The following is a 55412-nucleotide window of genomic DNA, read 5'->3' on the forward strand; positions in this document are numbered from 1 at the left end:
TCTGCGCCCGCTCCCCGGACGACAACCGCTTCCCCGGCATGAACCAACATCCTCACGAAGATCCATCCCGTTGCAACAACCACTTGAGCCCAAGCCATTCGGACACCGCCATTTCGGCGAACCGGAGTCGATCACCCGGCACCGGACGGTCAGGCCGACGCCGGGCGGCCGTCGCGCGGTCAGGCCGGCCGCCGCGCAGTCAGGCCGGCCGCCGCGCGGTCAGGCCGGGCGCCGGGCGGTCAGACCGACGCCGGCCGGGTGTCGCGCGATCAGGCCGGCCGTCGCGCGTTCGGGGGCCGGCCGTCGGGCGGTCAGGGGGCGTCGATGATCTCTCCGAGGCCGGTGGCGGCCAGTTCGTCCCGGATCACCGCGGCGTCGCCCTCCACGACCAGGGTGAGCGACTCCGGGTGCAGGTGGCTGGCGGCCGCGGCACTGACCTGGTCGACGTCGGCGGCGAGCAGAGCCGCGCGCAGCTGGGCGTGGTAGTCGTCCGGCAGGTCGTGCACCACCAGGGTGCTGAGCGCGGCGGCGATCGCCCGCGGGCTCTGCAGCTCCACCGACAGCTGCCCGGCCCGCCAGGACCGGGCCACCGCCAGCTCCTCCTCGGTCACCCCGCCGGTGCGGGTACGGGCGATCTCGCCGACCGCCTCCACCAGCGCTGGCGCGGTGACCGCGGTCTGCACCCCGGAGCTGACCGCGAACCGCCCGAACCGCCGGGACGAGGCGAAGTCGCCGCGGATCCCGTACGTGTAGCCGCGTACCTCGCGGATCAGGTGGTTGAGCCGGGAGGTGAACGCGCCGCCGAGCACCGTCCCGGCGAGGCTCATCGGCACGTGGTCGGGGTGGGCGCGGTGCGGGGACGGGTGCCCGAGACGCAGCGTGGACTGCACCGAGCCGGGCCGGTCGACCAGGATGATCCGCCGACCGCTGTGCGGCGGCACCTCGATCGGGCCGCCCCGCTCGACCGGGCCACCGCCGGTCCCGGCGAACGCGGCAGCGCCGAGCGCGTCCAGGTCGATGCGCTCCAGGTCACCGGCGACGATCAGGGTGCCGGGGCGGATGAACCACTCGGAGTGGAAGACGGTGACGTCCTCGACGTCCAGGCCGGCGACCGAGTCCGGGTCGCCGTACATCGGCCGGCCCCAGCGGTTCTCCGCGCCGAACAGGTCGGCGCGCAGCGCCGCGTCGGCCCGCGGGCCGGGGTTGGCCCAGTCCATCCGCAGCGCGGTGGCCTCGTCGTCACGGACCCGGCGTACGTCGGCGGAGTCGAGCCGGGGGGTGCGGACCGCCTCGGCCAGCAGCTCCACGGCGGCGCTCAGCCTGTCCACCGGCACCTGCACGCTGACCTGGAACGAGTCCCAGTCCAGCCCGGCCACCAGCTCGGTGCCGAGCCCCTCCACAGCGAGCGCGTACGCGGCCGCGTCCCGCTGGGCGGTCCCCTCCTCCAGGGCCTTGGCGAGCACTCCGCCGAGGCCCTCCTTGCCGGTGGGCTCGCGCCCGGCGCCGGCGTCGAGCAGCAGCAGCGCGACCGCGAGGTTCTGCCCGGGCAGGTGAGCGGCGACGACCTGACCGCCGGCCACGGCACGGCGGACCACCGGCGGGAACCGGTACGGGCGGGCGGCGCCCGGGCCGGGGCGGACGGCGATCAGCGTCATGGCTTCTCCTCGGCGAGGTAGGTCAGGGTCACCCGGTCAGTGGCGGCGAGCACCTCGACGGCGGCCTCGGCGATCTGCTCGGCGGTCACCGCGAGCCAGGCCGGCAGGCGATCGGCGGCGACGGCCGGATCGCCGAACTGGGTCGCGTACCGGCCGAGCGTGTCCGCCCGGCCGTCCACCGTGGACATCTGCCGCCACCAGGCGGTGCTGAGCAGGGCCTTGGCGCGGTCCAGCTCGGTGGCGGTGACCGGCACGCTGGCCAGCTCGTCGACCACCGCGTGCAGCCCCTCGGCCAGCCGCTCGGCGCTCACACCGGGCCGGGCGGTGGCGGTGGCGATCAGCGGCGCCGGCGCGTGCGCCAGGTCCACCCCGTACGCCCCGACCAGGTCGGGCTGGGCGAGCCGCTCGCCGTCGGCGAGCCGCTGGTAGAGCCGGCTGCCCCGGCCGCTGCCGAGCACCGTGGCCAGCACGGTGAGCACGTCGTAGCCGGGACTGCCGAACGGGTAGGTGCGGTGCGCGACGTAGACCCGGGGGGCCGGAACGTCGGCGGTCACCGTCTCGACCGCCGGTCGCCCGGTGGCCGGCACGTTCCGGCCGTCCGGCGCGGCGGGGATGTCGGCCCGCGCCGGGAGCGCGCCGAAGTACTTGTCGGCCAGCGCGAAGACCTCGGCGGCGGAGGCGTCGCCGACCACGGTAAGCACGGCGTTGTTCGGCGCGTAGTAGGTCTGGTGGAACGCCTGGAAGGTGGCCAGGTCGGCGGCGTTCAGGTCGGCCATCGATCCGATCGTGGCGTGGTGGTAGGGGTGCCCGGGCGGGTAGAGCAGCGGCAGCAGCCGCAACCAGGCGTCGCCGTACGGCACGTTCTCGTAGCGCTGCCGGCGCTCGTTCTTGACCACGTCGCGCTGGTTGTCGAGGGTCTCCTGGGTCAGGGCCGGGACCAGGCCGCCCATCCGGTCGGCCTCCAGCCAGAGCGCCAGCTCCAGGTGTTCGGCCGGGACCGTCTCGAAGTAGTTGGTCCGGTCGGGGTTGGTGGTGGCGTTGAGCGAGCCGCCGGAGCCCTGGATCAGCTTCATGTGCTCGGTCTTCGCGACGTTCACCGAGCCCTCGAACATCAGGTGTTCGAAGAGGTGGGCGAAGCCGCTCTGCCCCGCCGGCTCGTGCCGGGAGCCGACGTCGTACCAGAGGTTGACCGCGACCGCCGGGGCCGTGCGGTCCTCGCTCACCACCACACGCAGGCCGTTGGCGAGTCGGGTCGTCTCGATGGGCCAGGGGTAACCGCTGTCGGGCATGGCACGACGCTATCCGATCTCGCGGGCGCAAAGGTGACGTGCGGCCGCCGGGCGAGCCGGGGCGGGGCGACGCCGGTCGGGCGGGCGGGGGCATCGACCGGTCCGGTCGGGGTACCGCAGGGGCATGCCCGCGCCCGCCGCCCGCCCCAGCCCGCCCGTTGCCGTGACGCGCGCGGGCGCCGCCGTCAGCCACGCCGCCGCCGTCCTGACCCGCCTGCGGCGGGCCCGGCTCTTCCACCCGGCCGGGCGTTCGTTCGCCGGCGAGGTGACGATCTGGGGTACGGGCGGCCCGCCGACCGGAGTCGCCCTGCTCGACGAGCCGGGCCGCTACCCGGCGACCGTCCGGCTCTCCAAGGGGGTGTCCACGCCCGGGAGCTGGCCGGACGTGCTCGGCCTGGCGGTCCGGCTGCACCCCGACGACGGCCGCCCGTTCGACCTGCTGGTCAGCTCCAGCGGCGCGCCGCCGGTGCTGCGGGCCATGCCGCTGCCCCGGCGGCGCTTCGCCGGGACGTACAGCACGATCATGCCGCTGCACGCGGGCCGGCGGCGGCTCTGGCTGGCCGCGCTGGCCGACCCGGACTCGGCCGACCTGGGCCGCAGCCTGACCGCGGTGGCCGCCGCCACCCGCACGGACGAGCCACGCCTGGTGCTCGCGGTGGCCTCCGCCGTGGGGCCGTGGCGGCCGTTCGGTCAGGTCAGCATCGGCACCCAGCTCAGCGCCCGGCAGGACGCCACGCTGGCCTTCGACCCGATCGGCAACCTGCCGGCCGGGTTGCGGGCCGCCGGTCCGCTGACCTGGCTGCGGGTGCAGACCTACCGGGGCTCCCGCCGGGCGCGCGGCGCCGACGTTCAGTCCGGCGGCTCGTTGGGCGCCACCGTCTGATCCGAGGTCCGGTGCTCCAGCACGGTGTCCGGCGCGACGTTCCGGTCCTCGCGCAGGTCGGATTCGGTGAGGATCGCCTCCGCCTGCGCCTCCGGGTCGTCGCTGCCCACCGCCGCCTCCTCCGGCAGCAGGTGGGCGCGGGACTCCACGCGGTCCTGGTCGCTCTGCTCGTCAGTCATGGCACCCCTCATACCCTCGCCCCACCGCCCGCACGCCCGAGATCGGTCGACCCGGCCGGGCGTGGCCGATCGAGGCTGCCGCGGCGTCCGGATGATCCGCGCCGGCCCGTCGGGTACGCTTGGTCTCGTGACGCGGTCGTATCGATGGTTTAGGCAGCCGGCTGGAGGAGCCGGTGACTTCACCATGAACTGACGTCACCTTCTTCGAGCCGGCTGGGCAGGGACTTGGGTTCCTGCCCTTTTGCGTACGAGCAGCCGGCTCGACCCGGGCACCGGCCCCGGGCGCGGTCGGCGGAAGGATTCCCACCGTGACGACCCCGGAGACCGATCGGGTCAGCGACCAACGGATCGACCGTGTCGTGCCGTTGACCACCCCGGCCCTGTTGCACCACGAACTGCCCCTGGACGAAACGCTCGCCTCGGCCGTACTGACCGGCCGGCGCGCTGTCGGCCGGGTGCTCGACCGCGCCGACGACCGACTGCTGGTGGTGGTCGGCCCGTGCTCGGTGCACGATCCGGCCGCCGCCCTGGACTACGCCCGACGGCTGCGCGTGGCGGCCGACCGGGTCGCCGACGACCTGCTGGTCGTCATGCGCGTCTACTTCGAGAAGCCCCGCTCCACGGTCGGCTGGAAGGGCCTGATCAACGACCCCGGGCTGGACGGTTCCGGCGACGTCAACACCGGTCTGCGGATGGCCCGCGCGCTCCTGCTCGACGTGCTGCGCCTCGGCCTGCCGGTGGGCTGCGAGTTCCTCGACCCGATCACCCCGCAGTACATCGCGGACGCCGTGGGCTGGGGCGCGATCGGCGCCCGGACGGTGGAGAGCCAGGTGCACCGGCAGCTCGCCTCGGGGCTCTCCATGCCGATCGGCATGAAGAACCGCCCGGACGGGAGCATCGGCACCGCGGTGGACGCGATCCGGGCCGCCGGCGTACCGCACGTCTTCCCCGGCATCGACTTCTCCGGCACGCCGGCGATCATGCACACCCGGGGTAACGCCGACGGGCACCTGGTGCTCCGCGGCGGTGGCGGCCGGCCGAACTACGACGCGGAGTCGGTGGCCGGGGCCCTCGACCTGTTGCGGGCCGCCGATCTGCCGGAGCGGGTGGTGGTCGACGCCAGCCACGCCAACAGCGGCAAGGACCACCGCAACCAGCCGCTCGTCGCGGCCGACGTGGCCGCCCAGCTCGCGGCCGGGCAGCGCGGCATCGTCGGCATCATGCTGGAGAGCTTCCTGCAGCCCGGCCGGCAGGACCTAGACCCGACCCGGGAGCTGGAGTACGGCAAGTCGGTGACCGACGCCTGCATGGGCTGGGACACCACCGAGGAGGTGCTCGACCAGCTCGCCACCGCCGTCCGCGCCCGTCGCGCCACCCTCCCCGCCCCCGCCTGATCCGCAGGCCCCCTCCTCTCGTCCCGGCCCGTGGTGGGGGCCGGGACGGGGTGTGAGCGGGGGCACAGGGCGGGGCGGAAGAGGGGCGGGGGTCCGTGGGTTGTGTGAGGTGTCGGTGTGTCCAGTGTCCCCGGGCCTCACCCAATTGCCTTCGCGGAAAACCGTTCGGCTGGAGCCGCGTCGAGCCACTCGCCGAGAGGCGACCTGCACACCGACACCAACGGCGCCCCGGCCATCCGGCCGGGGCGCCGTTCGGCGTTCAGCCCAGCTCCGGGCCGAGGCCGGCGACGTTTGACCGATTCCGGCACGGGTAGCTGATCGCCGTGACCGACGACGCACCCGTGACCGACCAGACGACGGACGCCCGGCGCCTCGACGACCTGCTCGAGGATCTCTACCACGGCCAGGAGCGGATCAGTCAGGGCAACATCTACCGCCGGGCGGTGGCCGCGGAGCTCCCCGCCGACTGGCTCGCCCGGATCGCCGCGCTCCCCGAGGGCGAGTACTCGGTGGACGAGGCGGCCGACCTGCTCGGCGGATCGGTCACCTGACCCCCGGCGAGAGGAGAACGAGATGTCCCACCATGAGGAGCAGCACGAGAAGGTTCCGGCGCTGGGTCAGCCCCCGGAGGGCGTCGACACCCTGCCCGAGCCGGACTTCGCGAACGAGCACGACCGCACCGCGGTGGACCGCGAGGTGATCACCGGGGATGACGAGGGCGAGCGGGAGCCGGAGGCCGCCCGTGGCTGGGCCGGCGAGGACCACGGCACCACACCGACCTGACGCCGACTGGCACGAGGAAGGGGCCGGCGATCCGCCGGCCCCTTTCTCCGTCCTCGCATCAGTCCTCGTCGTGCCCGCCGCCCTCGGCGGCCTGCTGCGACACCGCGTACGCCATCTGGAGGAAGTCGGACGCGGCCACCGCGGTCAGCGCGGTCGCCACCAGACGGGTCAGCCGTGGCGCGAGCACCAACCCGCCGGTGAGCCCGGTGGCCACCCAGACCGCCAGGCAGAACGGGCAGCTCAGCAGCTCCCCGATCGCGTGCCGGGTGGAGCTGCCGGAGTCGCGGACCTGCTCCATCACCTCACCGCTGCCGATCGGCCGGTCGTAGCGGGTGAACGGGGCACGCAGCGGGCTGGTCACCGCGTCCTTGCTCAGCAGCCGGCTGAGCTTGTGCGTGGCGATCGACAGCAGCACCACGTCGGAGGGCGCCGGACGCTCGGGCACCGGCCGGCCGGTCAACCGCACCAGACCGGCGAGCGCCCCGGCGACCCCGGCATAGGTGCCCATCGCGACCAGGTAGCCGCCGAGCGGCCGGTGCTCGTGCGGCGCGTACGCCTGGCGCAGTCGCGCCACCTTCTGCTTCAAACCACTGTCGGTCACCGGTCTCCTCGTTCTCGTGCGGGGGTCACCACCCGGTCCGGCCGGCCGCACCAGGCCTGCCGTCCGGGGTTGGCGCGGTCCGGGCTGCCGGGGCGACTCAGCCGGCCTGGAGGTTGTCGGCCACCTCGCGGGCGAGGCTGTCCAGCGCCTCGGCGGCCAGCCGGTCGTGGTCCCCGCCCCCGTTCGCACCGGCGAGGTCGAACCGGATCCGCGCGCCGCCGGAGTCCTCCGGGTCCACCCGGATCTCGGCCGTCAGGTCCGAGGGAGCGGGTGCGCTCCAGGTGGCGCGCAGCTCCTCGCCGGCGATCTCCGGGGTCGGCGCGCCGTCCGTGCGCAGCGCCGGGGGCAGCCACGCGGCCGCCCGGTCCGGGTCGGTCGCGGTGTTGAAGACGACCTCCGGCGGCGCGGACATTCCGCGCTCGGCGTGTGCCGCCATCACTCGTCCCGCAGCCGGCTCGGGTCGACCTCCCGCCCCGGGTGCCGGGCCAGGTACTCGGTCTCCAGCTCCGCGGTGCGGCGCAGGTGGTTGGCGAGCGCGGAGTCGGAGGCGTGCCGCAGCGTGTCCAGCCGGGTGCGGTGCAGGCTGTGCATCTCGCGGATCAGGTCCTCGTCGGTCAGCTCGGCCGGGTCGACACCGAGGTCACCATCCACGTCAGGCCCGGTGGTGGTGGGGTCGGCCAGGTGGTCGCCGCTCCACTCGGGCATCCGCTGCTCCGGGCTGGCGTCCACGCCGCCGCTCGACGGGTACCCGTCCTGTCGCACTGATTCGGTCATCGTCGCCCCCCTGGTCTCGTTTGGGCTGGCAGCTAGACGGATGCCCACATCGGGTGTCAGCAAACCCGTTTGATCGTCCGACAACTACGACACCGCGTCGGAGAGCGCCGTCCCTCCCGGTACCCTCGATGCCATGAAGCGGCTCTGGACCCCGGCGTGGATCGTGCGCCACGTGGCCACGGTCGTGCTGGTCGTCGCGTTCCTCGGGCTGGGGTGGTGGCAGATCAGCCGGGCCGCCTCGGGCAACACGCTCAGCTGGGCGTACGCCTTCGAATGGCCGATCTTCGCGGGGTTCGTGGTCTTCGTCTGGTGGCGTGAGTTGCGCCACACCCTGCGCGGTGACGTCGCGCCGACGGAGCCGGCCGACGCGGAGCCGGCCGAGGTCGTCGGGGCGCGCCCGGGCGGCGAGGCGGCGGGGCCCGCGACCCGACCGGTGGTTCGCCGGCCGGTCCGGGTGGCCCGGGTACCGGCCGCGGCGGACGGCGTGGAGGACACCGACCTGGCCGCCTACAACCGCTACCTGTCATGGTTGAACGCCAATCCGGGCGCGAAGCCCGGTGACTATCCCGGCTGAGCCGGGCTCGGGAAGGACGGACAGAGGTGGGCGCAGCCCTTACCCGGTACCGCGTGATCGCCTGGATCGTGGGCGTGGTGCTGATCCTGCTGGTCGTGATCGGCATGCCGCTGAAGTACCTGTTCGACAACGCGGTGGTGGTGGAGACGATCGGCCCGGCGCACGGCTTCCTCTACATGGTCTACCTGGTGGCCGCGTTCGACCTGTCCCGCCGGGCGGACTGGCCGTTGAAGCGGATGCTCGCCGTGATGCTGGCCGGCACCGTGCCGTTCGTCTCCTTCTACGCCGAGCGCCGGGTGACCGGTTGGCTCGATCGCCCCGCCGAGCGCACCCCGGAGCCGGTCGCCGGCTGAGCCGTCCGCCCGATCCTCGCCGTTCCCCGCCGCCCGCTCAGCCGGCCGGTCGACGCCGGCCGGGGTCGGCCTGGCCGGCGTCGACCGGTCAGCGGCTCGGCCGCCAGGGATCGGTCGAGGCGAGCGGCTCGTTCCACCCGCCGTACCGGTTCATCTCCCGGGCCCGCACCAGGGCCCGGGTCACCTGGCCGAACTGGCGCTCGTCGTCGGCGCTGAACAGCAGCACCTCCTCGCCGCCGTAGATCCCCCACAGCTCGTAGGCCGGCGGCCGCCAGCGGTCGCCGGCCAGCACGAGCAGCCCCGGCACCAACAGCACCGCTCCGAGGATCAGGTAGGCGCCGGCGGTGAGCCGTTGCAGGCCACCGGTGAAGCCGAGCAGCAACCCGACGGCGCCGATGGTGACCGCGCTGGTGGCGAAGGCGCGGACGGCGACCCGGTCGTGCGGACCGCGGGTGCTGCGCAGGTGGGTCAGCTCGGCGATCCGGAAGGTGTTGCGACCGACGGTGAACCGGTCGACGGTCACGATGATGCCGGGACGGGCGTAGAGCAGCGTGGTCTTCGCGCCGGTCACCCTCGGTGAACGCCGCGCTCGCGTGGTGGCTCCTTCAGGATTCACGGTCCCTCCCACGGCGGTCCGCCGGGTCGGCCCCGCCGCGGTCTGAGGCATCAATGCCGGTCGACGGGATTCCCGGCTCGCGCTTCATTGTGTTGCCGCCCTGCCAGCGCGTACGGCCAAATAGCGGACAGCGCCGCCACGGGAGCGACGGGACATTGCCGGGAAAGGGAATCCATTTCCGTCTTTATCGGTTATGGCGCGCTGCTATCCGGCGGCATACGCCCAGAACGACGAAAGCCGCTGTCTTATCAAATGCCGCAACCGTGGCGCACCCGCCGAGCGATCGCCTCGTTGGCGATCACGGTGGGTCACCCGACACACCCTTCACTTTCCGCCACTTTGCCAACATTCGCCCCGACTTCCACTGCGGATCACACCCGTCCCGGGTTAAGTTGATCGGGCCGGCCGGCCCAGCGCCCGCCATCCGGAGGGCCCCGGACCGGTGCCGTCGAGGGCGACAGCAGCCACCGGCGGCCGTGGGAGAGGGGCCTTCCGCTCTTGTCATCCCTGAGAACACTGCTGCGAACTCTGGCAGTCACCGGCCTGTCGGCCGCGCTGATCGCCCCGGCGGCGGCGGCCCACGCCGAACCGTCGCCCGCCGACCTGACCCAGCGGATCGAGAAGTCCTCGACCCAGCTGGAGCGGGTCGTCGAGTCGTACAACAAGCTCACCGAGGAGATCAAGGACAACAAGGCCGCGGTGGCCCGATTACAGGCCCGCATCGGCCCGCTCGAGAAGCAGACCGAGCAGAACCGGGCCGACGTCGCCGCACTCGCCGCGACCGCGTACAAGACCGGCGGTCTGCGCACCGCGGACGCGCTGCTGCGCCCCGGCGGTTCGGCCGCCCTGCTCGACCGGCTCGGCACCATCGACCAGCTGACCAAGCAGCGGCAGGAGCAGATCGACGGCTTCACCGCGAGCCAGCGCGCGCTGCTCGAGGAGCGGGGCCGGCTGAGAATGGTGCTGGCCCAGCAGGCCGCCCAGGCCCGCGAGCTGAAGTCCGCGAAGACCCGGATCGAACGGGACCTGGCGCGCCTCTACGAGCTGCGCCGTCAGGCGTATGGGCGGGCCACCGAGGCGCCCGCCGCCCGGCCGGACGCCGGCCGGGACGCTCCCGCGATCTCCGGCCAGGCCGGCGTCGCGGTCCGCTACGCCTACGGCGCCGTCGGCAAGCCCTACTCCTGGGGCGGCGAAGGCCCCAACGGCTACGACTGCTCCGGCCTGACTTTGGCGGCGTGGCGGGCGGCCGGCAAGTCCCTGCCGCACAACGCCCGGATGCAGTGGGGCGCGACCAGCCGCATCAGCCGCGGCGAGCTGCGCCCCGGCGATCTGGTCTTCTACAGCGGGCTCGGGCACGTCGCCCTCTATGTCGGCGGCGGCCAGGTGATCGACGCGCCGAGCGCCGGGCGCAACGTGCTCAAGCGGGGCATGAACATGATGTCCATCCAGGGCTACGGCCGGGTGCGCTGAGCGAACCACGGCGGGTGCCCCGCCAGACGGCGAACGGCCGGCGTCCCCCTATCGGACGCCGGCCGTTCGCCGTATTACTTACCAGCTCAGGCTGCCTGCAGCCCCTCGGCCCGGGCCAGCTCACGAAGCCGCCCGAGGGCCTGGATCTCCAGCTGGCGGATCCGCTCCCGGGAGAGCGAGAACCGCGACGCGACCTCGGTGAGGGAGTGCTCGCGGCCGTCCTCCAGCCCGTAGCGAGCCCGCATGATGCCGGCCGAACGGTCGTCGAGGTGGTTGAGCAGACCCTCGATGCGCTGCCGCTCCAGCCCGGTCAGGACGATGTCCTCGGGCGACGGGGCGTCGCTGTCGGCGACCAGGTCGCCGAGGTTGGTGTCCCCGTCGTCGCCGACCGGGGTGTCCAGCGACACGGTGTCCTGCGACCAGCGGACCAGCTCGTTGACCCGCTCGACGGTGACGCCGAGCGACGCCGCGATCTGCTCCGGCTCCGGGTCGGCACCCAGCTCACGGGTGAGCTGGCGGGCCACGTTACGCATCCGGTTGACGTCCTCGACCAGGTGCACCGGCAGTCGGACGGTGCGCTCCTGCTGGGCGATCGCCCGGCTGATCGCCTGGCGGATCCACCAGGTCGCGTAGGTGGAGAACTTGTAGCCGCGCTCGTAGTCGAACTTCTCGACCGCCCGGACCAGGCCGGTGTTGCCCTCCTGGATCAGGTCCAGCATGGGCATCCCCGACCGCACGTAGCGGCGGGCGATCGACACGACCAGTCGTAGGTTGGCGCGGATGAAGAGGTCCTTCGCCCGCTCACCCTCGACGACCAGCCGCTCGAGGTCGTCCCGGTCGACACCGGCGGGGACGCGGTCCTCGTCGAGCAGGTGCTCGGCGTAGAGGCCGGCCTCGATCGCCTTGGAGAGATCGACCTCCTTGGCGGCGTCCAGCAGTGGCGTCCGGGAGATCTCGTGCAGGTAGACGCCGACCAGGTCGCGCTCCTCGGCGACCTCGTCGGTCCGCATGCCGATGTTCTTGTCCACGTTGCCCACGGTCCCCTCGCTCGCGCCGGTTGCCCGGTTCCTTGCCATCCCCACGTCCATCAGCTCCCCGCAACTTCTGCTGTGCCCCCCGGTGCTGACACCTACACAACAGTTGAGACGTGTCGGGGATTCCATGTCGTGAGTCGAAAGTGTCACGAATGCCTGAGTAGTAGCTGAGAGCACGGTCCATGTTTGCTGTCAGCACCCCGCCGGGTGGCTCGCCGATGGGCACCACGAACGGGTCGGCGGGTCGACGGATCGCCGTTCGCCCCTGATATGGCAACATCGCGATGTCGTGGGGCACAGCGACCCGGGTCACCAGCCCGGTGCGATCCTGGTCACTGCCTGATACGCACCGATGGACGGGTCGGTTCATCCACGGAGTTGGTAATACCCCGCGCCTCGTTGAACAATCCGGAGCCGGGTTCTATGCCCGCTCGCCCAGGGGCCCCTGGGCGGCTCCCACCAGGGCCCGCCGGGCCGTCGGATTCGGGCGAAGAGGGGCGTCAGGAGGCGAGCAGGGCGAGTGCGCCGCGCACCTGGTCGGCCGAGCGGGCCAGCGCGGCCCGGGCGGCGGGCACCTCGGCACCGGACACCAGCGAGACCAGGGCCGTCTTCAGGTCGCCGTCCGCCTCGCTGAGCGCCCGCCGGGAAACCTCCTCCGAGCAGCCGGTCGCCTCCACGAGGATCGAGATCATGCGCCCGCGAAGTTTCGCGTTGGTGGCCACCATGTCGATCATGAGGTTCGAGTAGACCCGGCCCAGACGCACCATCACGGCGGTGGAGAACGCGTTGAGCGCGAGCTTCTGTGCCGTGCCCGCCTTCATCCGGGTCGACCCGGTGACCACCTCTGGTCCGGTATCCACCCCGATGAAGACATCGACCGACCCGGCGGCCTCCGCCTCCGGATTGGCGCAGAGCAGCACCGTCGAGGCGCCCTTGGCGCGGGACGCGGCGAGCGCCCCGAGGACGTACGGGGTGCGTCCGCTGGCGGCCAGACCGACCACCAGGTCACCGGCGCGTACGCAGTCGGCCGCTTCGGCCGCCCCGCCCCGATCGTCGTCCTCGGCGTCCTCGACGGCCCGCCACATGGCGTCCGGCCCGCCGGCCAGGTGGGCGCAGAACCAGTCCCGGGGCGAGTTGAAGGTGGGGGCCAGCTCGACCGCGTCGAGCACCCCGAGCCGGCCGGAGGTGCCGGCGCCGAAGTAGTGCACCCGGTGCCCGCCGCGCAACGCGGCGACGGCCAGGTCGACGGTGGCGGCGATCTCGTCGAGCACCTCGGCGACCGCGGCCGGCACCCGCCGGTCCGCCTCGTTGATCGCGGCGAGGACGTCCCGGGTCGACATCAGGTCGAGGTCGACGCTGAGCGGGTTGCGGCGTTCGGTGGGTGCGCCCACCCGGACGACCGGGCGGACCGGCGCGGCTGGTGACGACACCTCGTCCGGCTCCACGGCGCCGGCCGTCATGCCCGCCTCCGTCCGCCACCCACCCGGTGCGACTGGACGGCCTCGGCTGTCACCTCGAGGGCCTTTCTCGCCCGGGCGCGGTTGCGCGCGGCGACCCCGACGAAGAGACAGTCGACCACGGTGAGCTGGGCCAGCCGGCTCGCCATCGCCCCGGACCGGTAGGTGGTCTCCCGGGCGGCGGTGGTGAGCACGTGGTCGGCCACCTCGGTTATCGGCGAACGCGGGAAGTTGGTCAGCGCCACGGTGGCGGCGCCCCGGGCTCGGGCCTGCTCCAGCACCTCGATCACGTCGGAGGTGGTGCCGGTGTGTGAGATGCCCACCGCCACGTCCCCCCGGCCGAGCAGCGCGGCCGAGGTCAGCGCGGTGTGCACGTCGGGGAAGTAGAAGGCGGTGCGGCCGATGCGGTGCAGCTTCTGCTGGAAGTCGGAGGCCACGAAGCCGCTCGCGCCGGCGCCGTAGACGTCGATCCGGCCGGCGCCGGCGATCGCGTCGACCACCTGCTCGCAGACGGCCGGGTCGAGCTGCTCGGCGGTCTCCTCGACGGCACGCGCGTCGTTGAAGGCGATCGTCGCGATGATCTGGGCGAGGTCGGCCCCGGGCGGGATGTCACCACCGACGACCCGGGCGTCCGGCGGCTCGACCCGGCGCGCGGCCTCGGCGGCGAGCCGGATGCGCAGCTGGGGGTAGCCGTCCATGCCGACCGAGCGGCAGAACCGGATGACGGTCGCCTCGGAGGTCTCGGCTGCGGTGGCGAGGTCGGTGATCGTCCGGCGCGCCGCGTCCGCCGGATTGGCGACGACCAGGCGGGCGACCCGCTGTTCGGCCGGCGACAGCGACGGGAGCAAGCCACTGATGTGGACGATCAGCCCACCGGGCTCCTGACTCGCAGAAATCTTCGGACTCTTCGCCACGGATGAAACTTACTTTCACGAGGCGTGAGCGTCAACCATGACTGCGCGTGTTGGAGAAAACACCGGCGACCCGGTCCGTCTTCCGGGACAGCGTGCCACCCGCGCGGCGTCGCCGCGTCAGCCGCCGGGCCGGCTCGCGCCTCCCGGACGGCGGCTGGAGACGCGCACGTCCTGGCCCGACCAACCGTACGGCGTCGGCGGGCGGACCATGCGGCAGGCCCGGATCGGACGACCCGGCGTCGTCGGCCGGGCGACCCGGGCGCCGGCGGGTCGGCGGCGACGCTAGCGTGTGCCCCATGGCGCAACGCAGTGTGCTGGTCACCGGCGGAACGGGTGGGCTGGGCGAAGCGGTCACCGCCGCCTTCCGCGAGGCGGGCTGGCGGGTGGTCGTACCGGGGCGGGAGGGCGCGTCGGCCGCCGCGCCGGCGGGCGACGTGGTCCGGCTGGTCGCCGACCTGACCGATCCGGCCGGCGCGGCCCGGGCCGTCGAGGCCGCGAGCGGCGACCCGGCGGCCCCGCTGCGCGCGGTGGTCAACCTGGTCGGCGGGTACGCCAGCGGCGGGCTGGTGCACGAGACACCGGTCGAGGAGTTCGACCGGATGTTCACCGCCAACCTGCGCCCCACCCACCTGGTCACGCGGGCGGCGCTGCCGCACCTGATCGCTGCCGGCGGCGGGGCGATCGTCTGCGTCTCCGCCCGGGCCGCGCTGGCGCCGTTCCCCGGCGCGGCGGGCTACGCCACCGCCAAGGCGGCCGTGCTCGCCTTCGCCAACGCGGTGGCGGTGGAGTACCGCCGATCGGGGGTGCGCTGCAACACGGTGCTGCCCAGCGTCATCGACACCCCGGCCAACCGGGCCGCGCAACCGGACGCCGACCATTCGCGCTGGGTCGCCCCGGCCGAGATCGCCCCGGTGATCCGCTTCCTGGCCTCCGACGAGTCGGCACCGACCAGCGGCGCGGCCGTGCCGGTCTACGGCCGGGCCTGAGCTTCGACGCACGACTTCCGGGTCCTGCTGTCGGTCGGCGCGCCTGACGGCGGCCGGTTGGAGCCGGGACCGGGCCCTCGGGCAGGGCCGAGCGCGTGACGGGCGGGCTACGGGCTGGCCTGGGCCGCGAGGGGCGTGGCGACACCGGGCGTGGGGCGGCCCGACTCGGTGGCCCGTGGCGGCGGCGGGACCAGATCGGGCGCTGGGGCCAGATCGGGCGGCGAGGCCAGATCGGGCGGCGGGCCGGTGCTGTCGGTCCACTGCTCCGGGTCGCCCGACGGCAGCCACCCCGCCAGGTGGCGCTGGATCTGCCGGGAGACCTCCTCCGCCGGCCGGCCGGCGTCGACCAGCACGAAGGTCGGATACTCCGGCAGCGCCCGGTAGGCGGTGTCGGCGGCGGTGAGCCAGCCCATCGTCTCGTGGTCGGTGCCGCGCCGCTCGATCCGCTGGTACGCCTCGGTCGGGTCGACGGCGAGCAGGAAGGTCACCTGCGGCGGCGGGAACACCCGGTAGCCGACCCGGGCCAGCCGCTCCCAGCGGTGCCCGCCGTGGGCCCGGATGCTGGCGTACTGGCAGGCGGCGTAGCGGTCCATCACCGCGGTCCGGCCGGTGACCAGGCAGCTGAGCAGGGCGACGGCGATGGCGATCCAGCGCAGCACGGACTCGACCGCGAGCAGCCCGTCCCGCCCGACCAGCCGCTGGGCGTCCGGCCGGCCCAGTCGATGGGCGAGCCGACCCAGCCAGCGTCGGCCGCCGGCGTTGCGATGGTAGGTGGCCGGTCGGCCGGCGGCGGTGAGCGCGTCGGCGAGGCGGTGGGCCTGGGTGGTCTTGCCCGAGCCGTCGATGCCGATCAGGGCGACGGTGCGCAAGCGGGCTCGGCCACGTCGCGTCCGCATTGATCTGACCACCTTGCACAGGCTATCCGACCGCCGCTTCCGGGCATGGTGTTATGAACCCGTTACTCCCGGTTCGCGCCCACCCGCGACCGGCACAGGTGTGGCCGACCGGAATGCCGGGTACGGGAGTTGGAATCCAACCGCCTGTTTCACGACGACGGGAGACCCAGATGGCCGAGCGCGGGGACGAGACTCTCGTGCACACCCTCAAGAAGGTCGCCGCCGTGCTCAAGCAGTCCGAGATCCCGTTCGCGCTCGGCGGGAGCTTCGCGGTCTACGCCCACGGCGGCCACTCCAGCGAGCACGACGTCGACTTCCTCATCCGTGAGGCCGACGTCGAGCAGGCCCTGGAGGCGCTGGTCGAGGCTGGCTTCATCGCCGAGCGCCCGCCGGAGGACTGGCTGGTCAAGGTCTACGACGACGGGCGGATGGTGGACCTGATCCACCGGCCGATCGAGACCCCGGTGACCGAGGAGACGTTCGCCGACACCGTGGTCCGCCCGGTCGACGCGATCCACATGCCGGTGCTCTCCGCGACCCAGCTGATGGTGCACAAGCTGCTCAGCTTCTCCCAGCACTACTGCGACTTCGCCCGTGGCCTGCCGCTGGCCCGCTCGCTGCGGGAGCAGATCGACTGGGAACGGGTACGCAAGGAGACGCAGCACTCACCGTACGCAGAGGCGTTCCTGGTGCTGTTGGACCGGCTGGAGGTGGTGCCGGACTCCGGCACCCCGGCAGAGAAGGGGACATCGTGACCCAGCACCGCGACATCGGCGTCGGACCACCCGACGAGTACATCGAGGCGGAGATCCACCGGTTGCTGGCCGAGGATCCGTCCGTCGCCGAGCAGGGGATCACCGTGGTCCGACGGGAGACCGGGCTCGTGCTCTACGGCGAGGTGGAGAGCCCGCACCGCCGCGAGGAGATCCTGCGCCGGGTCTCCGAGCGCTTTCCGGACGTGCCGATCACCAGTGACATCGGGGTGATCCGCGCCCAGGCGCCGACGGAGATCGAGCAACTGCCCTGAGGGAGGTTCATGGTGATCCGGATCGCTGCCGTCGGCGACGTGCATCTGGACGAGGACGTGGTCGGCCGGTTCCGGCCGGCCCTGGAGGAGTTGCCCGACTGCGCCGACGCGCTGCTGCTCGCCGGTGACCTGACCCGGCACGGCACCGAGTCCGAGGCGCGCTGCGTGGCGCAGGAGTTCGGCGGGCTGGGCGTGCCGGTGATCACCGTGCTCGGCAACCACGACCACCAGTGCGACCAGGTGCCGCAGGTGGTCAAGGTGTTGGAGGACGCCGGCATCACCGTGCTCGAGGGGACCGGTGTGGTGCTCGAGTGCGCGGGCGGCCGGCTCGGCGTCGCCGGGGTGAAGGGCTTCGGCGGTGGTTTCGCCGGGCGCTGCGCCAGCGACTTCGGCGAACCGGAGATGAAGTCCTTCGTCCGGACCACCACCGACAGCGCGGACCGACTGGCCCAGGCCCTGCACAGCCTCGACTGCGACCTGCTGGTGGCGTTGACGCACTACTCCCCCGTGCCGGACACGCTCGCCGGCGAGCCGCTGGAGATCTACCCGTTCCTCGGCTCGTACCAGCTCGGCCAGGCGATCGACTCGGCGCCGACCGCGCTGGCCCTGCACGGGCACGCCCACGCCGGCACGGAGCGCGGCACCACCCCGGGCGGGGTGCGGGTCCGCAACGTCGCGCACCCGGTGATCAAGCAGGCGTACAGCGTCTTCCATGTGGGCGACCAAGTTGATCACGAGCAGGTTTCCCGCGTCGGCGCCTCGGGTATCTGATCGCCATGGAGCTGATTCTTTGGATTCTCGCGGTCGTACTGGTCGTTGCCGGCATCCTGGCGCTGTTCCGCCGGCAGCTTCTGTGGGGCATCGTCCTCATCGTGGTCGGGCTGCTGGTCGGCCCGGGTGGTGTCAGCATCTTCAGCAATTGACGCTGGCGCCTGACGCCGGCAACCCTGTGACACCTGGACCCGCCGGGGTCGTCGCGTCCGGTCTCCGTCCTCCCGACAGGAGCACCGGGCACGACGACCCCGGCGTCTTGCTGTCCGGGCCGGGTTTGTCCCGGCGCCACGGGGAGATATCTCGACCATGGAGATGTCGCGAACGGCGCCCCGCACCGGCGCCCGGACCTGGTGGGCGCTGCTCGGCTTCGGCGTGGCGGTGGCGCTGGCCGCCGGCATCGGCGTTCTCGGCGTCCGGGGCACCTCGGCCGAGTACGCCGCGCTGATCCGGCCGTCGTGGGCCCCGCCGGGCTGGCTCTTCGGCCCGGTCTGGACCGTGCTCTACGCCCTGGTCGCGGTGGCCGGCTGGCTGGTCTGGCGACGGGTGGGCCCGGGCCCGGCGCTCTGGGCCTGGATCGTCCAACTCGTGCTCAACGCGGCCTGGACGCCGCTCTTCTTCGGTGCCGGCCGGTACGGGCTGGCGTTCGCCGAGATCATCGTGCTCTGGCTGGCCATCGGCGTGACGGTGGCGCTCTTCGCCCGGGTCTCCCGGGCGGCGGTCCTGCTCATGCTCCCCTACTGGGCGTGGGTCACCTTCGCCGCCGCGCTCAACCTCGCGATCTGGCGGCTCAACGGCTGACGCCGCCGCCCGCCGGTGGGCCCGACCGGGGTCGGCCGAGCCCACCGGTGACTTCTCAGCAGCGCGGCACGCCCGGAATGTAGCCGTCGTGGCCGGTGTAGACGTAGGCGTCGGCGATGAACCGTCCGCTGCCGATCCGGTCCCAGATCGAACTGGTGCCGTAGGTGCCGGTGACCGTGGTGCCGCTGGTCTGGCACTGGATGGTGACCCGGGTGCCGTCGGCGACGGTGTCGACCGCGGCGTAGCCGGTGCCGGGCCCGGAGCGGACGGTCAGCGGGGTGCCGCTGGTGTCGACCGTGCCCGAGCCGGCGCCCGAGGAGCAGCCGTTGTCGCTGGTGTAGTTCTTCGTGCCCCAGTAGAGGGCGAGCGCGCCGTTGAACCGGACCTGGATGTCGCCGCCGTTGAGACGCTGCTCGTAGTGCAGATGCGGGCCGGTCGAGCCGCCGGTGCTGCCCACCCAGCCGATCACCTTGCCGTAGCCGACGGCCTGGCCGACCGAGACGTTGAAGCCGTTCAGGTGGGCGTAGTAGGTGTGGTAGCCGCCGGCGTGGGAGATCCGGACGTACTTGCCGTAGCTGCTGCCGCCGAGGTCGGTGACCCGGTCGACGGTGCCCGGCGCGCTGGCCACCACCGGGTCACCGAGGTCGTCGGTCCGGTTGAAGTCCACCGCGTACGCCGGACTGTGGTTGCTGCGGGTCTGGCCGGACCAGGTCTGGCCGCAGGGGAACGGCACCTTGAAGGTCGGCGCGGCCATCGCCGGTGCCGCCGGCACCAGGACGGCGACGCCGGCCAGCAGGCTGGCCGCCATCAGGCTGAACCACCGCTTACGCATCCAGCTCCTCCTATGTCGAAATCCTTCGATGGGATGCCTCTAGCCTGACAGATATCTCCATCGATCGAAAGAGTCGGATGTCCGGGCTGGGAGCGCGCCCAACAGGGGCTCCGGGAGGTTTCGGGATTGTTACTTGGTCGTGTCCAGCAGGGGGTGGACCGCAGGAGATGCAAGCGCTTACATATGGGCACGCCCATCGGACCGGCGGCAGGTCAGAGCGTGACCGCGCCGGCTAGAAAGGAGGACGGCATGGCGGTCTTTACCAGACCACGCCAGGCCTTCGTGATCGCCGGCGTACTCGGGCTGGCGCTCAGCGCCACGGCCTGCGGCACCGGCGACGACAAGAAGAGCGACAACGCGGGCTCCGCGGAATGTGCCGGATATGAGAAGTACGACGGCAACGACGGCAAGAAGGTCTCCATCTACGCGTCCATCCGCGACGCGGAGGCCGACCTGCTGGAGCGGTCGTGGGAGCAGTTCACCGACTGCACCGGCATCGAGATCGACTACGAGGGCAACGCCGAGTTCGAGGCGCAGCTCCCCGTCCGGGTCGACGGCGGCAACGCGCCCGACCTGGCGTTCGTCCCCCAGCCGGGTCTGGTCAAGCGGTTCGCCGACGCCGGCAAGCTGAAGTCCCTCGGGGCCGACACCAAGGCGATGGCCGAGCAGAACCTGCCGGTCGACTGGCTGAAGTACGGCACCGTCAACGGCACCCTCTACGGCGTGCCGCTCGGCGCCAACGTGAAGTCCTTCGTCTGGTACTCCCCGAAGCTCTTCAAGGAGAAGGGCTGGACGGTCCCGACCAGCTGGGACGACATGATCAAGCTCAGCGACACGATCGCGGCCAGCGGCATCAAGCCGTGGTGCGCCGGCATCGAGTCCGGTGACGCCACCGGCTGGCCGGCCACCGACTGGATCGAGGACGTGCTGCTGCGGACGCAGGGCCCCGAGGTCTACGACCAGTGGACCACGCACGCCATCCCGTTCAACGACCCGCGGGTCGTCGAGGCGGTCGACAAGGCCGGCACCATCCTCAAGAGCGAGAAGTACATGAACGGCGGCTTCGGCGGCGTGAAGAGCATCGGCACCACCGCCTTCGGTGAGGCCGGCCTGCCGATCACCACGAACAAGTGCGCCATGCACCGGCAGGCGTCGTTCTACGCCAACCAGTTCCCCGACGGCACCAAGGTGGCCGAGGACGGCGACGCGTTCGCGTTCTACTTCCCGGCCATCGACTCGGCCAAGGGCAAGCCCGTGCTGGGTGCCGGCGAGTTCGTCGTCGCCTACGCCGACCGTCCCGAGGTCCAGGCGGTGCAGACCTACCTGGCCTCGGCCGAGTACGTGAACAGCCGCGCGAAGCTCGGCAACTGGGTCACGGCGAACAACAAGCTGGACATCGCCAACGTCGCCAGCCCGATCGACAAGCTCTCGGTCCAGATCCTGCAGGACAAGAGCGGCGTCTTCCGCTTCGACGGGTCGGACCTGATGCCGGCCGCGGTCGGCGCGGGCACGTTCTGGAAGGGCATGGTCGAGTGGATCAACGGTAAGGACACCGCGACGGTGCTCCAGGGCATCGAGAACAGCTGGAAGTGATCTGAGCGGGTGGGGGGGGGGGGGGCCCCCGGGCCGGCCCCCCCCCCCCCCCCCACCGGGGCGGGGGGGGGGGGTGGGGATAGAGGGGGGGGACGCCGGAGTGATGATTGTGGAGCTGGGCGTGCTTCAGCCCTGCTACCGCGCCGCGGGGGGGGGGGGGGGGGGGGGCGGCCCGCCCCCCCCCCCCCCCCCCCCCCCCCCCGCGGATCCGGACCTGGGAGGGTCGATGGAGTTCGACTTCGCGGAGGAACAGCCGAAGTTCCTCATGCTGATGTACGGGCTGATCGCTTTCGTCGCGGTGGTGGGCGGTCTGCTCCTGCTACTCGACGTGGTGCCGGCCTGGTTCGCCCGGCGGCGGGAGGCGCAGCTCGTTGCCGCGTCCGCGAGCGGAGCCCCGCTGCCCCGCAGACGCAAGCAGCGGGAGGGCGCCTTCGCGCTCTTCTTCCTGCTGCCGACGCTGCTGCTGCTCACCGTCGGCCTGGTCGTGCCGGCCATTCGCACCACGCTGCTCTCCTTCATGGACGGAGGCAGCACCAACTGGGTGGGCCTGCGCAACTACGGGTGGATGTTCTCCGAAGACTCGATCGTCCGGGTCCTGGTCAACACCCTGGTCTGGGTGCTCCTGGTACCGCTGGTGGCGACCGCGTTCGGCCTGATCTACGCCGTCCTGGTGGACAAGGCCCGGTTCGAGGCCGTGGCCAAGTCACTGATCTTCCTGCCGATGGCCATCTCCTTCGTCGGCGCGAGCATCATCTGGAAGTTCGTCTACGCCTACCGGGGCGAGGGCGACCAGATCGGCCTGCTCAACCAGATCGTGGTCAGCCTCGGCGGCGAGCCCAAGCAGTGGCTGCTCGAGTCACCCCTGAACACGCTGCTGCTGATCGTCATCATGGTCTGGATCCAGGCCGGCTTCGCGATGGTGGTGCTCTCCGCCGCCATCAAGGCCATCCCCGCGGACATCGTGGAGGCCGCCCGGCTCGACGGGGTCAGCCCGTGGCAGATGTTCTGGCAGATCACCATGCCGAGCATCCGGCCAGCGCTGATCGTGGTGGTGGTGACCCTCTCGATCGCCACGCTCAAGGTCTTCGACATCGTCCGGACCTCGACCAACGGCAACTACGACACCAGCGTGATCGCCAACGAGATGTACAACCAGGCGTTCCGGTACGGCCAGAACGGGCAGGGCTCCGCGCTCGCGGTCTTCCTCTTCATCCTGGTCATCCCGGTCGTGATCTACCAGATCCGCAACCTCCGTCAGCAGCGGGAGGGCTGAGATGACCACCGCCACGCCCACAATTGCCGCCGGCACCCAGCAGACCGACGCACCGAAGACCACCGCCGGGCGGGTCCGCAAGCGGCTGAACAGCCGCACCGCGACCCTCATCTCGATCGTCATCGCGGTGGTCTGGACCATCCCGACCTTCGGCCTCTTCCTCTCCTCGCTGCGGCCCGAGGACGAGATCAAGACCACCGGCTGGTGGACGGCCTTCACCAACCCGCAGTTCACCCTGGAGAACTACCAGGAGGTCCTGTTCGGTCGCTCGGCATCGTCCGGGCAGCTCGCCAGCTACTTCATCAACTCGCTGGCGATCACCATTCCCTCGGTGCTCTTCCCGCTCGCCTTCGCGGCCCTGGCCGCGTACGCGCTGGCGTGGATCAACTTCCGGGGCCGGGACTGGGTCTACATCGCGATCTTCGCGCTGCAGATCGTGCCCCTGCAGATGGCGCTGGTGCCGCTGCTGAAGTTCTTCTCCACCGGCGTCACCGTCGCCGGCGTCACCCTGATGCCGGCCTGGGACCTGGTCGACGAACAGAAGTTCGCCCAGGTGTGGTTCGCGCACACCTGCTTCGCGCTGCCGTTCGCCGTCTTCCTGCTGCACAACTTCATCTCGCAGCTGCCCGGAGACCTGATGGAGGCGGCCCGGGTGGACGGAGCCAGCCACCCGAAGATCTTCCGCACCATCGTGCTACCGCTGATCACCCCGGCGCTGGCCGCGTTCGGCATCTTCCAGTTCCTCTGGGTCTGGAACGACCTGCTGGTCGCGCTGATCTTCGCCGGCGGTGGGAACGAGACCGCTCCGCTCACCGTCCGGCTGGCCGAGATGGCCGGCACCCGGGGCAACGAGTGGCAGCGGCTGACCGCCGGCGCGTTCGTCTCGATCGTCGTACCGCTGATCGTGTTCCTGTCCCTGCAGCGCTTCTTCGTGCGAGGTCTGCTCGCCGGCAGCGTCAAGGGCTGACCCACGCCGCCGCCGCCCGGCACCGGGCGGCGGCGGACGCGGACGCGGAGCGGGGGAACCGTGACCAGGATTGATGATGTCGCCCGGTTGGCCGGGGTCTCCACGGCCACCGTCTCGCGGGCGCTGCGCGGCCTCCCGACGGTCTCGGCGGCGACCCGGCACCGGGTGCTCGCCGCCGCCGAGCAGTTGGACTACGCCGTCTCGCCGAGCGCCTCGCGGCTCGCCGGCGGCCGGACCGGCACCGTCGCCGTGGTGGTCCCCCGGATCACCCGGTGGTTCTTCAGCACGGTCGTCGAGGCGGTCGAGGACTTCCTCCACCAGTCCGGCTACGACCTGCTGCTGCACAATCTCGGCGGGCGGGAGCAGATCCGGCAGCGGGTGCTGCGCACGGCCAACCTGCACAAGCGGGTGGACGCCATCATCCTGGTGGCCACCCCGCTTCGGGCGGCCGACCTGACCGCCCTCGCCGCGCTGGACCTGCCCGGGGTGACGATCAGCTCGGGCACCGTCGTACCGGGCTGGCCGTGCGTCCGGATCGACGACGTGGCCGCCGCGCGGACCGCCACCCGGCACCTGCTCGACCTCGGCCACCGGCGGATCGCGCACATCTCCGGCGACCCGGACGACGAGCTGGCCTACACCACCCACCTGGACCGGCGGCGCGGCTACCAGGCGGAGCTGCGGGCGGCCGGCATCCGGCCGGACCCGAGCCTCGACATCGAGTCCCAGTTCACCATCGACGGCGGCAACCGGGCCGCCGCGGAGCTGCTGGCCCGGGGCGAACCGCCGACGGCGATCGTGGCGGCCTGCGACGAGATGGCGATGGGCGCGATGACCGCGCTGCGCGACGCCGGACTGCGGGTCCCGCAGGACGTCAGCGTGATCGGCATCGACGACCACGACCTGGCCGGGGTGCTCGGACTGAGCACCATCGCCCAGCCGGCGGCGGAGCAGGGCCGGCTGGCCGCCCGGCTGCTGCTCGACCCGCTCGGCGGCTCCATGGTCGACCCGGTCCCCGGCCGGACGCCCGGGCCGGCCGGCGACCGCCGGCCGGACGCGCCGACACCGCCGGTGATCCTGCCCACTCGGCTGGTCGTGCGCGAATCGACCGCGCCACCCCGGGCAAACTGAACGGACTGCCCGTCACCGCCGCCGGGAATCCACCCGCACCCACGCACGACACTCGGGAGAAGACCCTGAACACCAACCTGACGCAGCAGAGTCCGACCGGTGACCCGATCACCGGCTGGTGGACCGAGGCGGTCATCTACCAGATCTACCCACGATCGTTCGCCGACTCGAACGGGGACGGGATCGGGGATCTGCCGGGCATCACCGCCCGCCTCGACCACCTGGTCGAGTTGGGCATCGACGCGGTCTGGCTCTCGCCGTTCTATCCGTCGCCGCAGGCCGACGCCGGCTACGACGTTGCCGACTACCGGGACGTCGACCCTCTCTTCGGCCAGCTGCCGGACGCGGACAAGCTGATCGGCGAGGCCCATTCTCGCGGTCTGCGGGTGATCGTCGACCTGGTTCCCAACCACACCTCGTCCGCACACCGCTGGTTCACCGAGGCGCTCGCCGCCGAGCCGGGCAGCCCGGCGCGGGCCCGGTACATCTTCCGGGACGGAAACGGCCCGGACGGCGAGCAGCCGCCGAACGACTGGCAGAGCGTGTTCGGCGGGCCGGCCTGGACCCGCACCGTCGACCCGGACGGCCGGCCCGGCCAGTGGTACCTGCACCTCTTCGACACCGGCCAGCCGGACCTGAACTGGGACAACCCCGAGGTGCGCACCGAGTTCCTGGACATCCTCCGGTTCTGGCTGGACCGCGGCGTGGACGGCTTCCGGGTGGACGTCGCGCACGGGCTGATCAAGCAGGCCGACCTGGCCGACTGGCAGGAACCGCAGGAGATCCTCTCCGGCAACGAGGGCGACCGGCCCCGCCCGCCGATGTGGGACCAGGACGGCGTGCACGAGATCTACCGGGAGTGGCGCCGGGTGCTGGACAGCTACCCCGGCGAGCGGGTGCTGGTCGCCGAGGCCTGGGTGGAGCCGGTTGAGCGGCTGGCCCGCTACGTGCGCCCGGACGAGATGCACCAGGCGTTCAACTTCGAGTACCTGCTCGCCGCCTGGTCCGCGCCGGCCCAGTACGCGGTGATCACCCGCTCGCTGGAGGCGACCGACGCGGTCGGCGCCCCGACCACCTGGGTGCTCTCCAACCACGACGTGGTGCGGCACGCGTCCCGGCTCGGCCTGCCGGTCGGCACCCCCCGGCCGAACGGCATCGGCATCGGCGACCCGCAGCCGGACGCGGCGCTCGGCCTGCGCCGGGCCCGGGCGGCCACCCTGCTGATGCTGGGCCTGCCCGGTTCGGCCTACCTCTACCAGGGTGAGGAGCTGGGTCTGCCCGAGCACACCACGATGCCGGACGAGGCTCGCCAGGACCCGACCTGGTTCCGCAGCGGGCACACCCACCGCGGCCGGGACGGCTGCCGGGTGCCGATCCCGTGGGAGGCCGACTCGCCGTCGTACGGCTTCGGGCCGACCGACGCGAGCTGGCTGCCGCAGCCGACGCTCTGGGCCGAGTACGCCCTGGACCGCCAGCGGGAGACGCCGGGGTCGACCTACGAGATGTACCGGACCGCGCTGCGGCTGCGCCGCGAGCACGAGCTGGGCCGGGGCACGCTGCGCTGGCGGGAGTCCGGCGACGAGGTGCTCACCTTCGACAACGGCGGGCTGACCGTGCTGACCAACTTCGGCCCGGCGCCGGTGCCGCTGCCGGCCGGCGCGGAGCTGCTGCACAGCAGCGCCCCGCTGACCGACGACGGCGCGGTCCCCACCGACGTGACGGTCTGGTTCCGCGGCTGACGCCCGGACCGGGGCCCCGGGGCGACGCCCCCGGGGCCCCGTCACTCCTCCAGGCGCTCCGCGCGGCTGTGCAGCAGGTCGTGCACGGCGGTGATGTCCCGTGGCGAGGTGCGCGAGGCCAGCCAGTACATGACGCCGGTGGGGATGAAGAAGAGCTGGAACGCGGCCAGCCCGACGGCGTAGTTCAGCGGTGGCGGGAACGCCGCCCGCAGCCCGTTGAAGGCCACCGTGACCAGGCCGTTGCCGGCCGCCCGACCGACACCGTTTACCAGGTTGCCGAGGCTGTAGACGGTGCCCCGGTGCTCGGGCGGGTTCACGTCGGCGATCAGCGCGAACCAGTTCGGCGAGTTGGCCGAGGTCAGGGCCAGCGCGACGAGCGCGGTCAGCAGACTGAGCCCGACCGTCGGCTCGGTGAAGACGCTGGACAGCACCGCACCGACCACCGCCCCGGTGCTCCCGCCGTCGGGCACGTCGATGCGTAACGGCACGAAGAAGAGCACCAGGTAGAACGGCACCGCCGCGAGGATGCCGATCGCCGCGACCAGACCGCGCCCCCGCGCCGTACGCCGCTGGACGCTGTCGCCGATCAGCCCGCCCACGATGGAGAACACCCCACCGAGTTGGAACAGGGTGGCGAAGACACTGCCCACCACCACCGCGGTCGGCTCCGAGTAGCCCTGCTCCTCGGCCCGCCGGGCGAAGAGCACCGGCAACCAGACCAGCGAGCCGAACGCGGCCTGCGCGGTCAGCCCCTGGAGGATGAGCCAGACGTTGGTCCGCCGGTCCAGGATCCGGCGCAGGTCGGCGCGGCGGATCCGGTAGTCGTAGTCGGCGCCGCCGGCGAGCGCGCCGGCCAGCTCCGGCTCGCTCTGCCCCCGCCGGATGTCGTAGGTGAACAGGTACGCCAAGGTGGCGAGCAGGCCGACCACGGTCATCACCAGGAAGGGCCGGCGCCAGTCGGTGCTGCCGAGCAGGCCGCCGACCAGGGTCCCGGCGAGGGTGCCGACGCCCTGGGAGAGCCCCCAGAAGCTCATCACCAGCCCACGGCGGCGGGGCGAGATCAGGTCGGTGACCACCGAGAAACCGACCGAACCGACGGCGCCGAGGCCGATCGCCGCGATCAGTTGCGTGGCGAGGAAGGTCAGATAGTTGCCGGCCAGCGCGCTGCCGCCGGTCCCGGCCGCCCAGATCAGGGTGCCGACCATCAGCAGCGGCTTGCGGTGGCCCCGGTCGCCGACGTACGCCCAACCCACCGCGGCGACCGCGCTGACCAGGAAGCTCACCGCGGTGACCAGCCCGAGCAGCCGCTCCGGCACGGTGAACGCGTCGGCGATCGACCCGTACAGCGGCGGGACCAGCCCGATCGCCACGTTGTCCAGCGAGGCGAGCAGCACGAACACCACCACGCTGTACAGCCGGTGCGCCCGGCTGCCGCCCCCGGCCCGTGCCAACCCACCCCGGGTCAAGGTCATACCGGCAGCCAACCAGAACCGGACGCCGATGTCCTACTCGGGTGGCATTCCGCGGGCGGCCAGCGGCGCGGCGGCCGGGTGAGCCCGGTGCTCAGCCGTCCGCCCGCAGTGCGGCGACCGGCTCGATCCGGGACGCCCGCCAGGCGGGATAGATCCCCGCCAGCAACCCCACGACGGCGCCCAGCAGCGCGCCGCCCGGGGTCAGCCACGGCTCCATGACGGGCGTCCACTGCCGCAGGTAGCCGACCCCGACCACGGCGAGGACGCCCAGCGCCGCGCCCAGCACGCCACCGAAGAGCCCGACCAGCGCCGATTCGAGCATGAACAGCAGGGCGATGGAGCCACGGGTGGCGCCCAGACTCCGCCGCAGCCCGATCTCCCCGACCCGCTGCAGCACCGAGACCAGCATGGTGTTGGCGATACCGACCGCGCCGATGGCCAGCGTGACCGCCGCGAGCGCCAGGAACAGCGCCTGGGTGTCGGCAGCGACCTTCGCCCGGGTGGCCTCCGGTTCCGGCGGGCGCTGCGCCACCAGGGCATCCGGCTGCTGCGGTGCCAGCGCGAGCGGGGCCTGGCCGGCGACCAGCGCCGCCGCCCCGACATCGGTCTCCACCACCACGGAGAGCGGCGCGGCCAGCCCGAACCGGGTACGGGCCGTGCCGTCGGGCAGGATCACCGCGTCGAGCAGGCTGGGCACGCGTTCCACGGTGCCCAGCACACCGATCACGGTGAACGCGCGGTCCCCGACGAAGACGGCGGGCGACTGGCTCACGTCGGCCAGGTGCAGCCGAGCCGCCAGCCGGCCGCCGAGCACCACGACCCCGTCCCGACGGTCGCTGTGCCCCTGGTCGTACCAGCGACCGGCGAGCAGCGACCCGCGTACCGCGTTGAGGAGTTCCGGTGAGGCCGCCACCAGCGGCGGCTGGGTGACGTCGCTGGCGAGCGGGTCCACCACCGCGGTCGCCCGCACGGGTGTGCCCGGCAGATCCAGAGTGCTCATCGTCCCGGCCGCCACCACCCCGTTCAGCCGCTCGACACGCTGCGGGGCGTCCCACGGGATGGCGCTCTGCGCTCGCTCCGGGCCGCCGTCGTTGGCCGGCAGCACAGTCACCGAGGTGGCGGCGAGCTCGTCGAAGTGCGACACGATGCGGGCACCGGCGGTGGTGGCCAGGCCGAGGGTCGCCACCAGGGCGGCGATGCCCACCACCACACCCAGCGCGGTCAGCAGCGTGCGGTGCACCCGGGCCCGTATGCCGGCCAACGCCTCCCCGATGAGGTCACGCATCGACCGTCACCTCGCGAACGCTCCCGTCGGTGATCTCGACGCGGCGTCGGGCCCGCGCCGCGACCTGCCCGTCGTGGGTGACCATGAGCACCGTCTGCCCCTCGTCGTTGAGCCGGACGAAGAGCGACAGCACCTCCTCCGCCGTCGCCGAGTCGAGGTTTCCGGTCGGCTCGTCGGCGAGGAGGAGCTGGGGGTGGATGGAGAGCGCGCGGGCCACTGCCACCCGCTGCCGTTCGCCGCCGGACATCGTCGTCGGCATGGCGCCGGCCCGGTCGGCGAGCCCGACGCGGTCCAACGCCTCGGCCGCCCGCGCGACCCGCTGCCGCCGAGGGCAGCCGTGGTAGAGCAGGGCGACCGTGACGTTCTCCAGCGCCGACCGGTGGGCCATCAGGTGGAAGCTCTGGAACACGAAACCGATGCGGGAGGAGCGCAGCCGGGTGCGCGCCCGGTCGGAGAGGCCCGACACGTCCTCTCCGTCGAGCCGGTACGACCCCGACGTCGGGCGGTCGAGCAGACCGAGGATCTGCAACAGCGTCGACTTGCCGGAGCCGGAGCGGCCGGTGATGGCAACCCACTCGCCGGCCCGGATCGTCAGGTCCGTGGGGCGTAGCGCGGTCACCGGCCGGACGGCGGGAAAGACCCGGCTGACGCCACGCAGCTCGACCAGGGGTGTCACGACCGCTCGCCGACGACGACCAGGTCACCCTCGGCCAGCGCCCCGCCCGTGGCCCGCACCTCGGCGAACCCACCCGAGGAGAGGCCCACGGTCACCGGCACGTCGCGTCCGCCCGATGGGTCGGAGACCCGTACCCGGGCCGCGCCGGAGGCGTCGGTGATCAGGGCGGCCAGCGGCACGGCGAGCACCGTGCCGTCGGTGCTGGAGATGGGGATGCGGATCCGCACGTCCCGACCGTGCAGCTCCGCCGGGACGGCGCCGACCGGCCTGATCCGCAGCTCGTACTGCCCGTCGGGGGTGTCGCCCGTGCCCGGCTTGTCCGCGACGTGCGACACCTCCCCGGCGAAGGTGGCGACCCCCTCGCCCTCGTCGAGCTGCGCGCGCTGGCCCACCTTGAGCAGCCCTCGCTCCTCCGCCGAGATGCCGCTGACCACCTCCAGCGCCGCCGCCGTCAGGCTCATCACCGTGCCGCTCGCCTCGCGCCCCAGGGCCGTCTCCACCTTGTCCACCCGCCGGGGCAGCGCCGGAACGAAGGCCACCTCGCCGCGGGGGAGGCGAACCCCCACGGCGGCCTGGAGTCGGCTCAGCGCGCTGCGCGCCTCGGCCTGCCGCCGGACGGCGGCGGTCACCGCGGCCTGCGCGGCGGACACGTCGGCGGACCCGGTCAGCTCGGCCAGGTCGGCCCGGGCCAGCTCCAGCTCCACCCGAGCCGCTTCCACGTCAGCCGTGAGCCGGCCGATGGTGGCCGCCGGGGCGCCGTCGGCGATCGCCGCGTCCCTCGTCCGCACCGCGGCCTCGACGTCGGCCTCGGCGCTGCGCACCCGGGCCCGGGCCACGGTGAGGTCCGACGCCGGTGGCCCCCGCTCGGCGCTGCGCAGCGCCGCCCGGGCGGTGTCAAGGGCGCCGTCGGCCGCGGCGATCCGTTCGCGGGCCGCGGCCACCTGCTGCTCCTGTTCCGCGGACGGCCCGACCGGTTCGTATCCGGCGGCCCGGTAGAGCCGTTCCACAGCGGCCGAGGTCCGGGCGTCGTACCTGTCGTCGGGAAGCCCGGTGAAGTGACCGAGCCGGGCCAGGGCCCGCTCCAGCTGGCGGACGTCCGGGCCGGTACTGCCGGGGGCCAGCGTGCGGTACATCGGGATGGCCCCGTCCATCAGGATCACCGGCCGGCCGGATATCTGGAGCGCCACGTCCCCCTCGTCGAGGCTGCTGCCCGGCTTCGGCACCCGGCCGGTGACCACGAGCTTGCCGAGCCGGCCGTCGCCGAGGTCGGCGTCCACGGTCAGCGCCTGCGGCTCGGCGAACCCGAGCGCGCCACGGACCACGACCGAGGTGGCGATCACCCGGCGCTCCACCGGCACCGTGATCGCGCCCGCCTCAGGCGGCGTGGCGTGCTGGGCGGCCTCCATCGGGGACTGGATGGCTCGGCCCGCCCACCAGCCGACCGCCGCCGCCAGCACCGCCACCGCGACCAGTGTCGACAGCGCACCGGGGCGCCGCGCGGACGCGGAGCGGCCCAGCGCCGCCAGCCGGGCCAGCACCGGGTGCCGAGCCGTTCCGGTCACAGCTCACCGGCCAGTGCCTTGTCCAGGTACTCCCGGTAGACCTGCTTGTAGAGGTCGTCGTACGGCCACTGGCAGGGCTCGGTCTGCCGCGCCTCGGCGATCTCCCGCTCCTGCAGCCGCTTGAGCTCGGCGAGTTCCGTGGCGGTGAAGACGTCCGCGAGGCGCAGCGCCGCGCTGTCCCGGCCGGCCTCCTCGGCCTCGGCGACGGCCCGCTCGAAGCCGTCGCGGAACTTCTCAGCAGCCTTCGCCAGCCGCAGCGACCGGGCGTCCCCGCTGTCGAAGCCCTTCTCCTCCAGGCAGGTGCGCCGCACCTCGCCGGCCCGGACGACCCGGGCATCGGCGTCGACCGCACCGTAGATCCGGTCACTGCGCGCCGACTGCTCGGGGCTGAGCCGGAGGTTGGCGACGTTCGGCGCCGGCCCGAACCGTCCTTCGGTCTCCTTGCGGCAGCGCTCCAGCCGGCCACGCCAGCCGCCGACCTGTTCCCCGGTCATCCCGGCCAGCGCCTTACGGTTCGGGTCGACCCGCCGGGTGCCGGGCGGCAGGTAGTCGATCAGCGTGGTCAGCCCGTACCCGTACTGCCGCACGAACTGCTCGCGGGTGAGCCCCAGCGCGATCCGGCGGTCGACCGCCCACTGGTCGATGAAGGGCTGGTAGTCGTAGCCCTCCGCCTTCATGCACCCGACCAGCGCGCTGTTCACCTGGTCCCAGTAGGCGAGCGTCTCGTCCCGGTTGTCGTCGCCCCGGTCGAGCGCCTCGGCCATCACCTTCTCCACCGGCTTCGCCGGCGCGGTATCGGCGGCCGGCCCGGCGGAGGAGCAGCCGGCGGCGGCGAGGGCGACCACGAGGCCCACGCAGGCGAGCCTGGACGTTCTCATGTCACATCCTGTCAACTCGCTGGTTGCGGGCCGGTCCGCTCGGCGAACCGGCCCACAAGCATCCGGTCAGTAGGCGCCGTTGTAGTAGTTGGTGCTCAGCGCCCCGGTGGCGGTGAGCTGGCCGCGGAAGTCGGCCCAGACGTTGCCGTTCTGGTCCCAGAAGGTGTAGTTGTAGCCAGCCGAGTCGCAGCTGGTGCCCTGCGTCCCGACGTAGGCAGGGTCGTAGTAGCGGACGGCCAGGCAGGAGCCGTCGGTGTAGGTGTCGCTGATCTTGCCGTAGTAGACGCCGTTGCGGTTGCAGGTCTCCGGCGAGCGCAGTTGCTCCACACCGCGCTTGACTCCGCCGACATAGACCTGCACCGGCGAGCCGTAGTTGCTCTCGTAGCAGCCGGCCTGGGCGGGCGCGGCGACGGCTTGGACGGCGACGATCCCGCCGGCCGTCAGCGCGAGCGCCGCGACCGATGCCCGCAGTTTGCTTCCCGGTACACGCTTCACATCGACTCCTCCCGTTGGGGTGACCGAACGGTAGTCAGCCGGATGCGCAGCGCGCTGCCCCGTTCGATCGTCCATCGTGGCGGGACGGTGGGCAGCGTCGCGCGCAGTCACCCTTCTCGATGTCCGGCCGCATGGTCCCGCCCATCGATCCGGACGGCGAGCTGCGCCTACGGAAGAGCCCCCGGTCGGGACGACCGGGGGCTCATGACCAAAAGTTATCGTTGCAGATCGATAACGGGACGCTTCAGCGGTCGATCACGTGATCCCGGGCCTCGGCGTACCGGGCCCGGACGGCGGGTACCGGCTCGGCGTCGTACTCCTCGGTGCCGGCCGGGCTCCACTCCGGCGCCGCCGCGCCGCCCAGGGCGACCCAGGCGGCCTGGCGAGCCGCCCCGTCGGCGACGTATTCGCCGGGCGGTGGGACCACCACGGGGCAGCCGAAGACCTGCGGGGCGATCCGGCGCACCGCGGCCGACCGCGCCCCGCCACCGACCAGGATCACCCGGCGGACCGCCACGCCCTGTGCGATCACGGCGTCCAGCCCGTCGGCGAGCGCGCAGAGCATGCCCTCGACGGCCGCCCGGGCGAGATGCGGCGGGGTGGACGTCCGCAGGGTCAGCCCGTGCACCGCGCCGGTGGCCGACGGCCGGTTCGGGGTCCGCTCGCCCTCCAGGTAGGGGACCATCACCAGCCCCTGCGCGCCGGCCGGCGCGGAGAGGGCCAGCTCGGCCAACTCGTCCAGGCTCACCCCGAGCATCGACGCGGCGGCGTTGAGCACCCGGGCCGCGTTGAGCGTGGCGACCAGCGGCAGGAAGCGGCCGGTGGCGTCGGCGAAGCCGGCCACGGTGCCGGTCGGGTCGGCGGACGGGCCCTCGGCGACGCTGAACACCGTCCCGGAGGTGCCGATCGAGATCACCACGTCGCCGGGGCCGGCGCCGACGCCGAGCGCGGCGGCAGCGTTGTCGCCGGTGCCCGGGCCGAGCAGCGTGCCACCACCGGTGGCGCCGCCCGGCACGCCGTCGGCGGCCAGGGCGCCGACGTGCAGCTCCCCGGCCGGGTCGGCCGGGCCGAGCACGGTCGGCACCTGCAGACGGCGACCGAAGGCCTGCTCCAGCAGGTCGAACCGGTATTCCCCGGTCGTCGGCGACCAGTAGCCCGTGCCACTGGCGTCACCCCGGTCGGTGCGGATCCCGGCCAGGTCGACCGCCCCGGCCAGCCGCCAGGTGAGCCAGTCGTGCGGCAGGCAGACCGCGGCCACCCGGTCGGCGTTCTCCGGCTCGTGCCGGGCCAGCCAGCGCAGCTTGGTGGCGGTGAAGCTGGCCACCGGCACGCTGCCGACCGCCTCGGCCCAGAACCGCCGCCCCGCCTCGCCGCCGCCGGCCTCCTCGATCAGGTCGGCGGCAGCACCGGCGGAGCGGGTGTCGTTCCAGAGCAGGGCGGGCCGGACCACCGTGCCGTCCTGGTCCAGCGCGACCATGCCGTGCTGCTGACCGCCGACCGAGACGGCCGCCACGTCGGCCAGGCCGCCGGCGGCGTCGACCGCCGACCGCAGGGCCGTCCACCAGGCTGCCGGATCGACCTCGGTGCCGTCCGGGTGCGGCGCCCGGCCCTCGCGGACCAGGGCGCCGGTCTCCGCGTCCCGGATCACCACCTTGCTGGACTGGGTGGACGAGTCCACCCCCGCGACGAGCGGCATGGTGACCCGCCTCAGCGCGCGCCGAGCAGGTGCTCGACGGCGAGCTGGTTGAGCCGGACGAAGCCGAAGCCCCGGGCCGCGACCGCGTCCACGTCGAACTCCTCGAAGGCGGACCGGTCGGCCAGCAGCTCGGTGTAGCTCTCCCCGTCGCCGAGCGTCGGCACGGCCAGCTCGCCGACCTTGCTGGCGGCGAGCGCCTCGACCACCTCGGGGTCGGCGCGGAACGCCGCGGCCCGCTCCTTGAGCAGCAGGTAGGTCGCCATGTTCGCCTCGGCCGACGCCCACACGCCCGCGATGTCCTCGGTCCGGGACGGCTTGTAGTCGAAGTGCCGCGGCCCGTCGTACGCCGGCCCGCCCGCCGGGCCGCCGTTCTCCAGCAGGTCGACCAGGGCGAACGCGTTCATCAGGTCACCGTGGCCGAAGACCAGGTCCTGGTCGTACTTGATGCCGCGCTGGCCGTTGAGGTCGAGGTGGAACAGCTTGCCCTGCCAGAGCGCCTGGGCGATGCCGTGGGCGTAGTTCAGCCCGGCCATCTGCTCGTGGCCGACCTCCGGGTTGAGGCCGACCAGCTCGGGGTGCGCCAGGGTGGAGATGAAGGCCAGCGCGTGCCCGACGGTGGGCAGCAGGATGTCGCCGCGCGGCTCGTTCGGCTTGGGCTCGAGCGCGAAGCGCAGGTCGTAGCCGCGATCGATGACGTACTGGGTGAGCAGGTCGACGGACTCGCGGTAGCGCTCCAGCGCGGCGCGCACATCCTTGGCCACGTCGTACTCGGAGCCCTCCCGGCCGCCCCACATCACGAAGGTCTTGGCACCCAGCTCGGCGGCCAGGTCGACGTTGCGCAGCACCTTGCGCAGCGCGTAGCGGCGAACCTCGCGGTCGTTGCTGGTGAAGCCGCCGTCCTTGAAGACCGGGTGGGTGAAGAGGTTGGTGGTGACCATCGGCACCACCAGGCCGGTCTCGTCGAGGGCCTTGCGGAACCGGGCGATGTGCTGGTCGCGGGTGGCGGCGTCGACGCCGAACGGGATCAGGTCGTCGTCGTGGAAGGTGATGCCGTATGCGCCGAGCTCGGCGAGCCGGTGCACCGCCTCGACCGGGTCCAGCTCCGGGCGGGTGGCGTCACCGAACGGATCGCGCGCCTGCCAGCCCACGGTCCAGAGCCCGAAGGAGAACTTGTCGGCGGGGGTGGGACGGGGTGCCATGGCAGCCTCCGGGGTGCGGTCAACTATTTGTTCAGCGATTGAATTATTTGCTTGACCTGTGGCAGTGTCAAGGGGTGACGCCTACCTCCACCCCGGCCGGCGCGGTCCGTCAGGGCAGCCTGCGCGAGCTCAACCTCGCCGTGGTGCTCGGCCGGATCGCGGCCGCCGAACGCCCGCCGTCCCGGGCCGACCTGGCCGCCGAGACCGGCCTCACCCGGGCCACCGTCTCCGCGGTGGTCGAGGACCTGATCACCGGTCGGCTGGTCACCGAGGCCGAACCGGCCCCCCGCGCCGGGGCCGGTCGCCCCGCCCGGGGCCTGGTGCTGGCCGGCGACGGCCCGGCCGGGCTCGGCCTGGAGGTCAACGTCGACTATCTCGCCGTCTGCGTGGTGGACCTGGCCGGCCAGCTCCGGCACCACACCGTGCACCGCGCCGACCTGCGTCCGGTCTCCCCCACCGACGCGCTCGCCCGGCTGGTCGAGCTGGCCGGGCGGGCGCGCGCCGACGCCGCAGCGCAGGGCCTCACCCTGGCCGGCGCGGCGCTCGCCGTGCCCGGCCTGGTCGACGACGCGGGCATGGTGCGGCTGGCGCCGAACCTGGGCTGGCGGGACGTGCCCGTACCGGCCGTGCTCGCCGGGCACCCGCCGTTGACCGAGCAGGTCGACGGCGTACCGCCGCTGGTGGTCGACAACGAGGCCAATCTGGCCGCGCTCGGCGAGCTGCACGCCGGCCCCGCCGGGCCCGCCAGCTTCCTGCACATCTCCGGTGAGGTCGGCATCGGCGCCGGGATCGTGCTCGACGGCGCCCTGTTCCGGGGCGCGCGGGGCTGGAGCGGCGAGATCGGGCACATCCCGATCCGTCCCGAGGGGCGGCCGTGCCGATGCGGCGGGCGGGGCTGCCTCGAGCAGTACGCCGGTCAGGAGGCCATCCTGGCCGCCGCCGGCCTGGCCGGGGCCGACCTGCCGGCGGACACCGCCGCGACCCGGCTCGCCGAGCTGGCCGGCGCCGGTGCCGAGCACGCACTGCGCGCGCTGGACGAGGCCGGCGCCGCGCTCGGCGTCGCGGTCGCCAGCGTGGTGAACCTGCTCGACCTGGACACCGTGGTCCTCGGCGGCGGTTACGCCCCGCTCACCCCGTGGCTGCAGTCACCGGTGCTCGCCGAGATCTCCCGCCGGGTGCTGACCGCGGCCTGGTCGCCGGTCACCGTCCGGCCGGCGACGCTCGGTGCGGACGCCGCCGTGCTGGGCGCCGCCGGTTCGGTGGTCCGCCGGATCATCGCGCGGCCCGCCGGCTGGCTGGCCCGGGTCGGCTGACCCACCCCTCGTCGACCTGCGGTCGATCAGCCGGGCGGACGGGCCGCACGCGTGCGCGTTCGAGCGCCGTCCTCGGTACGCTTGCCGGGAGGCAACGATTCCCAGCCGAGGAGTGCAGGACCAGCATGCGGACAGGTCGACAGACCGGGGCGCCCGGCGACCCGCGGTGACCGCGACCCGCCAGGACGGCGTCACCGGTCCGGTCGGCGACGGTGCCGGGAGGCCTCGCCCACCCGCCCCGCGAGCCCCGCGTGCCGCGCCGCCGGGCGACTCGGGGCTGGCCCGGGAGCTGCTGGACGGATTGGCCGAGGCGGTGCTCACCACCGACGGCGCGGGCGTGGTCACCCTGGTCAACGCGATGGCGGCCGAACTGCTCCCGGAGATCGTGCCGGGCGACCCGCTGGCCGGGTGCCCGGTACCCGACCTGGCCCGGGCGGTTCGCGACCGCACCGCCGAGTTCGACACCGAACACCGTGGCCGCCGGTTGCGCGGCGCCCGGCGCGAGCTGGCGGGTGGCCGGTACGCCTGGTACGTCCGGGACGTCACCGAGGAGCACGCGCGCGACGAGGCCCTGCTGGCCGAGCGGTCCCGCACCGCGTTCCTCGCCCAGGCCGGCAGCCGGCTCGGGCTCTCCCTGGACCGGGATCAGGTACTGCGGACCGCCGTCACACTCGCCATCCCCTACCTGGCCGATGCCGCCGTGGCGCTGCACCATCCGCCCCCGCCAGGCGACGCCCGCCCGCACTGGCACCGGTACGCCGACGGTGAGCCGGCCCCGGTCGCCGGCGTGGCGCCGCCGGAGCTGACCGGCGCGCTACCGGGAGTCGCCGAGGCGCTGGCCGGCGAGCCCGTCGAACCGGATGGGTGGCCGGCTGCCGCGCGCGCCGCGCTGGCCCCGCTGCTGCCCGCCGGCTTCGACACCCTCGGCCCGGTGCTGGTCAGCCCGATGCCCGGGCCCGCGGGCGCCGCCGGCGCCCTGCTGCTGCTCCGCCGGGTCGGGCGGCCGGGCTTCGACCGGCGCGACGTCGAGCTGGGCCGCGAGTTCTCGGCCCGGGTCGGAGCCGCCCTGTCCACCGCCGAGCTCTACGACGCGCAGGCACACCTGGCCCGGGTACTGCACGACAGCCTGCTCCCGCCGGCGCTGCCGGCCCTCGCGGGGCTCACCCTCGCCGGCGGCTACCACGCCGCGGGTGACAGCCTGCGCATCGGCGGCGGTTTCTACGACGTCTTCCCCACCGGGCAGGGGGCGATGTTCGCCATCGGCGACGTCAGCGGCAAGGGCGTCGGGGCGGCCGTGCTCACCGGCCGGGTACGCCAGTCGTTGCAGACCCTGCGTCTGGTCGAACAGCGCCCGCTGGAGCTGATCGGGCTGCTCAACCGGGCGCTGCTGGACGCGCCCGACGCCGCCCGGCGCAGCCAGCTCACCAGCCTGCTGCTCGGCGCCCTGGACCGGCTGCCCGCGGGGGGTCTGCGCGTCCGGGTGGCCGGCGGCGGGCACCCGGCACCACTGCTGCGGCGGGCCGACGGGACGGTGACCCCGGTCGCCGTCGGCGGGATGGCGGTCGGCGCGCTGCCCACCGCCCGGTTCGTCGCGACGCAGGTGCGGCTCGCACCGGGTGAGCTGCTGCTGACCTACACCGACGGGGTCACCGGGGCGTGCGGCGGCCCCGACGGCGGGGAGCCGCTCGGAGAGGCGCGGTTGCGGGCGATGCTCGCCGCGGCGGCCGGGCTGCCCCCGGCCGCGCTGGTCGACCGGCTGCTCGGCTCGGTGGACGAGTGGCGGGCCGGGCAGGGCGACGACGATGTGGCGATGCTCGCCGTGAGCCCGGGCGAGCCGGCCTGATCAGGCCGTGCGGGCCACCGGCGGCTCGTCCGCCGGCCATTCGCGGGGCGCCGGGAGTGCGTGGCCCCGGCCGTCGAGCCGCTCCGGCCGGACCGGCACCGGTTCCGCCGGCGCGGACCGCGCCTCCTGCCGGCGGGCCGTCTCGTCGAACTCCCGCATGCCGTGCAGCAGCGCCGTCCGGCCCTCCGGCGTCATCCCGCCGATGATCCGGGCCAGCTGCTCCCGCCGGTCGTCACGAAGTTCGGCGAGGAGCCGGCGAGCCTCCGGGGTGAGGTGCAGCGAGATCTCCCGGCGGTCGAGCCGGCCGGGCTCGCGTTCCAGCATTCCCGCGGCCACCAGCCGGTCGCAGAGCCGGCTGGCCGAGCTGAGAAGCATGTCGAGGCGGCTGGCGAGCCGGCGGAGGTTGATCCCGTCGTGCTGCTCGACCACCATCACCGCCCGCAACTGGGCGCCGGAGACCCGGCTGGTCGTCCGCTCCCGCGCCGCCTCCCACACGGTCAGCAGGGCACCCGCCGCCACGTCCAACGCGGCGGCCATACTCATTTCGGGGTCCGGAGGACCATGCAGTTCGGCCATGGTGGCCCGAGACTACTCCGAAGATGGTGTGGTTGAGCTTGCGATCAAGGAGCGGGCATGAGCGAACCGGTCAACCGGGCACGAGGCGCCCTAACTGACTCGCCCGCCGATCTGCTCGTGGAGCGGATCAGCGAGGTCGTCGCCCGGTCGTACCGGATCACCGAGTGCGAGCTGCTCCAGGTCGACTACCGGCTCGCGGTGCTGATACCGCTGGGCGAGGGCGAGCCGGTCAGCGGTCCCGGCCATCCGGCGTGGCGGTGCTTCGACCACCAGGAGCCGGTGCTCAGCAACGACGTCGGCTACTTCCCGGTGAGCATGCGCGGCGAGCGTCGCGGCGTCCTCCGGCTGTCGCCGGTGCCGGAGGAGCCGACCGTGCTCGGTGAGCTGGCCGAGATCGCCACCGCGCTCGCCCACGAGATCACCGCCGTCTCGGCGGGCACCGACGTCTACCGGGCTGCCCAGCGCAGCCAACGGCTGACCCTCGCCGCCGAGATGCAGTGGGAGCTGCTTCCCGGGCGCAGCCGCAGCCGGCCCGCGTTCAGCCTGGCCGGGCAGCTGGAGCCGGCGTACGCGGTGCGCGGCGACAGCTTCGACTGGTCCGACGACGGGCATCGGCTGTGGCTCTCCACCATCAACGGGATGGGCGAGGGGGTGGCCGCGTCGATGCTCACCGCGCTGGTCACCAGCGCCCTGCGCAACGCCCGTCGGGGCGGGCTCTCCCTGGCCGACCAGGCCGCCCTCGCCGACCAGGCGATCTACGACCTGCACCGGGGCAGCCAGTACCTCTCCGTCCTGCTGATGGAGCTGGACCTGGCCGGTGGGGAGATGACCGTGGTCGACGCCGGCTCCCCCCGGCTGATGCGGCTGCGCGACGGCGAGGTCACCGAGCAGCCGCTGGAGGCGCAGTTCCCGCTCGGCATGTTCGAGGCGACCGACTACCGGGAGCAGCGGTTCACCCTGCGCCGCGGAGATCGGCTCTTCGTGGTCAGCGACGGGGTCGTCGACGCGACCGGGCACCACAAGCGGTACGGCGAGACGGCACTGGAGCGGTTCCTGCGCCGGACCGGGCCGATGGAGCCGTTGGACGCCGTCCGGTCGCTCCTCGGCGACCTGCGCGCGTTCGTCGCCGGCGACCTGGTCGACGACGCCGTGGTGGTCTGCCTGGACTGGACCGGCCCGCAGCCCTGACCGGCGTCTAGCTCAGTAGGCGCCGCGACCGTTGAGCACCGCGCCGAAGGTCTTCCAGAGGATGGTGAGGTCGGCGGCGAGAGACCAGTTCTCGACGTAGTAGAGGTCGAGCCGGATGCCGTCCTCCCAGCTGAGGTCGGACCGGCCGCTGACCTGCCAGAGCCCGGTCATGCCCGGCTTCACCAACAGCCGCCGGGCCACGTCGCCGTCGTAGCGGGCCACCTCGGACGGCAGCGGCGGGCGGGGGCCCACCAGGCTCATCTGACCGAGCAGGACGTTGACCAGCTGCGGCAGCTCGTCCAGCGACCACTTGCGCAGCAGCCGGCCGACCCGGGTGACCCGCGGGTCGTCGCGCATCTTGAACATCAGGCCGTCGGTCTCGTTGCGGGCGACCAGCTCGGCCAGGAGCTCGTCCGCGTTGACCACCATGGTGCGGAACTTCCAGACGCCGAACTCGCGCCCACCCTGGCCGACCCGGGTCTGGCGGAAGATCACCGGCCCCCGGCTGTCCAGCCGGATGGCCAACGCGACGGCCGCGAGCAGCGGCAGCAGCAGCGTCAGCGCCACCGTGGCGGCGGCGCGGTCGACGAACCCCTTGACGAGCTTGCGGACGCCCCGGAACTCGGGCGCCTCGACGTGGATCAGTGGCAGACCGGCGACCGGCCGGGTGTGGATGCGGGGCCCCGCGACGTCGGTCAGCGCGGGCGCCACCACCAGGTCGATGCCGGTCCCCTCGAGCTGCCAGCCGAGCCGGCGCAGCCGGGTGCCGGTCAGCTCGCCGGACGCGGTGACCGCGACGGTGTCCGCGCCGATCGCGGTGGCCGCCTCCGGGATGCCCCGGAACGAGCCGACCACCGGCACGTCGCCCAGCCGCTGCGCCACCGGCGCCAGCAGCGCGTCCGGGATGCACGCCCCGACCACGTGGTAGCCGGCGTACGGCTCGCGGCGCAGGGTGTGCACCAGCTCCAGCACGTGTGCGGTGTCGCCGACCACCAGCACCTTGCGCGACCAGCCGCTGCCCTTGGACCGGGCCCGGTGCAGCCGCTTACGCGCGGCGAACCGGGCCACCTCGAGACCGACCGTGCCGAGCGCGAAGGAGATGCCCAGGAACCCCCGGGAGACGCCGACGTCGGCGATGTAACCGACGATGGCGATCCCGCCGGCGAGGCGCAGGCTCGCCATGCTGACCCGGCGGTACTCGTCGGCGCCGTAACCGATCACCCGGTCGTCATAGCAGCCGAGCGCCTTGAGCGAGACCAGCCAGGCGAGCACCAGCCCCGGGGCGACCAGCACGTACGGGATCTTCGACCCGCTCGGTTCCTCGTTGCCGAAGCGGGCCAGGTAGCCCACCAGCAGCGCGACGGTCAGGACGGTGGTGTCCAGCACCACGAGGACTCGGACGTAGGCCCGCTCGTCGGCGCGCGCCACGAGGCCGGACGGGGTGCCGTCCAGCTTCGACGGCGTCCTGGCGGGGGTCAACAGCGTAGCCGAGGTCACCAGCCCTCCCACTTCGCTCAGGACGGCCCAGGTCGACGATCGGACCCGATGTGGGCCGAGGACGCCGGGGATACGTCGACATCCTGCACCGACAACTATGGTCGCCGATTGCTTCCGACGTATTGCCGTCACTTTTCCCGAGCCCGGCGCTCACGAGAAGGGCCCGCCGTACCGGATCCAGCGGTACGACGGGCCCCTCTTCGACTGTTCGACCAGTCAGCGCGGCGCCGGTGGCCGCAGCGCGATGGCCTTGAGGAAGATGCCGCCGATCTCGGTCGGGTTCTTGGTGACGAAGCTGCCACCGCCGGTGACGTTCGTGATCGAGTCCAGCTCCGCCTTGCTGACGCCCTCACCGATACCGATGATGATGACCTGCACCGGCCGCTCCGGGTCGGCGACCCGCTTCAACTCGGAGAGCAGCTTCTGCTGGCTGATGCCGTTGTCGTCCTCGTTCTTGCCGTCGGTGAAGAGGACCACCGAGTTCACCCGGCCGGCCTGCCAGTCCCGCTGCACCTCCTGGTAGGCGGCGAGCATGGTGTCGTAGAGGCCGGTGTTGCCGTCCGAGGGCCGGATGGTGCTGAGCGCCGCCTCGAGCTTGTCGCGCTGGCCGGAGAGCGGTGCGATGGGGACGAGTTGCTTGTAGTCCCGGTTGCCGACCAGCTTGGTGGAGAACGTCCAGAGCCCGATCGACCAGGAGTCGTCGAAGAGGCTGAGGCCGCGCCGGGCCGCCTCGACCGTGACCTCCTCGCGGGTCCGGTTGTTCGCGGTCGGCACCTCGTCCTTCATCGAGCCGGAGACGTCGATGACGGCGAGCATCCGGCCGGTCTGGGTGGCGATCGACCAGCTGGAGACGACCCGGTCGATCGCGACCGGGTCGAGCCCGCCCGCGGCGGCGCCGCCGTTGGCCGGCGCGGTGGACGGACCGCCGGCCGGGCTCGGCGCGCCCTGCGGCGCCTTGAACCCGTCGCCCCAGTTGCCGTCCGGGGCGCGCAGCGACTGGGCGGCGAGCCGGTCCCGGAAGCCGGGAGTGGTGAGCACCTCGTAGAGCACCCGCGCCGCCGAGGCCTTGGCCGGCTCGATTCCGGGCAGCACCGCGTACGGGTAGTCCAGCGGCGCCGGCGCCGGCTCGAGGTAGAGCGCGGCCAGCTCGACCGGCGGCTTCTTGCTGTTGTACGCGATGACGTCCTCTTCGGAGAGCGCCGCCGCGCCCAACCCGTTCGCGATCGCCGTCGGGTCGGCGGCGGTCGGGAACCGGGCCAGCAGGTCGTTGCGCAGCGCCGAGCGCCCGGTCGCCAACGCGCGCAGCGCGCCGATGGTGGACCGCTGGGAGTCGCCACCGGCCGCGCTGGCCGCCGCGGTCAGCGACATCAGGCCGGAGAGGCCGGCCGCGTCACGGGTGGGTTCGACGATCCCGGTACGCAGGGGCTTGCTGCTGTTGACCTGCTTGAGCAGGTCGCTCCAGCCCAGCTTCGCGCCCGGCCAGCCGATCCGGACGGCGATCGGCTCGGGCATCGCGACGACCACCGGGCTGCGCGCGATCGAGGCGCCGTTGGTCGGGGCGAACGCGGTCGCTTCCTTCTTCAGCCGCAGCAGCCAGGTCGAGGAGTCCGGGATCCAGACGTCCGGGGTGACCGCGGTGCCGCTGGCCTGACCCACGCCGGCCAGGATCGCGCCGTGCTTGGCGGCGACCACGGCGGCGACGTCGACCGGGTCCGAGGCCGAGACATTGACCTTGATGCAGGTGCCGCCGACCGCGGCGCCGTCCTCGGCCCACCGCCCCGCGGCGGCGTCCACCGCGGGTGCCAGTTCGGAGGCCACCGCGACGGAGAGCTGGATCTCGCCGGAACAGGATGGTTGAACGAGCTCCCGATATCCGAACCAGGCTCCCGCCGTCACGGCGACGAGCGCCGTCGCCGAAGCGGCGGCGGCGACTCCACGGAGCTTTGAATGCATGCGATGGCGGCCTGCTGACACGGTGACCATCTTGCGTATCAAGTCGCGTAACTGCCACAACCGTTCGGGTTAAAGTTACGGAGGAGATACAGTTGATCGCTATTTGGATACGGCCAGTGACGGCTTGGCCTCATCGCGTGGCGACGAAGATCCATCAGCCGTGCGGCGCGGCGACTCAGGGCAGGACGCAGGTCGGGCTCGGCACCGGCACCGGCTCGCCGACGGCCGCGGGCACGCCACTGTCGGGATCGACCCGGAACACCCGGATCATGTCGGCCCGCTCGTCGGCGACGTAGAGGTGCTCGCCGATCAGCGCGAAGTGCCGCGGCCACTCTCCGTCGGTGTCCACCTCGGCCGTCAGCTCCGGCTGCTCCCCGCGCAGGTCGAAGACCGCGATCGTGCCGACCCCCCGATTGGCGACGTAGAGGAAGCGGCCGTCCGGCCGCACCGCGACCTCCGACGGCTGCACGTGCCCCGGCCGCCCGCTCGCGTCGACCCGGCCGCGCTGGTGCAGCGACCCGTCGACGGTCAGTTCGTACTCGGTGACCGTCGCGTCCAGCTCGCCGACCAGATAGCAGCGCCGGCCGTCGGGATGCCGGGCCAGGTGCCGCGGCCCCGCGCCGGCGACAGTCCGCACCCGGGGGGCGCGGGGCACCAGCCGGCCGGTCGCCGCGTCCAGGTCGTACCGGTAGACCGAGTCCGTGCCCAGGTCGACCGCGAGCAACGGACCGCCACCCGGGTCCGGGCTGACCATGTGCGCGTGGGCCCGTTCCTGGCGGTCCGGGTCGGGCCCGTGCCCCTCGTGCACCACCAGGTCGCTGCGCTCGCCGGGCACACCCTGCCGGTCCAGCGGAAAGACCGCCACGCTGCCCCCGCCGTAGTTGGCCGCGACGAGATGACCGCCGGTCGGCACGACGGCGAGGTGGCAGGGCTCGGCGCCACCGGTCGGCCGGCTGCCCAGCGGCGTCAGCTCACCGTCGGAACCGACCCGCCAGGCGCTCACCTCGCCGTCGGGGAGTTCGTTCACCGCGTACAGCACGGGCAGGGTGGGGTGGCGGGCGAGGAACGACGGCGAGGCGGTCAGCGCGACGGTGCCCAGCGGGGTCAGTGCGCCGGACGTCGGGTCGCGCCGGGCGGCCAGCACACCGGTCCCCCGCCCACCGCTCTGTGCCGTGTAGCACCCGATGTGGACGACCTCGCCCCGACCGCTCACCGCTACCGCCCTCCGCCGACTCCTGCGTCAGATCCAACCAGAGGGTTGCCCACGAACCCGCCCGGTTAGCCCTCCCGGTACGGCTGACTTCCGCGTCGCCCGGTGCGGCCCGCCCTCGGGGCGAGCCGCGGCCCAGGTCGCGCGGGTGAGGCGCGCGGTGAGCCGGTCAGGCCGCCGGCACCGGCTCGCCCCGCTGCCGGGCCACATGCTCGACCAGCGAGATCAGCACCAGCTTGCCGGACTGCCGCTCCCGCGCGTCGCAGAGCACCAGTGGCACGTGCGGGTCGAGGTCCAGCGCCTGGCGTACGGTCTCCAGGTCGAACCGGCGGGCGTCGTCGAAGCAGTTCACCCCCACCACGAACGGGATGCCCCGCTGCTCGAAGTAGTCGATCGAGGGGAAGCAGTCGGCCAGCCGGCGGGTGTCGGCGAGCACCACCGCACCGAGCGCGCCGAAGGCCAACTCGTCCCAGAGGAACCAGAACCGGTCCTGCCCCGGCGTGCCGAAGAGGTAGAGCTGGAGGTCGTCGTTGATGGTGATCCGCCCGAAGTCCATCGCCACCGTGGTGGTGGACTTCCCCTCCACCCCGGAGAGATCGTCGGTGCCGACCCCGGCGCCGGTCAGGATCTCCTCGGTCTGCAACGGCCGGACCTCGCTCAACGCGCTCACCAGCGTCGTCTTGCCGGCGCCGAAGCCGCCGGCGACGAGGATCTTCAGGGCCAGCGGGATCTGGGGGCCGGCACCCGTCCGGTCATAGCGCACGGAGTCCACTGACCACCGCCTTGAGGATGTCGTCGTGCGGAAGGTGAGCTGCGGTCGGCGGCTCGTGCACCGCGACCAGCCCACGAGCCAGCAGGTCGCCGAGGAGCACCCGGACCACGCCGACCGCGAGGTCCAGCTCGGCCGCCAGCTCCGCCAAGGGAACCGGCCGGTGGGCGAGCTCGACCAGGCGCCGGTGCTCGGGCGGCAGCTGCGGGTCTGCGGCGTCCGGAGGCGACCCGGCCAGCACGAACGCGACCAAATCGAAGCTGTCGGCGGCGGAGCGGACCCGGCCGCCGGTGAGGGTGTAGGGACGGACGACCGGGCCGGCGGCGCCGTCCAGCCACTCGTGCTGCGGCCCGGGCGGCTCAGTCCGCATCGACGGCACCCGCCGTCGACCGGGCCGGCGCACTGAGGTTCTCGCCCACCCGGATGACCAGCATCGCCATCTCGTACGCCACCAGGCCGATGTCCGCGTCGGCATCGCTCACCACGGCCAGGCAGGCGCCCTGCCCGGCGGCCGTGACGAAGAGGTACGCCGACTCCATCTCCACCACCGTCTGCCGCACCGGACCGCCGTCGACGTGCCGGCTCGCGCCCCGGGCCAGGCTGGCGAAGCCGGAGGCCAGGGCGCAGAGGTGCTCGGCGTCGGCGCGGTCCAGCTCGGCGGAGGCACCGAGCAGCAGTCCGTCGCCGGAGAGCACCACCGCCTCGCGGGCGGCCGGTACCCGTTGCACCAGGTCGTCGAGCAGCCAGTCGAGATCGGCGCTCTGCTTCGTCGATTGCCGCACTAGGCGTCCCTCTCTGTCTCGGTCGGGGGTTCGGGTGCCACCGCGGCGTCGGACGGCGCGGGCGGGGCGTCCTCGGGTGGCACCGGGCCGGCCACGTCGGGCGCGGGACCCGGGCGGGCCTCCTCGGCGGCCTGACGCCCCCGGATGGTGCCGGACTGCAACGCCGACATCATCCGGCGCACCTCCTCGGGCGGCCTTGGGGTCGGCGTGTCGCTGGCCGGATGCCGGGGTCGGGCGGCCGGCGGACGCCGGCGGACCCGACGCGGCAGGCCGTCGATCTCGCCCGCGGTCTCCGGGGTGGGCGGGGCGGAGGCTTCCACCGGATCGTCCGGGGCCACCGCACCCGTCGGCCCGACAGCGCCATCGCGCGGCGGCACCGGCGCGGACCGGCCGATGGCCGGCGAGCCGTCGCCCGCGCCGCGGCGCGCGGTGCGGGGCCGGGGCGCGGTGGCGCGCCGCGCGCCGCGCGTCAACCGCCGGTCCGGTCGCCCCGGTCCGCGACCGGGGGTGTCCAGGCCGGCCAGCGCCGGCTCCTCGGTGATCAGGTCGGTGGGCAGCAGCACCACCGCGATCACCCCACCCGCCTCGGACCGGCGCAGGCTCACCCGCACCGCATGCCGGGCCGCCAACCGGGCCACCACGAACAGACCGAGCCGGGCGCTCTCGGCGGGGTCGAACTCGGGCGAGCGGGTCAGCCGGCGGTTGGCGTCGGCCAGCGCCGCGTCCGACATGCCCAGGCCGCGATCGGTGATCTCCAGCGCGTAGCCGTTGGCCACCCGCTCGCCGGAGACCACGACCCGCGTGCCCGGCGGCGAGAACGCGGTGGCGTTCTCGATCAGCTCGGCGAGCAGGTGGATCAGGTCGCCGACCGCGCGCCCGAGCACGCCCGCGGGCTGCGCGGCGGTGATGTCCACCCGGTCGTACGCCTCGACCTCCGAGATCGCCCCGCGGACCAGGTCGACCATCGCGACCGGATTGCGCCACCCCCGGCCGGGCGCGGCACCGGCCAGGATGACCAGGTCCTCGGCGTGCCGGCGGAGCCGGGTGGCCAGGTGGTCCACCTGGAACAGCTCGGCCAGCTCGTCCGGGTCCTCGGTGCCCCGCTCCATCCGGTCCAGCAGGGCGAGCTGCCGGTGCACCAGGCCCTGGCTGCGCCGGGCGATGTTGAGGAAGACCTCGTTGAGCCCCCGTCGCAGGGTGACCTCGTCCACCGCCGCCCGGACCGCGGTCCGCTGCACCTCGGTGAACGCCCGGCCCACCTGGCCGATCTCGTCGTCGCCGTACTCCAGCGCGGGCGCCTCCCGGGCCACGTCGACGTGCTCGCCCCGGCGCAGCCGGGTCACCACGTCGGGCAGCCGGTGCTCGGCCAGCTCCAGGGCGGCGCCGCGTACCCCGGTGAGCCGGCGGGCCAGCGATCGGCCGACCTTCACCGCGACCAGCACCGACACCACGACGGCGACCAGCCCGAGCACCCCCGCGGCGGCGAGCCGGACGAGGATGCGTACCGCGGTCGGCACCGAGCGGTCGGTCAGCCCGTCGGCCGCGGCCAGCTCGAACTCGCGCAACTGTTGCTGGACCGCGTCGTAGCTGGCCTGCCAGGCGGCCGGGTCGACCGGTGGCGCCGCCGAGCGGTCGGCGGCGACCAGGCTGTCCTGCATCGCCTGGAGCCGGACGAAGGCCTCCCCCTCGGTCAGCCGCTGGTACGCCGCCCGGTCCGTCGCCGGCAGGTCGGCCACCGCGTCCCCGGCGAGGAACCGCTGGTTGCCGATGATCTGCACCAGTTGGGCATGCTCGCCCGCGGCGAACCGGCCGGCGGTCAACGCGCCGGCCAGCAGGGCGTCGGCCTGCCCGAGCAGCTCCCGGGAGCGACCGAGCGCGGTCACCGCCAGGGCTTCCCGGTTGAGGTCCGGCTCGGGCAGCGCGGCCATCCCGGCGAACGTCTGGAACGCCGAGGAGATCATTCCGTTGTAGAGGCCAAAGGCGCCGGCACGGTCCAGTTTCCGCTGGTCGATGAAGTCGCGGCCGGAGGGCAGCGCGTCCAGGCCGGTCACCAGCCGGTCGATCCGGGCCTCCAGCGGCCCGTCGGCGGCCTCCCGCAACGCCTCACCCGCGACCCGGCGGCGCAGCTCGTCGATCGCCTGGTCGGTACGCTGCCGCTGCTCGGCCAGGGCGGGCAGCGGCTCGTCGCCGGCGAGCTGCACGACGGTGAGCCGGCGTTCCCGTTGCAGCTCGGCGACGACCGCCTCGCCGGGACGGCCCAGGTCGTAGAGGAAGGTCCGCGCGGCGAGCAGGTCGAGGGCCGGCCCGAAGGTGAGCGTGGTGGCGAAGATCCAGAGCGCCAGCAGCGCGGTGACCGGCACCACGACCAGCGCCGTCAGCTTCGAGCGGATCGGCCAGTCGCGCGTTTTCATCGGACCTCGCCCGGACGTGTGGCAGGAGGGGCTCCGGCGACGGCCGGGCAGCGCTCCCACCGGGGCAGTCTCCCGGCATCGGGCGCCGGGCACCGGCACGGGCGCCTTGGGAAGGATACGTAATCCCGGGCGGATGCACTACCGCCCGTTGCGACTACCACGACGCTCCGGTGTGGACCCCCCGCCAAGCCAGGCGCCCCACCGGTGGTGACCGACGGGACGCCCAGGGCTGGGTCGATCAGGCGTTGACAGGGATGCCGAGCCCGTCGGCGATCCGCCGGCCGTACTGCTCGTCGCACTGGCTGAAGTGCCAGACCATCTTCTCCTGGATGTGCTTGTCACACTGGCCCAGCAGGTTGATCAGGTTCTTCACCAGGTCGTCCCGCTCCCACGCGGGCATGGTGCGGAACCGCTCGCCCGCCTGGGCGTAGTTGTTCTGCCGCTCGAGCGGCGCGCGCATGACCTGCCCGGAGACGAACGGACGGTACTCCCGGTACGACTCGTCGGCCTGCTCCAGGCCGGCCACCGACGACGGCTCGAAGTTGATGTGCGGGTTGGCGCCCCGTTTGTCCACCCGGTACGACATCTGGCCACCGTCCTGGTTCGTGTTGACCTGGACGTCCTCCCGCGGAGCGTTGATCGGCAGCTGGAGGTAGTTCGGGCCGACCCGGTAGCGCTGCGTGTCCGAGTAGGAGAAGGTCCGCCCGACCAGCATCTTGTCGTCGGAGAAGTCGAGGCCGTCGACCAGCACGCCGGTGCCGAACGCGAGCTGCTCGTTCTCGTTGTGGAAGTTGGTGACGTTGCGGTTGAGCGTCATCACGCCGACCGGGCGGAGCGGGAAGGCGTCCTCCGGCCAGGTCTTGGTGTCGTCGAGCGGGTCGAAGTCCAGCTCCGGGTGCTCGTCGTCGCTCATGATCTGGACGTTGAGCTCCCACTGCGGGTACTCGCCGCGCTCGATCGCCTCGTAGAGGTCCTTCGAGGCGTGGCCCAGCTCGGTGGCCTGAATCGTCGCGGCCTGCTCCTCGGTCAGCGACTTGACGCCCTGCCGCGACTTCCAGTGGTACTTGACCAGGACGCCCACGCCGGCGGCGTCGACCAGCCGGTAGGTGTTCACCCCGAAGCCGTCCTGGGTGCGGTAGTTCGCCGGAATGCCGCGCGGGCTGAACAGCCAGGTCAGCATGTGCATCGACTCGGGCGTGTTCGCCATGAAGTCGAAGATCCGGTTCGGCTCCTGGCGGAAGGTGACCGGGTCCGGCTTCAGCGAGTGGATCACGTCCGGGAACTTGATCGCATCGCGGATGAAGAAGACCGGCAGGTTGTTGCCGACCAGGTCCCAGTTGCCGTCCTCGGTGCGGAACTTCACCGCGAAGCCACGCGGGTCACGGGTGGCCTCGGAGGAGTCCCGGCCGCCGATGACCGTGGAGAACCGGACGGTCACCGGGGTCTTCCCGCCCCTGGTCTGGAAGAGCTTGGCCCGGGTGTACGCCGAGGCCGGCTCGTCACCGATCGTCCCGTACGCCTCGAACTCGCCGTGCGCGACGAAGCCGCGGGCGTGCACCACCCGCTCCGGGATGCGCTCCCGGTCGAAGTGGCTGATCTTTTCGAGGAAGTGGTAGTTCTCCAGCGTCGCCGGACCACGCGAGCCGACCGTCCGCTGCTGCTGGTTGTTGTGCACCGGGTGACCCTGACGGGTCGTGAGGACCGGCTTGCCGGCCTGCGGGTCGCTCATCGCTCTCCTCCTGATGGTTTCGCCTGCTGAGGCCCGGGTCGCGGTGGGTGTCGACAGATCGCCCCGGGTCGGGCCCGGCCGGCACCGTCCCAGCCAAGCGCGTTTTCTGGAATGAGTCAAGTTTTCGCGGCCGATGATGCTGGGCGCCGACGCACCCACTCGGACCGCTCCCGGCCGGATCGCGCAGGAAAGTGCCCCGGATCGGGATTGGCGATCAGTGACCCGAGGGAATACCGGTGGCGAAGGAGGAGCCATGTCGCCCACGCAGATAATCGTCATCGTCATCGTCGTACTGGTGATCGCCGCGTTGGCCGCCGCCGGTTGGACGCTGGCCCGGCGCCGGTCGCTGCGCAGCCGGTTCGGGCCGGAGTACGACCGGGTGGTCGCCGAGCAGGACAGCCGCGGCGCCGCCGAGCGCGAGCTGCGGGACCGGGAGCGTCGGCACGCCGAGCTCACGCTCACCCCGCTCGACCCGGAGTCCCGGGCCCGCTACGCCGCCGCCTGGGAGGAACTCCAGGTCCGCTTCATCGACTCCCCGGCCGAAACCGTGGGCGACGCGGACGAACTGGTCACCCGGCTGATCGCGGAGCGGGGCTACCCCACCGGTGACTTCTCGGACCAGATCGCCCACCTCTCCGTCGAGCACGCCCGCACGCTGACCCACTACCGGGACGCGCACGAGATCCACCTGCGCAACACCCGCGGCGAGGCGAGCACCGAGGAGCTGCGGCAGGCCGTCGTGCACTACCGGGCCCTCTTCGCGGACCTGCTCGGCGAGGAGCCGGTGGGACACCAGCCGCCGGAGCAGCGCCACCCGGACACGGACACGCCGCACGACGTCACGAGCCGCTGAGGAGGCCACCGCATGCGCCAGGAGAAGCAGCAGGTGAACGACCACCCCGAGGCCGTCCGATCCCATCCGGTGCCGGTGCCGGGCGCCGACGACCGGAGCGGGCCGGCGGAGGTGCCGGAGGACGCGCTGGACGACCGCGGCACCTTCGACGACCCGGCGGTCGCCGGTGACGCCGACCGGACCGGATACGCCGAACGCGCCGACGCGTCCGGCCGGCGACCGGGCCCGGACGACGACGAACGGGTCGTCCGGGCGGCCGAGCGGGACGCCGACGAGGGCGGCTTCCACGACCCCGGCCCGGTGCCAACCACCTTCGGCGCCCCCACCGTGGGCGGGGCGGTCGCCGCGTCCGCCCTGGCCAGCCCTCGCCCCGAGGACGAACCGGATCCCCGGGACGAGCGCACCGCCTGGCCGGGCGACGGCGCCGAGGAGGGCGAGCGGGAGGGGTTGCGCGCCGACCCGACCGCGGAGCTGCACCGGCGCGACGGCCAGCCGGAGGTCGGGCCCCGCGACAGTGCGGACCTCAACGAGTCGGCGGAGGGTGCCGCCGTGCCGGCCGGCGTCGGTGACGGCGACGCCGAGCGCCGGGGCGACCTGACCCCGCTGGGCGGCGACCCGGGCGCGGGCGCCGCCGGCGCGGCCGGCTACGGCAGCGCGGCGCCCCGGATGGTCGACCCGGACGCGGTCTCCCCGGACGCCGATCCGGCCGCCGCCGGGGCGGGCACCACCGCGACCGGCGACCTCGCGGCCGCCGGGACCTCCCGCCCGGCCGGTTCGACCGTGGCCGCCGAGCCGGCGACCCTCTTCGACGCGGAGATCGCGCAGGGCTTCCGGGACCGCTGGCGGGACGTCCAGCTCCGTTTCGTGGACGACCCACGGGCGGCAGCCGGCGAGGCCCAGGCGCTGGTCGAGGAGGCCATCCAGGCCCTCTCCTCGGCGTTGGCGGCGCAGCGGACCAGCCTCGGCGGTTGGCAGCAGGCCGGCTCCGCGGACACCGAGGAGCTGCGGATGGCGGTCCGCGGCTACCGGGACTTCCTGGACCGGGTGCTCGGCCGCTGACCGATCACGACGGGCGCCCCGGCCGACCGGCCGGGGCGCCCACGTGTGTCCGCGTCACCCGATCGGGTGACGCCGTCCGGGGCGTCCGCGGCGGAGCCGACCCGTATGCACGGTCAGGCGTGGGATTTCGCATTCCGGGTAATAGGGCGCGCGCGGCACATACAGCGGACGTCCGGGCGAAGGGTGACGGCAATGGACGGCGGCGGACTTCGACTCGAGATGAACGCGCTGGACTACCTCCTGCTGGGGCTCTACTTCGTGACCGTCCTCGGCGTCGGCTTCGCCGCCCGCCGCGCGATCCGCACCAGCGTCGACTTCTTCCTCTCCGGCCGCTCGCTGCCGGCCTGGGTGACCGGGCTGGCGTTCGTGTCGGCCAACCTGGGGGCGCTGGAGATCATCGGCATGGCCGCCAACGGCGCCCAGTACGGCGTGATGACGCTGCACTACTACTGGATCGGCGCCGTGCCGGCGATGGTCTTCCTCGGCATCGTGATGATGCCCTTCTACTACGGCTCGAAGGTCCGCAGCGTCCCCGAGTACCTGCGGCTGCGGTTCAACCGGCCGACGCACCTGCTGAACGCGATCAGCTTCGCGGTCGCCCAGGTGCTGATCGCCGGGGTCAACCTCTACGCGCTGGCCCTGGTGATGCAGGCGCTGCTCGGCTGGCCGCTCTGGGTCGCGATCGTGATCGGCGCGGCGATCGTGCTGGCGTACATCACCATCGGCGGTCTCTCCGGCGCGATCTACAACGAGGTGCTCCAGTTCTTCGTGATCCTGGCCGGCCTGATCCCGGTCACCGTGATCGGCCTGGTCAAGGTCGGCGGCGTCTCCGGCCTGATGGACGCGGTCCGCGACTCGAAGCTCGGCGAGGCGGGACTGCACGCCTGGCAGGACACGACCAGCACGGCCAACCCGCTCGGCGCGCACTGGATCGGCATCGTCTTCGGCCTCGGCTTCGTGCTCTCGTTCGGCTACTGGACGACCAACTTCGCCGAGGTGCAGCGGGCGCTGTCGGCGAAGAACATGAGCGCGGCCCGGCGTACGCCGATCATCGCCGCGTACCCGAAGCTGTTCATCCCCCTGGTCACCGTGATCCCCGGCCTGGTGGCCCTGGTCACCGTGCAGGGCCTCGGCGCGGAGAGCGGCGAACTGCAGTACAACAACGCCATCCCGCTGCTGATGCGCGACCTGCTCCCGAACGGTGTGCTCGGCGTCGCGGTCACCGGCCTGCTCGCCTCGTTCATGGCCGGCATGGCGGCCAACGTCAGCGGCTTCAACACCGTGTTCACCTACGACATCTGGCAGGCGTACGTCCGCCGTGACCGGCCCGACGACTACTACCTGCGGATCGGCCGGTACGCCACCATCGCGGCGGTGGTGATCGGCATCGGCACCGCCTTCATCGCGGCCGGGTTCAGCAACATCATGAACTACATCCAGGCCCTCTTCTCCCTCTTCAACGCGCCGCTCTTCGCCACCTTCATCATCGGCATGTTCTGGAAGCGGATGACCGCGCTGGCCGGCTTCTGGTCCCTGCTGCTCGGCACCCTCGCCGCGCTCGCCACCTACCTGCTCTACAAGGGCGGAGTGATCCATTTCAACTCCGACCTGGAGGAGAGCTTCTGGGGCGCCGGCATCGCGTTCGTCACGGTGGCCGTGGTCGCCGCGATCATCACCCCGCTGACCGCCCCGAAGCCCGACGCGGACCTGCGTGGCCTGGTCTACGGCACGGGCGGCATCGACCTGAAGAGCGACGTGCTGGCCGGGGACACCGCCTGGTACCGCTCCCCGGTGCTGCTGGGCGTGATCGCCGTGGCGCTCGCCATCGTGTTCTACATCCCGGTCTTCTAGAAAGGGTGATCGCCAGATGGACAACCGCAGCGAGCCGGCCCGCGATCCACTGATCACCGGGGCCGAGGAGGAACAGCGGCGGTCTGCGGCCGCGCGGCTGTTCGACATCCGCCGGGTGATCGGCGGCCTGTTCGTCGCGTACGGGGTCATCGTCGCCCTGATGGGCGTGTTCGACAGCCCGGCCGAGATCGACAAGGCGCAGGGCGTACGGATCAACCTCTGGGCCGGACTGGCGATGCTCGGTTTCGGCCTGCTGATGCTGCTCTGGCAGTGGCTCCGCCCGGCCGAGCCGCCGGCCACCCCCGAGGAGCGCGGCGTGATCGGCCCTCCGGACCGCCCGACCGGCGCCGACGGGCACTGAACCCGGGCCGGCCGGGCCGCCCGGATGGGAGTCGAACCCGCCGGGGCATGAGGAGCACCGGACGGGGTAGGCGAGGGGGATCAGGGACCGCGCTGGGGACAGGAGGGCAGCAGCATGAGCGATCGCGACCGCCAACCGCCGCTGGAGGAGAGCCCGGAGATGGCCGCCGCGGTGGACGACGACAGCACCGTCCCGCAGCTCATCACCGGGGGCGGCGCCGACCGGGACAATCCGTCCTTCGGCGAACCGGGGGCCCGCGTCGACCGGGACGCCCCGACGGACGACATCCTCGGCGACCCGTACGCGGCCGGTACCGGCGCCACCGGGACCGGGACCGGCGCCGGCGGCGACAACATCCGCACCGGCGCCGAGCAGCCCTGGGATCCGGAGGACCTGGTCATGGCGCGGGGTCAGGACCTCACGCCGGAGAACATCGAGCGGGCCCGCCAGGACCTGGCCGAGCTGGGTCGGGCGGCGGTGGAGCGGACGGTGCCCTGACCGGTGGCGCGAGAGGCCCCTGACCCGACCGGGGGACGGTCGGGTCAGGGGCCTGGGGGCCTGCCGCCGGCAGTGCCTCACCTACTGCCGGCGGCAGGCGGGCGGCACCCTCACAGTGCCGGGTAGGCGTTCCGCATCAGCTCCTGGAACTGGGCGGAGAACCACGCGCCGGAGATCGGCGCGTTCGGCAGGGCACCGGTCGGGTTGTTCCCGTTGCGCGGGTTGCCGGTGTACGTCGGGTCGCACATCCGGTCGAAGCCCTTG

The 55412-nt window shown here is 73.1% G+C and carries 56 protein-coding genes (1 of these 56 running past the window's edge); 26 read left to right on the forward strand and 30 right to left on the reverse strand.

Annotated features, from left to right (window positions below):
* Positions 1-311 precede the first annotated feature (311 nt).
* Positions 312-1655 (reverse strand): M16 family metallopeptidase, encoded by a 1344-nt coding sequence (locus ACIBBA_RS20075; protein WP_396699181.1) that lies wholly within the window; start codon positions 1653-1655, stop codon positions 312-314.
* Complete coding sequence (locus ACIBBA_RS20080) at positions 1652-2944, reverse strand: M16 family metallopeptidase (RefSeq protein ID WP_396699183.1); 1293 nt, start codon at positions 2942-2944, stop codon at positions 1652-1654. The genes ACIBBA_RS20075 and ACIBBA_RS20080 overlap by 4 nt, the downstream gene beginning before the upstream one ends.
* A 124-nt stretch (positions 2945-3068) precedes the next feature.
* Between ACIBBA_RS20080 and ACIBBA_RS20085 the strand changes: the two genes are divergently transcribed.
* A complete protein-coding gene (locus ACIBBA_RS20085; RefSeq protein WP_396699185.1) occupies positions 3069-3827 on the forward strand; it encodes a phosphodiesterase in 759 nt (252 codons plus the stop codon).
* Here ACIBBA_RS20085 and ACIBBA_RS20090 read toward each other — a convergent pair.
* A complete protein-coding gene (locus tag ACIBBA_RS20090; RefSeq protein ID WP_396699187.1) occupies positions 3794-4006 on the reverse strand; it encodes a hypothetical protein in 213 nt (70 codons plus the stop codon). The genes ACIBBA_RS20085 and ACIBBA_RS20090 overlap by 34 nt on opposite strands.
* A gap of 299 nt (positions 4007-4305) precedes the next feature.
* Here ACIBBA_RS20090 and ACIBBA_RS20095 point away from each other — a divergent pair, with 299 nt between their 5' ends.
* The 3 genes from ACIBBA_RS20095 to ACIBBA_RS20105 all read left to right on the forward strand — a co-directional run bounded on the left by ACIBBA_RS20095 (position 4306) and on the right by ACIBBA_RS20105 (position 6183).
* On the forward strand, positions 4306-5400 hold the full coding sequence (locus ACIBBA_RS20095; RefSeq protein ID WP_396699428.1) for a 3-deoxy-7-phosphoheptulonate synthase: 1095 nt from the start codon (positions 4306-4308) through the stop codon (positions 5398-5400).
* A 323-nt stretch (positions 5401-5723) separates the two neighbouring features.
* Complete coding sequence (locus tag ACIBBA_RS20100; RefSeq protein WP_357051945.1) at positions 5724-5951, forward strand: hypothetical protein; 228 nt, start codon at positions 5724-5726, stop codon at positions 5949-5951.
* Between the two features lie 22 nt (positions 5952-5973).
* Positions 5974-6183 carry a hypothetical protein gene (locus ACIBBA_RS20105; protein ID WP_357051942.1) on the forward strand — a complete coding sequence of 70 codons (210 nt, stop codon included), beginning with the start codon at positions 5974-5976 and terminating at the stop codon, positions 6181-6183.
* 58 nt (positions 6184-6241) lie between these two features.
* Here the strand turns inward: ACIBBA_RS20105 and ACIBBA_RS20110 are convergent, their stop codons facing one another.
* The 3 genes from ACIBBA_RS20110 to ACIBBA_RS20120 all read right to left on the reverse strand — a co-directional run bounded on the left by ACIBBA_RS20110 (position 6242) and on the right by ACIBBA_RS20120 (position 7558).
* A complete protein-coding gene (locus ACIBBA_RS20110) occupies positions 6242-6784 on the reverse strand; it encodes a DUF1360 domain-containing protein (RefSeq protein WP_396699190.1) in 543 nt (180 codons plus the stop codon).
* A 97-nt stretch (positions 6785-6881) separates the two neighbouring features.
* Positions 6882-7220 carry a hypothetical protein gene (locus ACIBBA_RS20115; protein WP_396699192.1) on the reverse strand — a complete coding sequence of 113 codons (339 nt, stop codon included), beginning with the start codon at positions 7218-7220 and terminating at the stop codon, positions 6882-6884.
* Positions 7220-7558 carry a DUF6158 family protein gene (locus ACIBBA_RS20120; RefSeq protein ID WP_396699194.1) on the reverse strand — a complete coding sequence of 113 codons (339 nt, stop codon included), beginning with the start codon at positions 7556-7558 and terminating at the stop codon, positions 7220-7222. Before ACIBBA_RS20120 ends, ACIBBA_RS20115 begins: the two co-directional genes overlap by 1 nt.
* 133 nt (positions 7559-7691) lie before the next feature.
* On the opposite strand from ACIBBA_RS20120, the gene ACIBBA_RS20125 reads away from it, so the two are divergent.
* Positions 7692-8132, forward strand: a complete 441-nt coding sequence (locus ACIBBA_RS20125; protein ID WP_396699196.1) for a hypothetical protein — start codon at positions 7692-7694, stop codon at positions 8130-8132.
* Between the two features lie 26 nt (positions 8133-8158).
* Positions 8159-8485: a DUF3817 domain-containing protein gene (locus ACIBBA_RS20130; RefSeq protein WP_396699198.1), complete on the forward strand. Its 327-nt coding sequence runs from the start codon at positions 8159-8161 to the stop codon at positions 8483-8485.
* A gap of 88 nt (positions 8486-8573) precedes the next feature.
* Here ACIBBA_RS20130 and ACIBBA_RS20135 read toward each other — a convergent pair whose 3' ends face one another.
* A complete protein-coding gene (locus ACIBBA_RS20135; protein ID WP_396699201.1) occupies positions 8574-9101 on the reverse strand; it encodes a DUF6232 family protein in 528 nt (175 codons plus the stop codon).
* Positions 9102-9599: 498 nt separating this feature from the next.
* On the opposite strand from ACIBBA_RS20135, the gene ACIBBA_RS20140 reads away from it, so the two are divergent.
* The gene (locus ACIBBA_RS20140) at positions 9600-10571 is read left to right on the forward strand and encodes an NlpC/P60 family protein (protein ID WP_396699203.1); all 972 of its coding nucleotides are present in this window, start codon (positions 9600-9602) and stop codon (positions 10569-10571) included.
* An 86-nt stretch (positions 10572-10657) separates the two neighbouring features.
* On the opposite strand, the gene ACIBBA_RS20145 is transcribed toward ACIBBA_RS20140, so the two are convergent.
* The 3 genes from ACIBBA_RS20145 to ACIBBA_RS20155 all read right to left on the reverse strand — a co-directional run bounded on the left by ACIBBA_RS20145 (position 10658) and on the right by ACIBBA_RS20155 (position 13976).
* Positions 10658-11647, reverse strand: coding sequence for a sigma-70 family RNA polymerase sigma factor (locus ACIBBA_RS20145; protein WP_357051920.1), 990 nt, complete (start codon positions 11645-11647; stop codon positions 10658-10660).
* A 458-nt stretch (positions 11648-12105) separates the two neighbouring features.
* On the reverse strand, positions 12106-13065 hold the full coding sequence (murQ, locus tag ACIBBA_RS20150; protein ID WP_396699206.1) for an N-acetylmuramic acid 6-phosphate etherase: 960 nt from the start codon (positions 13063-13065) through the stop codon (positions 12106-12108).
* On the reverse strand, positions 13062-13976 hold the full coding sequence (locus tag ACIBBA_RS20155; protein WP_350871947.1) for a MurR/RpiR family transcriptional regulator: 915 nt from the start codon (positions 13974-13976) through the stop codon (positions 13062-13064). Before ACIBBA_RS20155 ends, murQ begins: the two co-directional genes overlap by 4 nt.
* Before the next feature lie 296 nt (positions 13977-14272).
* Between ACIBBA_RS20155 and ACIBBA_RS20160 the strand changes: the two genes are divergently transcribed.
* The gene (locus ACIBBA_RS20160; protein WP_396699208.1) at positions 14273-14962 is read left to right on the forward strand and encodes an SDR family NAD(P)-dependent oxidoreductase; all 690 of its coding nucleotides are present in this window, start codon (positions 14273-14275) and stop codon (positions 14960-14962) included.
* 107 nt (positions 14963-15069) lie between these two features.
* Here the strand turns inward: ACIBBA_RS20160 and ACIBBA_RS20165 are convergent, their stop codons facing one another.
* Positions 15070-15858, reverse strand: coding sequence for a dTMP kinase (locus ACIBBA_RS20165; protein ID WP_396699210.1), 789 nt, complete (start codon positions 15856-15858; stop codon positions 15070-15072).
* A 113-nt stretch (positions 15859-15971) separates the two neighbouring features.
* Between ACIBBA_RS20165 and ACIBBA_RS20170 the strand changes: the two genes are divergently transcribed.
* From ACIBBA_RS20170 to ACIBBA_RS20190, 5 genes are all read left to right on the forward strand, one after another.
* Positions 15972-16613 carry a nucleotidyltransferase gene (locus tag ACIBBA_RS20170; RefSeq protein WP_357051908.1) on the forward strand — a complete coding sequence of 214 codons (642 nt, stop codon included), beginning with the start codon at positions 15972-15974 and terminating at the stop codon, positions 16611-16613.
* Complete coding sequence (locus ACIBBA_RS20175) at positions 16610-16885, forward strand: hypothetical protein (protein ID WP_350871940.1); 276 nt, start codon at positions 16610-16612, stop codon at positions 16883-16885. Before ACIBBA_RS20170 ends, ACIBBA_RS20175 begins: the two co-directional genes overlap by 4 nt.
* 9 nt (positions 16886-16894) lie before the next feature.
* A complete protein-coding gene (locus tag ACIBBA_RS20180; protein ID WP_396699213.1) occupies positions 16895-17656 on the forward strand; it encodes a metallophosphoesterase in 762 nt (253 codons plus the stop codon).
* Between the two features lie 5 nt (positions 17657-17661).
* On the forward strand, positions 17662-17808 hold the full coding sequence (locus ACIBBA_RS20185; protein ID WP_396699215.1) for a GPGG-motif small membrane protein: 147 nt from the start codon (positions 17662-17664) through the stop codon (positions 17806-17808).
* Between the two features lie 157 nt (positions 17809-17965).
* The gene (locus ACIBBA_RS20190) at positions 17966-18457 is read left to right on the forward strand and encodes a TspO/MBR family protein (RefSeq protein ID WP_396699217.1); all 492 of its coding nucleotides are present in this window, start codon (positions 17966-17968) and stop codon (positions 18455-18457) included.
* Between the two features lie 55 nt (positions 18458-18512).
* On the opposite strand, the gene ACIBBA_RS20195 is transcribed toward ACIBBA_RS20190, so the two are convergent.
* Positions 18513-19289: a peptidoglycan DD-metalloendopeptidase family protein gene (locus ACIBBA_RS20195; RefSeq protein ID WP_396699219.1), complete on the reverse strand. Its 777-nt coding sequence runs from the start codon at positions 19287-19289 to the stop codon at positions 18513-18515.
* A 249-nt stretch (positions 19290-19538) separates the two neighbouring features.
* Between ACIBBA_RS20195 and ACIBBA_RS20200 the strand changes: the two genes are divergently transcribed.
* The 5 genes from ACIBBA_RS20200 to ACIBBA_RS20220 all read left to right on the forward strand — a co-directional run bounded on the left by ACIBBA_RS20200 (position 19539) and on the right by ACIBBA_RS20220 (position 25992).
* On the forward strand, positions 19539-20882 hold the full coding sequence (locus ACIBBA_RS20200; RefSeq protein WP_350871930.1) for an ABC transporter substrate-binding protein: 1344 nt from the start codon (positions 19539-19541) through the stop codon (positions 20880-20882).
* Positions 20883-21108: 226 nt separating this feature from the next.
* Positions 21109-22155: a carbohydrate ABC transporter permease gene (locus ACIBBA_RS20205; RefSeq protein ID WP_396699221.1), complete on the forward strand. Its 1047-nt coding sequence runs from the start codon at positions 21109-21111 to the stop codon at positions 22153-22155.
* Between the two features lies 1 nt (position 22156).
* Positions 22157-23122: a carbohydrate ABC transporter permease gene (locus tag ACIBBA_RS20210; protein WP_357051893.1), complete on the forward strand. Its 966-nt coding sequence runs from the start codon at positions 22157-22159 to the stop codon at positions 23120-23122.
* 60 nt (positions 23123-23182) lie between these two features.
* Positions 23183-24253 carry a LacI family DNA-binding transcriptional regulator gene (locus ACIBBA_RS20215; protein WP_350871924.1) on the forward strand — a complete coding sequence of 357 codons (1071 nt, stop codon included), beginning with the start codon at positions 23183-23185 and terminating at the stop codon, positions 24251-24253.
* Between the two features lie 65 nt (positions 24254-24318).
* Entirely contained in the window at positions 24319-25992 is a 1674-nt protein-coding gene (locus ACIBBA_RS20220; RefSeq protein ID WP_396699430.1) for a glycoside hydrolase family 13 protein, read from the forward strand.
* A 41-nt stretch (positions 25993-26033) separates the two neighbouring features.
* Here the strand turns inward: ACIBBA_RS20220 and ACIBBA_RS20225 are convergent, their stop codons facing one another.
* From ACIBBA_RS20225 to xylA, 8 genes are all read right to left on the reverse strand, one after another.
* Positions 26034-27464, reverse strand: a complete 1431-nt coding sequence (locus tag ACIBBA_RS20225) for an MFS transporter (protein ID WP_396699224.1) — start codon at positions 27462-27464, stop codon at positions 26034-26036.
* Positions 27465-27555: 91 nt separating this feature from the next.
* Complete coding sequence (locus tag ACIBBA_RS20230; RefSeq protein WP_396699226.1) at positions 27556-28749, reverse strand: ABC transporter permease; 1194 nt, start codon at positions 28747-28749, stop codon at positions 27556-27558.
* Entirely contained in the window at positions 28742-29425 is a 684-nt protein-coding gene (locus ACIBBA_RS20235) for an ABC transporter ATP-binding protein (protein WP_396699228.1), read from the reverse strand. Before ACIBBA_RS20235 ends, ACIBBA_RS20230 begins: the two co-directional genes overlap by 8 nt.
* Entirely contained in the window at positions 29422-30987 is a 1566-nt protein-coding gene (locus tag ACIBBA_RS20240; RefSeq protein ID WP_396699230.1) for a peptidoglycan-binding protein, read from the reverse strand. The genes ACIBBA_RS20235 and ACIBBA_RS20240 overlap by 4 nt, the downstream gene beginning before the upstream one ends.
* On the reverse strand, positions 30984-31865 hold the full coding sequence (locus ACIBBA_RS20245; RefSeq protein ID WP_396699232.1) for a hypothetical protein: 882 nt from the start codon (positions 31863-31865) through the stop codon (positions 30984-30986). The genes ACIBBA_RS20240 and ACIBBA_RS20245 overlap by 4 nt, the downstream gene beginning before the upstream one ends.
* Positions 31866-31931: 66 nt before the next feature.
* Entirely contained in the window at positions 31932-32360 is a 429-nt protein-coding gene (locus ACIBBA_RS20250) for a hypothetical protein (RefSeq protein ID WP_396699234.1), read from the reverse strand.
* Between the two features lie 244 nt (positions 32361-32604).
* The gene (gene xylB / locus ACIBBA_RS20255) at positions 32605-34056 is read right to left on the reverse strand and encodes a xylulokinase (RefSeq protein WP_396699237.1); all 1452 of its coding nucleotides are present in this window, start codon (positions 34054-34056) and stop codon (positions 32605-32607) included.
* A gap of 11 nt (positions 34057-34067) precedes the next feature.
* Positions 34068-35255 carry a xylose isomerase gene (gene xylA / locus ACIBBA_RS20260; protein ID WP_357051869.1) on the reverse strand — a complete coding sequence of 396 codons (1188 nt, stop codon included), beginning with the start codon at positions 35253-35255 and terminating at the stop codon, positions 34068-34070.
* 74 nt (positions 35256-35329) lie between these two features.
* On the opposite strand from xylA, the gene ACIBBA_RS20265 reads away from it, so the two are divergent.
* Positions 35330-36568, forward strand: coding sequence for an ROK family protein (locus tag ACIBBA_RS20265; protein WP_396699239.1), 1239 nt, complete (start codon positions 35330-35332; stop codon positions 36566-36568).
* A gap of 166 nt (positions 36569-36734) precedes the next feature.
* Positions 36735-38411 (forward strand): SpoIIE family protein phosphatase, encoded by a 1677-nt coding sequence (locus ACIBBA_RS20270; RefSeq protein ID WP_396699241.1) that lies wholly within the window; start codon positions 36735-36737, stop codon positions 38409-38411.
* Here the strand turns inward: ACIBBA_RS20270 and ACIBBA_RS20275 are convergent, their stop codons facing one another.
* On the reverse strand, positions 38412-38954 hold the full coding sequence (locus ACIBBA_RS20275; protein ID WP_396699243.1) for a MarR family winged helix-turn-helix transcriptional regulator: 543 nt from the start codon (positions 38952-38954) through the stop codon (positions 38412-38414).
* 90 nt (positions 38955-39044) lie between these two features.
* Here ACIBBA_RS20275 and ACIBBA_RS20280 point away from each other — a divergent pair, with 90 nt between their 5' ends.
* Entirely contained in the window at positions 39045-40175 is a 1131-nt protein-coding gene (locus tag ACIBBA_RS20280; RefSeq protein ID WP_396699245.1) for a PP2C family protein-serine/threonine phosphatase, read from the forward strand.
* A gap of 12 nt (positions 40176-40187) precedes the next feature.
* Here the strand turns inward: ACIBBA_RS20280 and ACIBBA_RS20285 are convergent, their stop codons facing one another.
* The 8 genes from ACIBBA_RS20285 to ACIBBA_RS20320 form a co-directional block, all read right to left on the reverse strand.
* Positions 40188-41672 carry a sugar transferase gene (locus ACIBBA_RS20285; RefSeq protein ID WP_396699247.1) on the reverse strand — a complete coding sequence of 495 codons (1485 nt, stop codon included), beginning with the start codon at positions 41670-41672 and terminating at the stop codon, positions 40188-40190.
* 216 nt (positions 41673-41888) lie between these two features.
* A complete protein-coding gene (locus ACIBBA_RS20290) occupies positions 41889-43646 on the reverse strand; it encodes a substrate-binding domain-containing protein (protein ID WP_396699249.1) in 1758 nt (585 codons plus the stop codon).
* A gap of 154 nt (positions 43647-43800) precedes the next feature.
* Positions 43801-44838: a lactonase family protein gene (locus tag ACIBBA_RS20295; protein ID WP_396699250.1), complete on the reverse strand. Its 1038-nt coding sequence runs from the start codon at positions 44836-44838 to the stop codon at positions 43801-43803.
* Positions 44839-45004: 166 nt separating this feature from the next.
* Positions 45005-45607 carry a GTP-binding protein gene (locus tag ACIBBA_RS20300; RefSeq protein ID WP_396699253.1) on the reverse strand — a complete coding sequence of 201 codons (603 nt, stop codon included), beginning with the start codon at positions 45605-45607 and terminating at the stop codon, positions 45005-45007.
* Positions 45588-45974 carry a DUF742 domain-containing protein gene (locus tag ACIBBA_RS20305; protein WP_396699255.1) on the reverse strand — a complete coding sequence of 129 codons (387 nt, stop codon included), beginning with the start codon at positions 45972-45974 and terminating at the stop codon, positions 45588-45590. The genes ACIBBA_RS20300 and ACIBBA_RS20305 overlap by 20 nt, the downstream gene beginning before the upstream one ends.
* Positions 45964-46386: a roadblock/LC7 domain-containing protein gene (locus tag ACIBBA_RS20310; RefSeq protein ID WP_350871895.1), complete on the reverse strand. Its 423-nt coding sequence runs from the start codon at positions 46384-46386 to the stop codon at positions 45964-45966. The genes ACIBBA_RS20305 and ACIBBA_RS20310 overlap by 11 nt, the downstream gene beginning before the upstream one ends.
* Positions 46386-48797 carry a nitrate- and nitrite sensing domain-containing protein gene (locus tag ACIBBA_RS20315; protein WP_396699257.1) on the reverse strand — a complete coding sequence of 804 codons (2412 nt, stop codon included), beginning with the start codon at positions 48795-48797 and terminating at the stop codon, positions 46386-46388. The genes ACIBBA_RS20310 and ACIBBA_RS20315 overlap by 1 nt, the downstream gene beginning before the upstream one ends.
* A 238-nt stretch (positions 48798-49035) precedes the next feature.
* Complete coding sequence (locus tag ACIBBA_RS20320) at positions 49036-50526, reverse strand: catalase (protein WP_396699259.1); 1491 nt, start codon at positions 50524-50526, stop codon at positions 49036-49038.
* 253 nt (positions 50527-50779) lie between these two features.
* Here ACIBBA_RS20320 and ACIBBA_RS20325 point away from each other — a divergent pair, with 253 nt between their 5' ends.
* From ACIBBA_RS20325 to ACIBBA_RS20345, 5 genes are all read left to right on the forward strand, one after another.
* Positions 50780-51379 (forward strand): hypothetical protein, encoded by a 600-nt coding sequence (locus tag ACIBBA_RS20325; protein WP_350871889.1) that lies wholly within the window; start codon positions 50780-50782, stop codon positions 51377-51379.
* 12 nt (positions 51380-51391) lie between these two features.
* On the forward strand, positions 51392-52438 hold the full coding sequence (locus tag ACIBBA_RS20330; RefSeq protein ID WP_396699262.1) for a hypothetical protein: 1047 nt from the start codon (positions 51392-51394) through the stop codon (positions 52436-52438).
* A gap of 192 nt (positions 52439-52630) precedes the next feature.
* A complete protein-coding gene (locus tag ACIBBA_RS20335) occupies positions 52631-54289 on the forward strand; it encodes a sodium:solute symporter family protein (RefSeq protein ID WP_396699264.1) in 1659 nt (552 codons plus the stop codon).
* Between the two features lie 16 nt (positions 54290-54305).
* Positions 54306-54650 (forward strand): hypothetical protein, encoded by a 345-nt coding sequence (locus ACIBBA_RS20340; RefSeq protein ID WP_396699266.1) that lies wholly within the window; start codon positions 54306-54308, stop codon positions 54648-54650.
* Between the two features lie 114 nt (positions 54651-54764).
* Positions 54765-55148, forward strand: coding sequence for a hypothetical protein (locus tag ACIBBA_RS20345; protein WP_350871883.1), 384 nt, complete (start codon positions 54765-54767; stop codon positions 55146-55148).
* A 110-nt stretch (positions 55149-55258) separates the two neighbouring features.
* On the opposite strand, the gene ACIBBA_RS20350 is transcribed toward ACIBBA_RS20345, so the two are convergent.
* Positions 55259-55412, reverse strand: the final stretch of a protein-coding gene (locus ACIBBA_RS20350) for a glycoside hydrolase family 6 protein (protein WP_396699268.1). The gene runs 1589 nt beyond the window's last position; the window shows 154 of its 1743 coding nt (coding positions 1590-1743); the start codon falls outside the window, past its right edge; it ends in the stop codon at positions 55259-55261.

Source organism: Micromonospora sp. NPDC051006 (assembly GCF_044456245.1).
In the GTDB taxonomy this organism is placed as follows: domain Bacteria; phylum Actinomycetota; class Actinomycetes; order Mycobacteriales; family Micromonosporaceae; genus Micromonospora.

Excerpts from the sequence above, each read along its gene's own strand:
- ACIBBA_RS20160 (WP_396699208.1), top strand. The coding sequence starts at position 14,273 with ATGGCGCAACGCAGTGTGCTGGTCACCGGCGGAACGGGTGGGCTGGGC.
- ACIBBA_RS20165 (WP_396699210.1), bottom strand. The coding sequence starts at position 15,858 with ATGCGGACGCGACGTGGCCGAGCCCGCTTGCGCACCGTCGCCCTGATC.
- ACIBBA_RS20115 (WP_396699192.1), bottom strand. The coding sequence starts at position 7,220 with ATGGCGGCACACGCCGAGCGCGGAATGTCCGCGCCGCCGGAGGTCGTC.
- ACIBBA_RS20230 (WP_396699226.1), bottom strand. The coding sequence starts at position 28,749 with ATGCGTGACCTCATCGGGGAGGCGTTGGCCGGCATACGGGCCCGGGTG.
- ACIBBA_RS20325 (WP_350871889.1), top strand. The coding sequence starts at position 50,780 with ATGTCGCCCACGCAGATAATCGTCATCGTCATCGTCGTACTGGTGATC.
- ACIBBA_RS20075 (WP_396699181.1), bottom strand. The coding sequence starts at position 1,655 with ATGACGCTGATCGCCGTCCGCCCCGGCCCGGGCGCCGCCCGCCCGTAC.
- xylA (WP_357051869.1), bottom strand. The coding sequence starts at position 35,255 with ATGGCACCCCGTCCCACCCCCGCCGACAAGTTCTCCTTCGGGCTCTGG.
- ACIBBA_RS20305 (WP_396699255.1), bottom strand. The coding sequence starts at position 45,974 with ATGCGGACTGAGCCGCCCGGGCCGCAGCACGAGTGGCTGGACGGCGCC.
- ACIBBA_RS20180 (WP_396699213.1), top strand. The coding sequence starts at position 16,895 with ATGGTGATCCGGATCGCTGCCGTCGGCGACGTGCATCTGGACGAGGAC.
- ACIBBA_RS20190 (WP_396699217.1), top strand. The coding sequence starts at position 17,966 with ATGGAGATGTCGCGAACGGCGCCCCGCACCGGCGCCCGGACCTGGTGG.
- xylB (WP_396699237.1), bottom strand. The coding sequence starts at position 34,056 with ATGCCGCTCGTCGCGGGGGTGGACTCGTCCACCCAGTCCAGCAAGGTG.
- ACIBBA_RS20245 (WP_396699232.1), bottom strand. The coding sequence starts at position 31,865 with ATGAGAACGTCCAGGCTCGCCTGCGTGGGCCTCGTGGTCGCCCTCGCC.
- ACIBBA_RS20185 (WP_396699215.1), top strand. The coding sequence starts at position 17,662 with ATGGAGCTGATTCTTTGGATTCTCGCGGTCGTACTGGTCGTTGCCGGC.
- ACIBBA_RS20145 (WP_357051920.1), bottom strand. The coding sequence starts at position 11,647 with ATGGCAAGGAACCGGGCAACCGGCGCGAGCGAGGGGACCGTGGGCAAC.
- ACIBBA_RS20080 (WP_396699183.1), bottom strand. The coding sequence starts at position 2,944 with ATGCCCGACAGCGGTTACCCCTGGCCCATCGAGACGACCCGACTCGCC.
- ACIBBA_RS20090 (WP_396699187.1), bottom strand. The coding sequence starts at position 4,006 with ATGACTGACGAGCAGAGCGACCAGGACCGCGTGGAGTCCCGCGCCCAC.
- ACIBBA_RS20210 (WP_357051893.1), top strand. The coding sequence starts at position 22,157 with ATGACCACCGCCACGCCCACAATTGCCGCCGGCACCCAGCAGACCGAC.
- ACIBBA_RS20320 (WP_396699259.1), bottom strand. The coding sequence starts at position 50,526 with ATGAGCGACCCGCAGGCCGGCAAGCCGGTCCTCACGACCCGTCAGGGT.
- ACIBBA_RS20335 (WP_396699264.1), top strand. The coding sequence starts at position 52,631 with ATGGACGGCGGCGGACTTCGACTCGAGATGAACGCGCTGGACTACCTC.
- ACIBBA_RS20225 (WP_396699224.1), bottom strand. The coding sequence starts at position 27,464 with ATGACCTTGACCCGGGGTGGGTTGGCACGGGCCGGGGGCGGCAGCCGG.
- ACIBBA_RS20200 (WP_350871930.1), top strand. The coding sequence starts at position 19,539 with ATGGCGGTCTTTACCAGACCACGCCAGGCCTTCGTGATCGCCGGCGTA.
- ACIBBA_RS20085 (WP_396699185.1), top strand. The coding sequence starts at position 3,069 with ATGCCCGCGCCCGCCGCCCGCCCCAGCCCGCCCGTTGCCGTGACGCGC.
- ACIBBA_RS20315 (WP_396699257.1), bottom strand. The coding sequence starts at position 48,797 with ATGAAAACGCGCGACTGGCCGATCCGCTCGAAGCTGACGGCGCTGGTC.
- ACIBBA_RS20275 (WP_396699243.1), bottom strand. The coding sequence starts at position 38,954 with ATGAGTATGGCCGCCGCGTTGGACGTGGCGGCGGGTGCCCTGCTGACC.
- ACIBBA_RS20125 (WP_396699196.1), top strand. The coding sequence starts at position 7,692 with ATGAAGCGGCTCTGGACCCCGGCGTGGATCGTGCGCCACGTGGCCACG.
- ACIBBA_RS20120 (WP_396699194.1), bottom strand. The coding sequence starts at position 7,558 with ATGACCGAATCAGTGCGACAGGACGGGTACCCGTCGAGCGGCGGCGTG.
- ACIBBA_RS20205 (WP_396699221.1), top strand. The coding sequence starts at position 21,109 with ATGGAGTTCGACTTCGCGGAGGAACAGCCGAAGTTCCTCATGCTGATG.
- ACIBBA_RS20105 (WP_357051942.1), top strand. The coding sequence starts at position 5,974 with ATGTCCCACCATGAGGAGCAGCACGAGAAGGTTCCGGCGCTGGGTCAG.
- ACIBBA_RS20340 (WP_396699266.1), top strand. The coding sequence starts at position 54,306 with ATGGACAACCGCAGCGAGCCGGCCCGCGATCCACTGATCACCGGGGCC.
- ACIBBA_RS20170 (WP_357051908.1), top strand. The coding sequence starts at position 15,972 with ATGCCGGGTACGGGAGTTGGAATCCAACCGCCTGTTTCACGACGACGG.
- murQ (WP_396699206.1), bottom strand. The coding sequence starts at position 13,065 with ATGACGGCCGGCGCCGTGGAGCCGGACGAGGTGTCGTCACCAGCCGCG.
- ACIBBA_RS20195 (WP_396699219.1), bottom strand. The coding sequence starts at position 19,289 with ATGCGTAAGCGGTGGTTCAGCCTGATGGCGGCCAGCCTGCTGGCCGGC.
- ACIBBA_RS20330 (WP_396699262.1), top strand. The coding sequence starts at position 51,392 with ATGCGCCAGGAGAAGCAGCAGGTGAACGACCACCCCGAGGCCGTCCGA.
- ACIBBA_RS20280 (WP_396699245.1), top strand. The coding sequence starts at position 39,045 with ATGAGCGAACCGGTCAACCGGGCACGAGGCGCCCTAACTGACTCGCCC.
- ACIBBA_RS20345 (WP_350871883.1), top strand. The coding sequence starts at position 54,765 with ATGAGCGATCGCGACCGCCAACCGCCGCTGGAGGAGAGCCCGGAGATG.